The following is a 57,122-nucleotide window of genomic DNA, read 5'->3' as shown; positions in this document are numbered from 1 at the left end:
TGGCCGATCTCGGCCTTCCCGCTGGCCACCACCTGCGGCAGCCGCGAATTGGGGATGACTTCGGCCGCCGGACGGCCGATGCCGGCGCCGGTGTCGAGTCCCAGGAATTTCTCATGGACGGGACTGATGAAGCGCACCCGTCCCACCTTGTCGACCACGGTGATGGCCTGGTACGGGTCGTTCAGGAAGTAATCCAGGATCGCGCCGGCGAAGGGCACCGCGACGAGGAAGTCGAGCAGCACGGCCTGGGTATCGGCGCGATGCAGAACGATCAGCTGGCGGTCGCCGTCGTCCAGGGACAGGCCGATGAATCGCCGGTCGGCTGCGTCGACGGGAAACAGCCTGCGTGCCGAACCGGTTGCGCCGGCGCGCGCGGATGCAGCGAACGCCGCGTCGGCGATGGCGGGGTCGGTACAGGCGCCGAGTGCTGCTTCGCGGGCCCCGTCGCGCGCACAGACGAGCACGCCAAGCGCGACTTTGTCTGCGTCGTATGTCGTCGCTGAGGACATTCTGTGTCTCCGTGCGTGCCTTCTATGTGGACACATCGTGTAGTCATTGGAGACATCGTAATGGCGACCAAGAAATTATTCAATGAAATCAATGCATAGCTGCGTTGTGGCAGGCTGGCATGGCTCCTGCGAGCTGTTGGCAATACATGTATCGCACACAGACACAGGAGAAGACCGTGAGCTGGCAGCCTGAAATCGATGAACTGGCCCACCGTCGTCGGCTCGCCGCCCGGATGGGGGGCGAAGGCAAGGTGGAGCGCCATAAGGCAGCCGGCAAGCTGACGGTGCGTGAGCGGATCGACGCCTTGGCGGACCCCGGCTCGTTCCAGGAGGTCGGGGGCCTGACCGGTAGCGGCCGCTACGACAGCAACGGGCGGCTGGTGGACCTGGTTCCATCGAACCTGGTGATGGGCCGTGCGCAGGTCGGCGGCCGGCCGGCGGTCCTGGTGGGCGACGATTTCACCGTGCGCGGCGGTGCCAACGAGGGCGCCGTGGGGGACAAGCTGGTCCACGCCGAGAAGATGGCGCATGACCTGCGGCTGCCGATGATCCGGCTGGTCGACGGTACCGGCGGCGGCGGATCGGTGCGCAATATCGAGATCAAGGGTCATACCCTGATCCCGACCATGAAGGTCTGGCAACACGTGGTGGAGAACATGTCGGTGGTGCCGGTGGTGTCGCTGGCGTTGGGCTCGGTGGCGGGCATGGGCGCGGCGCGCGTGGCCGCCAGCCACTATTCGGTGATGGTCAGGGAAACCTCGCAACTGTTCAGCGAGGGGCCGCCGTCGGTCGTGGCCCGCGTGGGCGAGGCCCTGAGCAAGAACGAGCTGGGCGGCAGCCAGATCCACACCCGCAACGGCGTGGTCGACGATGAGGTCGCCACCGAGCAGGAGGCCTTCGCGCGCGCGCGCCGGTTCCTGTCCTATCTGCCGCCCTCCGTCTTTGAACTGCCGCCGCGCAGCGCGCCCGAGGACGATGCCGCGCGCCGCGATGAATGGCTGCTGTCGGCGATTCCACGGGACAGCCGAGTGGATTACCAGATCCGTCCGATCTTGCAGGCCCTGGTGGATGCCGATTCCTGCTTTGAGACCGGCAGGCACTGGGGCTGCGCCGTCATCACCGCGCTGGCCCGCCTGGATGGCTGGCCGGTGGCGGTGATCGCCAGCGACCCGTCCTTCCATGGCGGCAGCTGGGACAGCGACAGCGCCGAGAAATTCACGCGCTTCGTCGACATGGCCCAGGCCTTCCACCTGCCGGTGGTCAACCTGGTCGATACGGCCGGCTTCCAGGTAGGCCTGGAGGCCGAAAGAGCCGGGATCATGCGCTATGGCGTGCGCGCGCTGTCTGCGCTCTACCAGGCCACCGTGCCGTGGTGCTCGGTGATCCTGCGCCGCGCCTATGGCGTGTCGGCGGCCGCCCACCAGCACATGGGGCGCTTCAATTTCCGCTATGCCTGGCCCTCCGCCAACTGGGGTGCATTGCCGCTCGAAGGCGGCCTGGACGTCGCCTACAAGGCCGAGATCGAAGGCGCCGACGATCCGGTGCAGAAGCGCGCCGAGATCGAGCTGCGCGTGCGCAGCCTGACGTCGCCGTTCCGCAGCGCGGAAGCCTTCGTCATCGAGGACATCATCGACCCGCGCGACACCCGCACGCTGCTGTGCGAGTTCGCCAACCTGGCGGCGCCGCTGCGCGAAGCGGGGATCAGCCGCTTTGGCATCCGGCCCTGAGCGGCCGGGCCAGGCATCACGGGCACGCCGCCGACATCGAATTACAGAGAGGAGACTGCATTGAAGAAGCTGTTGATCGCCAATCGAGGGGAGATCGCGCTGCGCGTGCTGCGCGCCGCACGCGATCTCGAAATCGGGACCGTCTCGGTCTATTCGCACGACGACCAGGGCGCGCTGCACCGGATCCTGGCGGACGAGGCCGTTGCCCTCGACGGCGCCGGGCCGGCGGCGTACCTCGACATGGCAGGCATCGTCGCCGCGGCGAAAGCTGCCGGCTGCGATGCGATCCATCCGGGCTATGGCTTCCTCAGCGAACGGGCCGACTTTGCCCAGGCGTGCCACGACGCCGGCATCCGTTTTATCGGCCCCACCGTCGAGCAGCTCGCGCTGTTCGGCGACAAGGGGCGGGCGCTTGAACTGGCGGCCGATAGCGACGTGCCGGTCATGCCAGCGACGCGCGGCGCGGCGTCGCTGGAGGAAATCGCCAGCTTCTTCGACCAGCAAGCCGGCGCGGGCGTGGTGATCAAGGCGGTCGGCGGTGGCGGCGGCCGCGGCATGCGCGTGGTCCGACGGCGCGAAGACCTGGCCGAAGCGTATGCGCGCTGCCGTTCCGAGGCCAGCTCGGCTTTTGGCATCGATGCCGTCTACGCCGAGCGGCTGGTTGCGCGTGCGCGCCATATCGAAGTGCAGATCGCCGGCGACGGCGCACACGTGATTGCCCTCGGCGAACGCGACTGCACCCTGCAGCGCCGCTTTCAGAAACTGGTCGAGATCGCCCCCAGCCCGGTACTGAAGCCGCAACTGCGCGAGCAGATCATCAAGGCGGCGCTCAGGCTGGCGCGCCGCGTCAACTACCAGAGCCTGGGCACGTTCGAGTTCCTGGTCGAGGAAACCGAATCCGGTGAGCAGAAGGACTTTGTCTTCATCGAAGCCAATCCGCGCTTGCAGGTCGAGCACACCATCACCGAGCAGGTCACCGGCGTCGACCTGGTCGCGCTGCAGATCGGGATCGCCGCGGGGCAGACGCTGTCCGATCTCGGCCTGGATCCCGCCGCGCCGCCGCAAGCCCGCGGATATGCCATCCAGGTGCGCATCAACGCCGAAATGACCGATGCGCAAGGCCTGGCGCGTCCCGCACACGGCCGCCTGGAGCGCTTCGACCCGCCTTCGGGCCCGGACGTTCGGGTCGATTCCCATGGCTACACCGGCTATGAACCGTCGCCCAATTTCGACACCCTGCTGGCCAAGCTGATCGTCACCAGCGCAGCGTCGAAGTTCGACGCGGCTGTGCGGCGCCTGCAGCGCAGCCTGGCGGAGTTCCGCATCGCCGGCGTGCCGACCAACCTCAACCTCCTGCGCGCGCTGGTGCAGCGCGCCGATTTCCTCGCGCAGGACGTCCATACCCGGCACTTCGAGGCGATCGCGCAGGAGCTGACCGCAGCGGCGGAGGCGATTGCGCAGGCCGGACGCGCGCACGAAGCCCTGCTGGGCGGCGCGACCCCTCCTTCGCAGGCGCTGGCGCCGCGCCCCGCCGATCCGGAAGCGGAAATCGGCGAGGGCCTGGTGGCTGTCCGTGCGCCGCTGACGGGCAGGGTGGTGGAGCTTGGCGTCGCGCTGGACGAAGTCGTCAAGCCCGGCCAGACGGTTGCGGTGCTCGACGCCATGAAGATGGAGCACGCCATCGTCGCCGAATGCGGCGGGCGCGTGGTCGACCTGCGCCTGGAGCCGGGCGCGTTGGCCTCGGAAAACCAGGTGCTGATGGTGCTGGAGCAGCTCCAGGCCGATGGCATCGCCGTGGCCGCCGCGCAGCAGGCCGACCCCGATGCGATCCGCGCGGACCTGCAGCGCGTGCTGGACCGGCATGCCTACCTGGATGATGCCGCGCGCCCCGATGCCGTCGCGCGGCGCCGCGCGCGCGGCCAGCGCACCGCGCGCGAAAACGTCGCCGACCTGTGCGATCCGGAGACCTTCGTCGAGTACGGCGCGCTCGCGCTCGCGGCGCAGGCGTCGCGCCGCAGCCAGCAGGACCTGATCGTCAACACACCCGCCGATGGCCTGATCACCGGCATCGGCAACATCAACGGCGAACTGGTCGGCAAGGAGCGGGCACGCAGCGCGGTGATGGCCTACGACGCCACGGTGATGGCCGGCACGCAGGGCAAGCGCAACCACATCAAGACCGACCGCATCGTCGAGGTGGCGCTGCGCGACGAGCTGCCCCTGGTGCTGTTCGGCGAAGGCGGTGGCGGCCGGCCCGGGGACGTGGATTTCCCTTCGGTGTCCGGGCTGTACCAGCCGTCGTTTGCCGCCTTTGCCGAGCTGAGCGGCAATGTGCCGGTGGTGGGCATTGTCTCGGGGCGCTGCTTTGCCGGCAACGCGGCCTTCCTCGGCTGCTGCGACGTCATCATTGCCGACAAGTCAGCCAATATCGGTATGGCGGGACCGGCCATGATCGAAGGCGGCGGCCTCGGCATCTTCCGCCCGGAGGAAGTCGGTCCCGCATCGGTGCAGGTTGCCAACGGCGTGGTCGATATCCTGGTCGACAACGAGGCCCAAGCCGTGCAGGCGGCGAAGCACTACCTGTCCATGTTCCAGGGGCGCGTGGCGCACTGGAGCGCGCCGGAAGCGCTGGCGTTACGTCATGTCGTGCCCGCGAACCGGCTGCGCGTGTACGACACCCGCAAGGCCATCGAGGGCATCGCCGACGCCGGCAGCGTGCTGATGCTGCGCGCCGGCTTCGGCGCGGGCATCCACACCGCGCTGGCCCGCGTGGAAGGCCAGCCCGTCGGCATCATGGCCAATAACCCGTATCACCTTGGCGGCGCCATCGATGCGGACGCCGCGGACAAGGCGTCGCGCTTCATGCAGCTGTGCGATGCACATGGCCTGCCGATCATCTCGCTGATCGACACGCCGGGGTTCATGGTGGGGCCGGAATGCGAGGCCCGGGCCCAGGTGCGGCACGTGTCGCGCATGTTCCTGACAGCGGCCAAGTTGCGTGTCGCGCTGCTGGCGGTGACGCTGCGCAAGGGCTACGGCCTGGGCGCGATGGCCATGGCGGGCGGTGGCTTCCGCTCGGCAAGCTTTACCGTGTCGTGGCCGACCGGCGAATTCGGGCCGATGGGTCTCGAGGGCGCGGTCAGGCTGGGCTTCAAGAAGGAGCTCGAGGCCGTGCCGGATGGCCCCGAGCGCAAGGCGCTGTTCGACAGGCTGGTGGCCCAGTCCTACGAGCGCGGCCATGCGATCAACACCGCGGCCGCGGTCGAGATCGATGCGGTGATCGACCCCGCGCAGACACGGAAGTGGATCGCGCAGGGCATTGCCTCGGCCGAGTTGCGCGGACGCAGGGAGCGCCGCGGATTCATCGATGCGTGGTAAGCGCCGTGCCCGTCGAATCCCTACACAGAGCCAAGAGGTTTCCATGATCAAGCATGGGTTTGACCCGGCGCAGCTGGCGCTGGACGGCTTGCGCGTGCTCGAGGTCGGCAGCGGCGCGGCGCTGGCGTACGCGGGCAAGCTGTTCTCCGACTTCGGCGCCGAAGTCATCAAGGTGGAGAGCCCGGCGGGCGACGCGTGGCGGCGGATGCCGCCGCTGGTCAGCGCACCGGGCGCCGCGCATCCGGAAAGCGCGCTGTTTGCGTGGCTGAACACCAACAAGCGCAGCGTTACCGCCGATGACCGGAAGGCCGAGGACGGCGCCTGGCTGGCACAGTTGGCGCTGACGTGCGACGTGGTGCTGGACGCCCGTGCGCTGGATGCAGGCCCGGACATTCTCGGCACCCCGGTCTGGCAGCGGGCGGCCGATGACGCGCCATGGCATGAGCCGATCGAGGTGGCACTCACCTGGTTCGGCGAGAGCGGGCCATACAGCCATTACGCCGGCGCCGAGGCCGTGTGCCGCGGGCTTGCCGGCGCCGTGCACGGCAGCGGCCCCGCGGATGGGCCGCCGCACATGCCGCACGACGTGCAGTCGGCGATCGTGGTCGGGCTGAGCGCATTCTCGGCCGCCGTCGCGGCGCTGATCGGAAGCGCGCAGGGCAGCCGCCGCTATGTGCTGAGCGCCCACGAAGCGGTCTTCGGCGTGGTCGAGATGGAAGCGGGCATGGTGCAGGACCAACGCCATCCGCTGCAGCGCCTTGGCGTCAACCGGTTCTGCGGCACGCATCCGACCGGCATCTACCAGACCGCCGAAGGGTGGATCGGCATCTTTACGCACACCCTGCCGCAGTGGAAGGGCCTGTGCGAGGCCATCGGCCGTCCGGACCTTGGCAGCGATCCACGCTACGCAAGCGGCCCGGAACGGATGGAACGGGCGGACGAGATCGACGCGCTGCTGTCGCCTGCCTTCCTGGCGCGCACGGCGCGGCAGTGGTTCGAGTTCCTGGGCGACAAGAAGCATCCGGCCGTGATCGTGCCGACCATGGAGACCCTGCTTGGCCAGGCGGTGCACCGGCAGCGCGGCGCCTTCGTGCCGGTCGGCGTGGGCGGCGCTTCGTTCGAAGGCCCGGTGGTGCCGCTGCGCCTCGATGAGGCGGGGCCGCTGCCCGGGGGCATTGCGCCGGCAAAGGGCGCGCATGACCTGCACTACCGCGCGGCGGGACTGGATCATCGCCCGCGACTGACGCTGAAGCGAACGGCCGGCGAGCGCCTGCCGCTCGAGGGCATTCGCGTCGTCGACCTGACGATGGGCTGGGCGGGGCCGCTGGCGGCGCGGACGCTGGCCGACTTTGGCGCGGAGATCATCAAGGTCGAGAGCACCGGCTATCCCGACTGGTGGCGCGGTGCCAATTTCACCGAGGCATTCTATCGGGACAGGCTGTACGAGAAGAACGCGAACTTTAACCTGATGAACCGCAACAAGCTGGGGATCACGCTGGACCTGACACGGCCCGAAGGCAGGCAGTTGCTGCTGCAGCTGGTCGAAGGTGCCGACGCGGTCATCGAGAATTACTCCGCAGAGGTCCTGCCAAAGCTCGGCCTGGACTACGAAACCCTGCGTGCCAGCAATGAACGGCTGGTGATGCTGTCAATGCCGGCCTTCGGGCTCGGCAACGCGTGGAGCAATACCCGCGCGTACGGCGGCACGCTCGAGCAGGCCAGCGGGCTGCCGCTATACACGGGGCACCCCGATGGTCCGCCTGCCATGACCTCGTACGCCTATGGCGATCCCATCGGCGGCCTGAACGGCGGCGCGGCGATCCTGCTTGCGCTGTTTGCCCAGCAGGCGACGGGGCAGGGGCGGCACATCAACCTGTCGCAGGTAGAGGCCATGTTGCCGATGGCCGCACCGTTCATGCTGGAGCAATCCGTTGCCGGCGCCGTGTCGCCGCGGCAGGGCAATCGCCATCCGATGCATGCCCCGCATGGGTGCTTCCGTTGCGCAGGCGACGATGCGTGGATCGTGCTGACCGTGACCGACGCGGACTGGCCCGCGCTGTGCCGGGTGATCGGCCGGACGGACCTCGCGGCCGATCCCAGGCTGGCGCAGGCCTCCGGACGGCGCGCCGAGGAGGACAGGATCGAACGGGCGATCAAGTCCTGGTGCGTGGTCCGCGACGCCGAAGCGGCAATGCAGCAGCTGCAACAGGCCGGCATCGCCGCCGGCGTGGCGCGGCGCATGTCGCAGGTGCTGCAGGACCCCCATCTATGTGCGCGCGGATTCTGGCGCCAGGTCGAGCGCGCCCACGTCGGCACCTACACATCCAGCACCGCATGGTTCAGGACCGGGCCGGACCCCGTGCCCATCCGCCGTGTCGCGCCGACGTTGGGCGAACACACCGATGCCGTGCTGCGTCGCGTGCTTGGGCTCAGCGCAGACCAGATCGCAAGCCTGGAACAACGGGGCATCACCGGCACCGTCGCGAAGCCAAAGCAGGCGAAGCAAGTGCCATGAGCCCTGCAAGTATTCAGCAACACCACTATTAAGATACGGAGACGACATGAACCAACCGACATGGATCCAGCGCTGCCAGGCAGGCGCAAAGGCCGGCAAACTCAGCATGGCGGCAGCCGCGCTTGGCATCGTGGCCGCGACCATGGCCGCGCCGGCCGCGGCCCAGAATACCGGCTGGCCCAGCAAGCCGATACGGATGATTGTTCCCTTTCCTGCGGGATCATTCACGGATACTGTGGCCCGGGTGCTTTCCGAGCGCCTGACCAAGTCTCTCGGCCAGCCTGTGGTGGTGGAAAACAAGGCCGGCGCGAACGGACTGATCGGCGTCGGCGAGGCTGCCAGGGCCGCGTCCGACGGGTATACCTTGCTGGTCACCAACTCCAGCAGCATCACCATCAACCCGCAGATCTACAAGAAGGGCACCTACTCGCCAAAAGACTTCACGCCGGTCACCCTGGTCCTGGAGGCCCCTTTCATCCTCGTCACCAACCCTGACTGGTCGCAGAAGAACGCGATCGGTTCGGTGCCGGAGCTGGTGCGCTACGCGACGCAGCATCCCGGCAAGGTCAGCTATGGATCAGCCGGGCCGGGCAATATCGCGCATCTCAGTTTCGCCATGCTGAACAACCGGACCAAAATCAAGACCACGCACATTCCGTACAAGTCCGCGGCACAGGCGCAACTGGCCGTGATCAGCGGCGAGCTGGATACCGCCTTCGACACGTGGACGGCGCTGCCGCAGATAAAAGCGGGCAAGCTGAAGCCTCTCGCCGTTAGCGCACCGAAGCGCATGGCGCAGTTGCCGGATGTGCCAACGCTGGAGGAGCTTGGCATCTCGCCCTTTGACGTGACTTTCTGGATCGGCATGCTGGTACCGGCCGGCACGCCCCCGCAGATCGTCCAGAAGCTTCATTCGGTCGCGCAAGGGCTTCTCGAGGACAGCAAGGCGAAGACAGCGCTGGGCCAGCAAGGCGATGTCGTGATGATCGATCCGCCCAACTTCGCGAAGCGCGTGGCACGGGAGGAGAGCAATTGGACGTCGGTGATCCAGCGCGAAGCCATCACGCTCGATTGAGCCGGCAGACGGCGCGGCGAGCGTCGCGAATTCCGCGGGGCATGTGTAATCAGGCGGACGTTGCTTGATAGCGCCAGGCGGCCGGTATGCGGCAGACTGGGGCCCCCTTGCGGACTATCGATAGTCCCCCAGCACTGTCGCCCGCGTGAACTCCTCGATATTGTCCAGCAGCGCGTCGAGCGCAGCGCCGGCGCCGTCAACCTCGCCGCGCGCGATGGCCGAGGCCACGGCGGCGTGCAGCTTCGACATGGTGGGCAGGTCCGCGGCTTCCTTGGAGTGCAGGTACCAGAAACGGCGCGACAGGCCGTGCATCAGCCGCATGGCGCCCTCGGCAAATTCATTGCGCGCCGCCACCAGGCAGAGTTCGTTGAATTCGCGATCGGCGCGGACGAAGGCGACATCGTCGCCGTTGCGTGAGGACTGTTCGAATTCCTTGGCCAGCCGCTTGAAATGATCGCGCTGCTCGGGCGTCGCGCGCCGCGCGGCGCTGCGGCAGATCAGGCGTTCCACCTCGCGGCGGGTCTCGAGCAGACGCAACTGCCTGCCGACGTCGATCGGCGCGATCAGCAAGCCCCGCTGCGGCAGCACCATGATCAGGTGCTCGCGCGCCAGCCGCTGGATCGCTTCGCGAATGGGCGTGCGCCCGATGCCGGTCATTTCGCTCAGCTGCAGCTCGGATACCGAGCTGCCCGGCGCCAGCTGCAGGGTCACGATGGCCTCCTCGATCTGCTCGTAAGCCAGGTCGGTCAGCTTGCCGCGCTGGCTGGCGGCCTCTTCAGGCTCTGGCGCGGTCGCGGCGCGCGGGCGGGTGGTGGTTCTTGCGTTCATGGCCAAGGGTCGGGGAGCACGGAAAGTCCATTGTATATGAGCCGTACGCAGCTTTTGTACACAGCACCGCGCAAGCTTGCGCATACGCTGTTTTCTGCTATTATCCGACTAATATATTAGATGTGTGCGGAGACGGCATGGCAGGCGAGGACGTACTGGTCGTAGGGCAGGGCCCGGTGACGGTGGTCGCCATGCATGGCATCCAGGGCACGCGGGGCGCCTGGGTGCCGTTGGCGGAACAGCTGGCCGATCGCTGTACGTTCGTCATGCCCAACCTGCCCGGGCGCGGCAAGGCGATGCCGCCGCCCGATGCGCAGGCTTGCTCGCTCGATGCCGGCGCCGAAGTGCTGCGCCGCACGCTCTGCAACTACGTGCGCGGCCCGTTCGTGCTGGCCGGATGGAGCATGGGCGTATCCGTGGCGCTGGCTTATGTTGCCGGTGCGCGCAAGCACCCGAAACAGCCGGTGCCTGCAGAGCTGTTGCTGGTTTCCGGCACACCGCAGCTGAACGCGGTGCGATGGTTTGGACCCGCGCTACCCGGCGCGTTGCTGGAAGCCATTGCCGTGCGCGAACGGCGGCTGGGACTGCGCGAGGCAGCAGACCATCGCACGGTGGCGTGGACGTGGGAGTCGATCCGCCACACTGACCAGCGTGCGGCGCTGGCACAGGTGCGTTGCCCGACGCTCGTCATCCACGGGAGTGAAGACGACGATTGCCCGCTTGGCCACGGCGAAATGCTGGCCAACGGCATTGCCGATGCCGAACTGCTCGTGCTCGAGGGCGCCGGCCATGGCGTGCTGACACAAAGCATGCGGGAGATCGCCCAACATCTGCGTGCGCGCTGGCCCGCGCAGCTGGCCTAGTCCTGACACGCCGAAATCACCCCACAGGAGACAGCATGAGAGTGGAAGACCTCGTATATTTCTGCGCGCCGGCGCGGCTGGTCATGGGGGCTGGATGCCGTGCGCAGCTGCCCGCGCTGTTGCGCCGGCTCGGCTATCGCCGCGGCCTGCTGGTGACGGATACGTTCTTCACCGGCGCCACGCCGTGGGTGGAGGAACTCGTCGCCGGCGCCCGCGCGCACGGCGTCGAGCTGCTTGTCTATGACGGCGGCGTGCCCGATCCGACCACCACGTTGTGCGACGCGGCCACGGCGGCAGTGCGCGAACGCCTGGGTAGTGTGGCGGTCGACCATGTCATCGCGCTGGGCGGCGGCAGCAATATCGACCTGGCCAAGGCGCTGTGCCTGACCCTGCCCGACGGCAAGCCTGTGCGCGCGTTCCTTGGCAGCATCGGTGCCGCCACCCCCATCCTGCCGCTGGTCGCGATGCCCACCACAGCCGGCACCGGGTCGGAGGCAACGCCCGGCGCGATCCTGGTCGATCCCGACAACGCGACCAAGGTGGCGGTGATGGACAACCGGCTGCGCCCGGCGGTGGCGCTGGTCGATCCCGAATTCACCTACACCTGTCCGCCGCGGGTCACCGCGGATGCCGGCATCGACGCGCTGACCCATGCGATCGAGTCCTACCTGACGCTCGATTCCGCCAGCTTTGACCGCGGCGGCGAAGCGGACCCCGGCTACAGCGGCCGCAACGCGCTGACGATGCTGTTTGCGCACGAATCGATCCGCCTGTGCGGCCGATACCTGTTGCGCAGCTGCCAGCACGGCACTGACCGCGAAGCGCGCATCGGCATGAGCTACGCCAGCGTCTATGCGGCGCTGTCATACGGCAGCGCGGGACTCAACGCCGTGCATGGCATTGCCTATGCCGTCGCGGGGCAGACGCACCTGTCGCATGGCACCACCAACGCGGTGATGCTGCCGTATGTGCTCGATGCACTGGGCGACGTGCGCCGCGAGGAGTTGCTGGCCATCGCCCGCTTGCTGGACGTCGGCGACGGCGATCCGGACATCGCGGTGGCACGCGTGCCCGGGGCGGTGCGCAGCCTGGTGGCGGCCGTCGGCCTGCCAACCACCCTCCAGGCTTGCGGCATCCCAGCGGGCGACGTCGACGCGCTGGTGCGCGATGCCCTGGCGGTCACCCGGCTGGCCAAAGCCTTTCCCGTGCCCGACGTTTCCGCGCGCTACGACGCCATTGTCCGCAACGCGTGGGCGGGCACGCTGTCCGCCGAAGCGCACGCCCCGGCGCAACCACGCCGGGTCGCATAGGGCGCGGGCAGGGCGCTTTCCCGACGCATTCCCCGCTGCGCTTGCGCTGGCCGCAGGCCGGGCTCGCGGTAAACCATTACTTGAACATTAGCGATGTGCAACTAATATATTACAAAAGCGCGCCACCAAAGAGCGCGTCTCATTGACACAGGAGACAACCATGGATATGTCTGCAGGCGCCCTCAAGCTGGAGGCGGGTATTGCGGCGCGGCTGGAACGATTGCCGATGACCGGCTACCAGCGCTCGCTGTTCGGCATCATCGCCACGGCGTGGTTTTTCGATTCGATGGATCTGGGCCTGATGACCTTCGTGCTGGGCTCGATCAAGGCCGAGTTCGGCCTGAGCGCGACGCAGGCCGGGCTGCTGGCCAGTTCCAGCTTCCTCGGGATGTTCCTGGGCGCGGCCATCGCAGGCCTGCTGGCCGACCGCTTCGGCCGCAAGCCGGTGTTCCAGGTCAGCATGATCTTCTGGGGCGTGGGCAGCCTGATGTGCGGGCTGGCGGACAGCGTGACCTCGCTGATGATCTATCGCGTGCTGCTCGGCTTCGGCATGGGCATGGAGTTTCCGATCGGCCTGTCGATGGTGTCGGAGATCGTGCCCGCGAAGAGCCGCGGCAAGTATGTCGCGATCCTGGAGGGCTTCTGGCCAATCGGCTTTATCGCGGCCGGCGCGCTGACCTACCTGCTGCTGCCCGTGATCGGCTGGCGCGGTATCTTTATCGCGCTGGCGGTGCCGGCCGTGTTCGTGTTCGTGGTGCGCCGCATGGTGCCGGAGTCGCCGCGCTGGCTGGAGGACGTCGGGCGCAAGTCCGAGGCCGACAGCGTCATGGCCGGCATAGAACAGCGCGTGGAACGCGCCTCCGGCCGACCGCTGCCGGCGGTTTCCGCCACCTTCGGCGGCACCCAGGCGCCGAGCCGCAAGGCGCGCTTCATGGAACTGTGGAGCGGCCCCTATGCGCGTCGCACCATCATGCTGTGGTCAGTCTGGTTCTTTGCGCTGCTGGGCTACTACGGGCTGACCACGTGGCTCGGTGCGCTGCTGCAGCAGGCTGGCTATGCCGTGACCAAGTCGGTGCTCTACACGGTCTATATCTCGCTGGCAGGCATCCCGGGATTCATCTTCTCGGCATGGCTGCTGGAAAAGTGGGGCCGCAAGCCGACCTGCGCGCTCATGCTGATCGGCAGCGCCGTGGCTGCGTATGCCTATGGCCAGGCGGCGGTGCACCGGCTGCCGGTGGAGCAGCTGATCGCCGCAGGCCTGTGCATGCAGTTCTTCCTGTTCGGCATGTGGTCCGTGCTCTATGCCTATACGCCGGAGCTGTACCCCACGCGCTCCCGCGCGACCGGCGCCGGCTTTGCCTCGTCCGTCGGCCGCATCGGCTCGCTGGCCGGACCCTACCTGGTTGGCGTGCTGCTGCCGGTGGCGGGGCAGGGCGGTGTCTTCACGCTCGGGGCCTTGTCCTTTGCGGTGGCCGCGGCGGCGGTCCTGCTGCTGGGCGTCGAAACCCGCGGCAAGGCGCTGGAGGAAGTCTCGCATTAACGGTTCGCCGCGCGGCGTCCGGCCGCGCCTGTATTGGCGCCCCTGGGCCACCGGGGGCATTTTTTGGCACGCCGCACTTTTATATCCATCTAATATGTTAGTGCGGCGCAGCTTTTCGGAGATGCAATCATGATGACCGAACGTCAACGCAAGTTCAGGGAGCAATACAAGGCCGATATCAGCCCGCTCTACAACGGCTTGCTGCATATCGCAGTGATCTACGGCGTGGGCACCGGCGCGCTGTGGTGGGCCATCCAGCGGCTGCACAACGTAACCTGGGAGTGGGCGCTGATCCTGCCGGTATTCCTGGCCGGCAACTTCGTGGAATGGTTCCTGCACAGCTATGTCATGCACCGCCGCATCAACGTCTTTGCGCTGCGCGCCATCTACGAGCGCCACACGCGCCAGCATCACCAGTACTTCACCGACCAGGAGCCCACCATCGATACCACGCGCGAATTCCGCATCGTGTTCTTCCCGTGGCGCGTGCTGGCGACGCTTGGCGTCGGCGGCGGCGGCCTGGGCTATTTGGCCTCGCTGATCTTCAACGCCAACGCCGGCTACTTTGTCTTCATCACCATGGTGGCGCAATACCTCATCTACGAGACCTTCCACTATTGCTGCCACGTGCATGACAACTGGTTCGTGCGCAACATGCCCTTCATCAACACGATCCGCCGCCACCACACCGCGCATCACAACATGGGCATCATGATGAAGTACAACATGAACCTCACGTTCCCGATCGCCGACTACATCATGGGGACTTCCGACCTGCGTCGCGGCCTGCTGGGGCACCTGTTCAACGGCTACAGCGAAGCCCACGTCAAGGAAGAGCTGAAGCCGGTCATCCGGAAATTCCGCACCGACCATTCGCGCGTGACGCTGGACGGCCCCGTGCTCGACGAAGAGGAGCGCCGGGCGATGGCCGCCTAGCCGGGATACGCTCCCGCCAGTCGCCCGCCGCCTACTGAACCGATTCGGACACCTCGTCCAGCTCTTCACCCAGGAAGCCGCCGCTCTGGTGCCGCCACAGCCCGCGCCGGAGCGGCCCACCACCCCGATGTTCTCGCCGGGACGCAAGGTCAAGCTGAGGCCGCCGAGTTCCACTTCGCCGCGCCTGATCTGCAGGGCGGGCGCGCCCGGCGCATCCTGCACCCTGGCCACGTGCGTCAGGGTAGCCCTTCGGCCCGCCGCTTGCCGTCTTCGCGAAATTCCGCAGCGACTGCCGCGCGCCCACCAAGGCGAGCCAGATTTTCCAATTCCACGAGTTCCGCAATCAGGCGAGGGATTGGCGCTGCGCGAACAACATGCTGTTTCTCCGCGCTTGCCTAGTGCCTGATAAGGATGACGTCTAGGATTCAACGCAACCCGTCAAGTATCGATTCATCGGTCCGTTGCGATGGCGGTGGGGGCGATGCCAGCCCATTTTCTTGACCCAATCACGTCGCCATTCATTCATCCAGTGGAAGACGAGGGCGCTGCTTTATCCGTTCATTTCGTTTGCACGAACTAAGAAAGGTCTTAATGCCATGAAACCTGCATCTACCTCGCTGTCTGTCCCCGGGGGAGTCACCCGCCGCCAACTGCTCTCACTCGGAACGGGGGCCGCAGTCGCTGCGTCCTTGCCTATCGCGGCTATGGCCGCTTCGAAGACGTCCACCGCGCCGAACAGCGCGGCAACCTCACAGAGGAATTTCGCCATGAACTATGTCACGACCAAGGACGGAGTCCAGATATTCTTTAAGGACTGGGGCCCCGCCGATGCGACGCCGATCGTTTTCTCTCACGGATGGCCGCTGAGTTCCGACGATTGGGATGCCCAGATGATGTTCTTTCTAGCCAAGGGCTATCGCGTCATTGCCCATGATCGGCGCGGCCATGGCCGCTCGTCGCAGGTTTGGGAAGGGCACGATATGGACCACTACGCCGACGACCTGGCAGCAGTGGTAACGCATCTTGACCTCAAGGGCGCCATCCACGTGGGCCACTCCACTGGCGGTGGCGAAGTTGTGCGCTACCTGGCGCGACACGGCGAGAAGCGGGCCTCGAAAGCCTGCCTGATTGCGGCGGTTCCGCCGCTCATGGTCAAGACGTCATCCCATCCGGGCGGTCTGCCGAGGGAGGTGTTTGACGGCCTGCAACTGCAGACGGCCACCAATCGGGCACAGTTTTTCCGGGACCTTCCCGCGGGGCCGTTCTATGGTTTCAACCGGCCGGGCGCAAAGCCTCAGGAAGGCGTTATCCAGAACTGGTGGCGGCAAGCAATGATGGGTAGCGCGAAGGCGCATTACGACGGTATCGTGGCGTTCTCGCAGACCGACTTTACCGAGGATCTGAAGAAGATCAATCTACCCGTGCTGGTGATGCACGGCGATGACGATCAAATCGTGCCCTACTCAGAATCCGGACCCTTGTCGGCCAAGCTCTTGAAGAAGGGCATCTTGAAGACGTACAAAGGCTTCCCGCATGGAATGCCGACGACGCAGGCGGAGGTCATCAACGCCGATCTCGCGGCCTTCCTCAAGGCCTGATCGGCCGAAGCCGGAGACAACTGCCTGGTCTGCCTCGAAGCGGACAAGGAATAGTTGCCCCCTGGCCCATGCCGGGGGGTGATCGATGGCATCAATACATTGTCACCCACATCAGAGCTCGCATCGACGCGCGCTCGTCCTGTACCGCAATGCCTCAGGTCCCTTGGCCGCGATGGCGATTCCTGCCACGATAAGTATGCTGGCCAGGAAGACTGTCGACCAGTCTCGCTCCGTCACCCGGCCGGCCAAAGCCAGGCAGAGCATCGACAGTACGGGCGTGGCGTAGCCGAGAATGCCGACCTGAGCGGCATTGCCGCCGCGCATGGCAACGTCCCAAAGCACGAAGGCGACGCCGAGCGGTCCCAGGCCGATCGCCAATACCCAGCCCATGTCGGCGGCGGAGATTGCGGTGCGTGGTTCGAATGCAAGGTGGCTGGCGAGGGCCAGTAAGCCGGCGCCCAGGCAGAAGCCGCCGGTCGCCCACGATGAAAACGGAGGCAACCAGCGCGTGCCCAGCGAATAGACGGCCCATACGAAGGCTGCGAGCAATGCGAGGGCATAGCCGGTGGCGTGGTCGCTGCTGAACGCCACTGCGCCCGAGCCGGAGGTGATGGCAATGACGCAGCCGGCAAAGGCCAGCAGGGCGCCAAGCAGCCTGGCCGCGCCTTCTGTTCCGCGCCAGGCCGTTGTGCCCAGCAATACCAGGATCAGCGGCCACAGATAGTTGATGAGGTTCGCCTCGACGATCGGTGCCAACCGGAAGGCCATGACGAGGCCGGCGTTATAGATGAACAGGCACCCCACGCCGAATGCGAGCGTGCGAAACGGCACGCGCCAGGCGCGCACGCGATGCAGGCAGGTGAGGCTTCCCGCCGAAAGTGCCAGCCCGGTGAGCAGCAGCGGCGGCAAGTCTGGCGCGTACGACACCAGCGTGGCGAACGACGCCCAGAGCAGAATCGCGCCGGTCGCGCAGATCCAGGCCATCATGCTCATGCCGCTGCTCCCGTCATGCGAATTGTCGGTGAGGGCGCTGAAAGCGGTTCGAAGGTTTCGCCGTTGAAATTCGTCATGAAGTCGATACCGAGAGCGCGGATCTGGGCAGTCATGAAGTCGATAAACACGCGTATACGCGTGGGAAGGTGCTGGCGGCTCAGGTAGCAGATATAGTGGCCGCGATCGTCTGGCGCGTGCCGTGCCAAGGCGATTCCGAGTTCATGGTTTGCGACATGATCCCGGATCTGGTAGCCTGCCATTTGTGCGATCCCCCATCCTTGCAGCACTGCGTGCAGCACGAGGTCCGCATCGTTGAATGTCATACGCGCCTTGGGCAGGACCTTGCGTACGATGCCGTCGACCTTGAACTCCCATTCGAAGATGCGTCCGCTGGAGAAGCGGAAGTTGATGCATTCGTGGTGTGCGAGGTCGTCCAGTGTCTCCGGCAGTCCGTGCCGCGCTACATACGACGGCGCCGCGCACAGTGCCATCTGCATCGGGATCAGTTGCTTGGCGATGATGCTGGAATCCTCGATCCGCCCATTGCGAAATGCGACATCGATCTGCGCCGATGCGAAGTCCGTCGGCCGGTCATCCAGCAGCAGGTCGATGGCAATGTCCGGATAGGCTTTGACGAAGCTGTCGAGCAACGGTGCCACGACCTTTCGGCCAAAACCCACGGTGGCACTGATGCGCAGCTGGCCACGCGGGGGGCCCTCGCGCAACTCCAGCATGTCGTTCATGGCTTCTACGATATGCGTGACGCCCTTGTGGCAGTTCTCGAAGAAGCGCTGACCTTCGCGCGTGAGCTGTGTCGCGCGTGTGGTGCGCAGGAAGAGTCGGGTGCTCAACTGTGTTTCCAGCTTTTGCACGTTGCGGCTCACGGCTGACCGTCCGATGCCCAGGCGCTCGCCGGCTTTGGCGAAGCTGCCTTCGCTGGCCACGGCCATGAATGCCATGATCCCCGCGTAGCTCGCGGCAAAGCTTGTCGACAGCGCGTCAGCGCGATTCGGCTGGCCGATCCGGAAATTGCGGTCCAATACGTCCGCCTGTTGCGTCGATTCCATGTGTTCTTCCCCCAATGCATTGCGCTGCCTGGTGTCGGCTTTCTTGCGAGCGGCGCTCAACGGCCGCCGGAGCCTGGCGGGGCAGGCGCACGGCAAAGCGTGCGCCGCCACAGGGGCGGCATTCCGCACGGGATGCCGCCGCCGTGGCCGTTCACGATGCACTGGCAGATTGCCCGTCTCATCCCCATCCCTTCATCCCTGATCGCATAGAACGCATCGAACAGGGGTAGCACGGCGTCGCCAACAAAGCCGCAGCTACGGTCGCCGACCGCCACGACGGCGTCGTGCATGTCGGCGGCCAAATGTATGATCATTTGGCGTATCTGCCATGGCGTGTCTGCCATGGTAATGAGCGCTTAATAGACCGTAAATGACAGCGCTCCCAGTTTTTCTGCCAGACTGCCAGCCGTCCGGACCACGTCATGAGAATGTCATCCGGCATTGGTGCATTCCGGGAAACGGCGCTGCGCTCCGGACCCTCTTGTGACGCACCCACGCGCGCACTAGACTCGCCGCCACATTGCCCTGTCGCGACGACGCCCGCCGAGCTGACCGGCGCGGGACGCCTGGCCGATGCCTGAGAGTCGTGCGATGCCACTGGATGTGACATACGGAAGCCGATGATGACAGCACTATCAATACCCGAGCCCGTCGGGCGACAGGGATGTACCGGGGAGATTGCCGTCGTGCAGCAGCGCCCGCTGGCCGTCCTGTTACGGTTGGGGCACAGGCTTGCGCGGGATTGCCCTATTGACATAGCATCGCTCGATGCCCGCGATTCCTCTTATGGTTCAACATCAGTCACTCCCCGCCTCAGAGAACATTGAAGACATGCCGCGCAACATCCTGTTCGTGGCGTATCCCGATGTCAGCCTGCTCGATCTCGCCGGACCCCAGACCGTGTTCTGGGCCGCCTCCAACTACGCGCGGGCGCGCGGGATGGCGGGTTACCGGTGCCACACCACCAGCTTCTCCGGTGGAATGGTTGCAACGGTGGAGGGCACCGCAATGAGTTCGGTGTCCCTGGCGTCGTTCGACCTGCGGCTCGTCGACACCGTGATCGTACCGGGGTCACCCACGATCCTTGAGGTGGCGAAGAACGAGACGGCGCTGATCGACTGGCTGGGGACGGCGTCGGGCAAGATCCGGCGCATGGCCTCTGTGTGCAGCGGCGCATTCCTGCTGGCATTCGCGGGCTTGCTGGACGGCAAGCGCGCCACCACGCACTGGGCCATGCTGGACCGGTTCCGCGAATTGTTCCCCACCGTAGACCTCGATCCCGATGCGATCTTCGTGCAGCAGCAGAACCTCTGGACGTCGGCCGGGGTGACCACCGGCATCGACCTGGCCCTGGCGATGGTGGAAGCCGACTACGGACACGAGGTCGCGCTCAATTCCGCCAAGGAACTGGCGGTTTACATGAAACGCCCCGGGGCCCAGCCGCAGTTGAGCGAGATCCTGATCTCCCAGAGCCGGCAGGTGCCAGTGTTTGAGTCGCTGCATTTGTGGATCCTGCAGAGCCTCTCCACGCAGGAGTTGTCCGTCGAACAGCTTGCCGACTACGTCGGCATGAGTCCGCGTAATTTCGCGCGCATATACAAGGAAAAGACGGGGCGCACGCCGGCCAAGGGCGTGGAGCATTTCAGGCTCGAAGCGGCGCGGCGGCAGTTGCAGGATCCGGGCCGGCCCATCGACGTCATCGCGCGCGAGTGCGGTTTCGGCAGCGAAGAGCGGATGCGCGTGGCGTTCCAGCGCCACTTTGGAATGTCTCCAAGTGAGTACCGGCTGAAGGTCAACCGCTAGGATCGCTCGCCACGCTCCCGGATCTGATTGATGCGAAAAAGGAAACACCGTGGGCCACGCACCGGTCTGGTGCCGGCCCACGGCCACACGTAGCATGCACGTACTGTGGCAAGGCTCTAGCTGTAGCCGATGCCGCACTGGTGGCCCCGATCATGGCATGGTCGACATCGCCGTCCCCGAACGCTTCCGCCTGAGCGACCTCGTGCAGCGCTACCTGCAGGCGACCGGCGACAAGCGCGCCATCGTGGCAGATCCGGCGGCGCTCTGCTTCGGCAGCACGTCAGGAAGGCACGCTTGTGCCGGAAGGCAAGGCACGGCTTGGACACATCCACTGCGGGAAGGGATGCGTCAGACAAAATAGGCGGAGACGATGATGGATAGCGAGCGGTTGCAGCCTCCGCCATTGACCTTGCTCGACAGATATCGGGGACAGGGATTCTTGGCGCTGTACACCACGACCGTCACGGTGTCCGGAGGCGAGGCCGCGCATGGCCGGGCGTCCGGCGTGGCAAGGTCCGACGATGGCAATCTTATCCTCGAGTTGCGCCTGCCTGCGGCGATGGGCGGGCCCGGCAGCGGCACCAATCCGGAGCAGCTTTTCGCGGCAGGCTATGCCGCCTGCTTTCACGGGGCACTGAGTCTTCTTGCCCAGCGCGCGCAGGTCGACACGACCCGGGCTACGGTGGCGGTCGAGGTGTCTTTCGGCCGCGATCCCGTTGATGGGGGCTACGCGCTGATTGCCGAAATTCGCGTCCGCATGCCGGGCGTGGAGCGCCGCCAGGCCGAGGAACTGGTACGCAACACCGAGCGTCTTTGCCCTTACGCCAAGATGGCTCGCGGGGGCATTCACAGCATCGTGAGCGTGATCGACTGACTGCACTACGCCCTGGCAGTCCTGGCCAGCGCAACCAGGTCTTCCCAGCCGACATCCCCCAATGGATAGCTGCCTATTGACGGGCAGAGTCTGCCCGGCGTTCGGACTGGCCGGCAAGCTCCGTTGCGACAAAGTCCACCAGTACGCGTACGCGCGCTGGGATACGTCGACCGAATCCGTGCAGCACCTGCAGCGGTACCGCGAGTAGCGCCAGGGCGGGCATTACGCGCTGCAGCCGGCCGGCATCGAGGTCAGCCTGCACGGCGAGCTGCAGCAGTTGCGCGATACCGAGGCCGTTGAGCGCTGCCGTGCGCATCGCAGCGCCATTGTCGGCATCGAACGATCCCTTTGTCTGCAGCCGCGTGCCGTCGGCAAGCGTGACTGGCATGACTTGTCCGGCCAGCCGGTAACGCACATGGCGATGGTGCAGCAGGTCCGCCGCCGTGCGAGGCTCCCCGTAACTTTCCAGGTATGCAGGCGACGCCACCAGCACCAGAGGAAGGTTTGTCAGGTGCCGTGCATGCAGGCCGCTGTCAGTTGCGTGGCCGGCGCGAAAGGCCACGTCGAACCCCTCGCGGATCAGATCGGCGTGCTGGTCGCTGAAGCTGACGTCCAGCGACAGACGCGGATGGCGCGGCATCAGTTTCGCCGCGATCGCGGCCAGCAATGTAGTGCCAAGATCGCCCGGCATGCTGATGCGAAGATGACCTGCCACCGCCATCTCCGACGGCGCGACCAACCCCTCGCTTGCTTCTTCGAGTCCCCGTACCAGCGGCGCGACGCGTCGGTAGAAGACGGTCCCTTCGTCGGTCAATGCGAAGGCGCGGGTGGATCGGTGAAAGAGCTTCACGCCTAACCTGGCTTCAAGTCGCGACACGCTCTTCGAAATGGCCGAAGGCGTAGTGCCGAGGAGCCTGGCGGCACCGGTGAACGAACCCGCTTCCACCGCACGGACAAAGGCTGAAAGGCCATGGAGACGTTCTATCGACATAGAAGACAATTTGGCACAAGTAATGCGTCCATTGTAGGGCTGCCCCGCTTGCGACGGATCCTTTAGATTCAACCTCATCCAACAGGAATGTCGAGGTACACGATGAGCAAGCTTGAAGGAAAGGTCGCGGTCATTACGGGTGGCAACAGCGGCATAGGATTGGCGATGGCAAGGCGGTTCGTCAACGAGGGGGCCCAGGTGGTCATCGTTGGCCGGCGTAGTGACGCCGTTGACGCGGCGGTAGCCGAACTGGGGCCGCGGGCGATGGGCATGACAGGCGATATCGCCGATCTGTCCACGCATGATCGTGTGGCGGCGGCGGTCACCACGCGGTTTGGCGGGGCCGACATCTACGTAGCCAACGCGGGCATAAACCAGATCAGGCCGTCCGGCCAGGTCGGCATCGACGAATACGACGCACAGTTCGCCACCAACACGCGAGGTGTGTTCTTCGGCGTGCAGAAGATCGTGCCGGTGTTACGCGACGGCGGCTCCATCCTCCTTGTCAGTTCGATTGCCAGCGCCAAGGTGCTCGATGGACACGCCGTCTATGCAGGTACCAAGGCGGCGATTGAAGCGTTTGCGCAGAGCTGGGCGCTCGAGTTCAAGGCGCGTGGCATCCGGGTGAACGTAATCAGCCCGGGTCCCATCGATACGCCGATCTTGTCCAAGCTCGGCGTTGCCGAGGGTGACAGGCCAGCCTTCGAGGCAGGCGTGGCAAGTGCCATTCCGCTTGGTCGCCTTGGGCGTGCCGACGAGATTGCCTCTGCGGCACTGATGCTGACCAGTGGGGAAGGCAGCTTCATCACCGGCGTGAACCTGCGCGTCGATGGCGGGATCGCGCTGACCTGACATGGCTGACTGCAAACGGCCTGGCGTCATCCGGAAATTCCGCACCGACCCTTCGCGCGTGACGCTCGACGGGCCCGTGCTCGACGAAGAAGAGCGCCGGGCGATCGCCGCCTAGCCGGGATACGCTCCCGCCAGTCGCCCGCCGGCTACTGAACCGATTCGGACACCTCGTCCTGCTCTTCACCCAGGAAGCCGCCGCTCTGGTGCCGCCACAGTCGCGCATAGGTGCCGTTCTTCGCCAGCAATTCGGCGTGCGTGCCCTGCTCGATGATGCGCCCCTGGTCCATCACGATCAGGCGGTCCATGGCGGCGATGGTGGAGAGGCGGTGGGCGATCGCGATCACGGTCTTGCCTTCCATCATTTCGTCCAGGCTTTCCTGGATGGCGGCCTCGACTTCGGAATCCAGCGCGCTGGTGGCTTCATCCAGCAGCAGGATCGGCGCGTTCTTGAGCATCACGCGGGCAATCGCGATGCGCTGGCGCTGGCCGCCCGAGAGCTTGACGCCGCGTTCGCCGACCAGCGTGTCGTAGCCGGTGTGGCCGTGCTGGTCGCTCAGCTGGCGGATGAAGTCATCGGCCTGGGCGTGCACGGCGGCGTTGCGGATCTCGGCATCGGTGGCGTTGGGGCGGCCGTAGGCGATGTTGTCGCGGATCGAGCGATGCAGCAGCGAGGTGTCCTGCGTGACCATGCCGATGGCGCCGCGCAGGCTGTCCTGCGTCACCCTGGCGATGTCCTGCCCGTCGATGCGGATGCGGCCGCTGTCCACGTCGTAGAAACGCAGCAGCAGGTTGATCAGCGTGGACTTGCCCGCGCCGGAGCGGCCCACCAGCCCGATCTTCTCGCCCGGACGCACGGTCAGGCTGAGGCCGTCGAGCACCTGGCGTTCTCCGTTGTAGTTGAAGCGGACCTGGTCGAATTCCACTTCGCCGCGCCGGATCTGCAGCGCGGGCGCGCCGGGCGCGTCCTGCACCTTGGCCACGTGCGTGAGCGTGGCAATACCGTCCTGCACCGTGCCGATGTTCTCGAACAACGAGGCCATCTGCCACATGATCCAGTGCGACATGCCGTTGATGCGCAGCGCCATGGCGGTAACCGCGGCCACCGCGCCGGTGCCGATCTCGGCCCCATGCCACAGCCACAGCGCATAGCCGCCCGCCCCGAGGATCAATCCCACCACCAGGGCCTGGTTGACGACCTCGAACTGGCTGACGAGGCGCATCTGCCGGAACCCGGTTTCCTTGAAATCCTCCATCGCCGCGCGCGCGAAGTGGGCCTCGCGCCGGGTGTGCGAGAACAGCTTGACGGTGGTGATGTTGGTGTAGGCGTCGGTGACGCGCCCGGTCATAGACGAGCGGGCGTGCGCCTGCTCCTGCCCGACCTTGCCCAGGCGCGGCACGAAGTACAGCATGGCCAGGCCGAACAGCACGATCCAGCCGATGAAGGGCAGCATCAGCCGGAAATCGAAGCCGCCCGCCAGCGCGATGATGGTGATGAAGTACACGCCGATGGCGAGCACGATCTCGATGAAGGTGAACAGCACCTCGCGCACGGCCAGCGCGGTCTGCATGACCTTGGTTGTGACCCGTCCGGCGAACTCGTCGGAGAAAAACGACAGGCTCTGCCTGAGCATCAGCCGGTGGAAATCCCAGCGCAGCCGCAGTGGCAGGTTGATCGCCAGCACCTGGTGCTGCACCATGGTGCGCAGCGCCACCAGGCCGATGCTGGTGACCAGCACGATGCCGATCCCCCACAGCACGCGTTGCTCCTGTGCCGAAGCTTGCCGGTTACCCTGCCACGCCGCCAGCAGATCCACCACTTGGCCGAGGAAGGAGAACAGCCACGCTTCGTAGATCGACACGCCGGCACTCAGCAGCGCCAGCGCGACGAAGTATCGGCGTGTGCCGCGGGTGCAGGCCCACAGGAAGGCCGCCAGGCCCTTGGGCGGCGGCGGTGCCTCGTCGGGCGGGAATGGATCAAGCAGACGTTCGAACGCGCGCAGCAAGGGGACCTCCGAAACGACAGAAGGCCCGCCATTCAGCCGGCATGCGGATTGGACGGCCCTCTTCGGTGTGAGCCGCAGATTCTACCCCCGGAAGCGCGGCGGTGCAGGGCCCCGGTCGGCCGGCACGGCATTCCCAGGTCGAGCTCCCGCACTGCATCCAGGCACAAGGTGCCGCCATTGCCGGCCTTGATCAGCCCTTCCTGCTTGCCTATCGCGTCGGTGAACGCTCCGCGTTCTGGCCGAACAACTCGGACTGCAGCAGCTGGCCCGCCATTGCCGCGCAATTGATGTCGATGAACTCGGCGTCCGCGCGGCTGGATTGCTGGTGCAGCAGGCGCAGGGTGGCCGCGTGACGGCGGCATTCGCCAGTCGCGACTTGTGCGCACGCAAACCGCGTGGACACTGAACTCTGAGATTAGCGTCTTTTAAATCCCCGCACGCTGCAGCGTGCGCTACACGGATACCCTGCCGGCTGTCCGCACCCTACTTACAGAACGCGCCAAATCCCTCTATGCTGTATCCGGATGACGGCGCGGCCTTGCGCTGCGGGTCCCGTTCTCACGACGACCCGGCATGGCCAGAGCATCCGGCGTGGTGACCAAAGAAGAATAACGCCAGCACAGAACGAAAGCATGACAACAGAACAGCCCGGTCGGTCCATCAGGTTGCTTGTGGTTGCGTACGTGCTGGTGGGATTGGCGTACCTCGCCTGGCGCGTCGACACGATCAATGTCGCGGCGCCGCTGTTTTCCTTCCCGCTCTATGCGGCGGAAGTCTACGGCTATATCAGTGGCCTGCTCTTTGTGCTGATGACGTACCGGCTTTCGGTGCGGGAGGCACCGCCGCCTGAACCGGGCCTGAGCGTCGATGTTTTCGTGCCGACCTATAACGAGTCGGTCGAGCTGATTCGCCGTACGCTGCTGGCGGTGATACGCATGGATTATCCGCATGCCACCTGGCTGCTTGACGACGGCCGCCGGGAATCGATGCGGGCGCTCGCGCAGGAGCTGGGTTGCCGCTATCTCGCGCGTGGCGACAACGCCCACGCCAAGGCCGGCAACCTGAATCACGCGCTGCTGCACAGCACCGGCGAATTCATTGCGATCTTTGACGCCGACCACGCGCCGCGCAAGGATTTCCTGGTCAGGACGCTGGGTTATTTCCGCAACGAGCGGGTCGCATTCGTGCAGACACCGCAGGACTTCTTCAACATCGACTCCTTCAACCACCGGCTGGGCAAGAAGCGGGTGTGGGATGAACAGGCGCTGTTCTTCAAGGTAATCCAGCGCGGCAAGGATGCGCTCAATGCCGCCTTCTTCTGCGGCAGTTGTGCCGTGATCCGGCGCGCCGCGGTGGCACGGATCGGCGGCTTTGCGACGGAAACCGTGACCGAGGACGTGCACACCGCGATCCGCATGCACAAGCTCGGCTACCAGTCCGTGTACCACGCCGAGTCGCTGGCGTTCGGCCTTGCGCCGCACAGCATCGATACCTACCTGAAGCAGCGCATGCGCTGGGGCATGGGATCGATGCAGGTATTCCGGCGGGAGAACATCCTGTTCGCGCGCGGGCTCACCATCGGGCAGCGCCTCAATTATCTGGCCTCGGCACTGTTCTTCTTCGAAGGCTGGCAGAAGCTGGTCTTCTTCCTGACGCCGCCCGTGGTGTTCCTGACCGGCGTACTGCCGATCATCTCGCCGCTGAACACGTTCCTGCTGCTGTTCTGCCTCTATTACCTGCTTTCGATCCTGGTCCACCTGGAACTCGGGCGCGGCTACAACTCGCTGTTCCTGAGCGAGCAGTACGCCATGGCACGGTTCTTTGCCTTCATGTCGACCAGTGTCGGCCTGTTCCGCAAGAATATTCCGTTTGCCGTCACCGACAAGCAGATGTCCCAGACCGGCAAGATGTGGCTATGGCTGTCGCCGTTGCTGGTGCTCTGCGGCCTGGCCGCCGCGAGCATACCGGTCGGCCTGTATCGCATTTACACGGGCAGCCTCGCGCTTGGCGCGGGCCTTGTGACGCTCTTCTGGACGGTGATGACACTTGGGTGCGCCATTGCGGTGGCGGCCTATGCCCACAAGCACTCGCGCAACCGCCGCACCGAATACCGCTTTCCGCTGCGCGTGCCGACCACGCTGACCGTCAACGACAAGACGTATCTCGGACTGACCGCCGACCTGTCACCGAACGGCGCGCTGTACCTGGGCGAAGCGATGCCGGGCCTGGCGCTGGGCGACGTGGTCGGCGTTGCGGTGCATCTGCCCAACCTCATTGTCCGCGACACCGCGATCGCCACCTTCGTCAAGGCGTCGCGGCCCGGCGTCTCCCACGGCATGTCGGTCGGCCTGCGCTTCAACTGGACGGCGGATGGCAACACCGGCGCGCTGGAAACATTCCTGTTCGGCAGCCGGCTCCAGCTGGAAATGGGTGCGCTGCGCGAGACAGAAACGCCGCCGCTGACGCGTCTTGCCGAGATACTCCGGCGTGACGAGGGCCGGTCCTCGGCCGCGTATATCTGGGCCGCGGCGTTACTGATGCAGCCGTTGCGCGTCGATATGCTGCCGGTTGCCATCGCCACTATCGAAGGCGCGGCACCGCTGCTGTTCAGCAGCATCGAACTGGACCTGAATGCCGGTGCCACCCTGCGCCAGCCGCAGGCCGTCCACGCGGGCGCCGCCCATGAACAGGCCATCCGCCTCACGCCAACGGGGCGGGTGACCACGCCGACCGGTGACTTCCACCTGTACAACATTGCACCGCATAGCGCGGCTTAACCTGGGAAACTTCATGATGGCGTACAGAGGCCATGGCGCAGCGTGCCGGCGGCTTGCAGCGATCCTCCGCGGCGGCTTATTGCCGCTGGCCCTGCTGCTGGCCTCGCTGCCGGCGGCCGCGGGCCCCTTTCTGTTCGGCGGCGCAAGCCTTGCCGGCGGCGGCGAGCGCAGCGAATACGCCGGCATTACCGGCAATCTCCTGCCTGTGCCATTCCTGACGCAGAAGCTCGTGGTCAGCGATTACCACTACAAGTATGGTGCGAACGGTACCACCGTGTCGGTAAACGGCCAGTCCGCCGAGGCTGCGCTGGGCGTGCAGAAGGGCTGGGCAACCGGCTGGGCCGAGGCCTCGGTCGGGGCTCGCTACCGCTACAACCGGGTATCGCCCGAGGGCGCGGACAACCGGTCCGACGGCGGCGAATGGGGTGTCGCGCTGACCGTGCTGGGGCAACAGGAATTTGCGCGGAACTGGGCAGTCAACGGCATCGCCAGCTACAACTTTGGACCCAAGGCCTACTGGGCGCGCGGCCGCCTGCTCTACAAGGTCTTTGGCGAGGCCTGGGCAGGCGTGGAATTCATCAAGCACGGCGACCCGTTCTACCACGCCACGCAAGGTGGCCTGGTCGTGACCGGTATTGCCATCGGCAAGGGCGTGAACCTGGGATTCTTCGGCGGCGCCAAGAAGACAGCGGGCGAGCCGCGTGCCTTCTATGGCGGGCTGGAGCTGAGCAAGGCGTTCTGAGGACACCCCGGATGCGCCGGCGCCGACCGCGCCGGCAATCGAGGGGCGGAATCGCAAGCTGGTCCGCCCGCTTCGGCAAGGCGGGCCCGATGCCGGACCGTCAGGAGGTCATTTTCATCATCACGAGTCCGCTGACAATCAGTCCCGCCGCCAGGATCCTGGGCGCGCTGGCCGGTTCGCCCAGCACGAACAGCCCCACCAGGAACGCGCCCACGGCGCCGATGCCGGTCCAGATGGTGTAGGCCGTGCCGAGCGGCAGGGTTTTCATTGACAGGGATAGCAGGGCGAAGCTGGCAATCATGGCCACGATGGTGATGGCCGAGTAGCCGGGGCGCGAAAAGCCTTCGGACAGCTTCATGGAGTATGCCCAAAGCACCTCGAGCACTCCGGCGATGACGAGATATATCCAAGCCATGATGGCTCCTTGATCAAGAGCCGGGCCGTCCCGGACATTCATACCCGGTGCGGGCGAGGTCGTCCTCGAAAGCAGGGCATTGTACCGGATCGCCGGGGCAGGGGTGGGCCGTGGCGATGGGCAGCATGGTATCGTCGGCATGTCATGGTCATGCCCTGGGACGTCCAGAATCGGGGGAAATAATGAGAATGCGGTCGGTGCTGTGGTTTGTCGCGATGGTGTTGCTCTTGCCGCGGTTGGCGCTGGCCAGCGAATTCGGCAGCAAGGGCGGGCCGGAGCCCGCCAACCTCGATCAGATCGCGTCACGGCTGCGCGAAGACCCGTATGACCTGGAGCTGCTGATCAGCTTCGGCACCTCCAAGGGCGGATCCGCCGGCCATATCGCGCTGGCACTGCGCGATGATGCGGCGGGCGAAGAGCGGGTGTACTCGGCCAACTTCTACGCGGACCGCGACCCCGCCCACGCTGGCGGCCGCTACACCACCGATCTGATGATCGCTATCCCCAAGCAGGAATATCTGTTCAAGACCGTATCCACGGTCGCCGATACCGCATCGTTCGGGCTCGACTTCGGCGAAATCTACAAGCGCTCGGTCATCGGGGTGCGGGTCTATGGCGTGCCGGCGGCGGACAAGGCGGCGCTGGCCGCTTATTTCCGCCGCATCAACGACGACTATCACCAGCAACGCAGCAATACCGAATATCACCACGGGCCGATCCGCTACGACTACCTGCGCCTGAACTGCGCCAAGACCATCGGCGCCGCTTTCAAGTATGGCGCCGGCTACCGCGACCTGGCAGTGACCGGCGCGACGCTGTTTTCAGGGCAGCGCATGGTCGCGGCAGCCACCGCCAATATCCCGACCGAGATGGCGATGAAGCTGATCCGGGAATGGGGCCAGCGCAGCTATGGCATGGACGTGGTGCTGTACAAGAAGTACCGCGGCTCGACCTATGTCGATCCGCAAGAGGAAGAAAAAATCGCCTTCAAGGACCTGCCTGACCGCTTTCCCTCGGTGCTGTCGCTCGACTTTCGCCGCGAAGCCGGGGCTTACCAGGACTATGACAACCTGCTGGCGATGTACCTGCTGTTCAATCTCGGCAAGTACAGCGTGCGGGTCAACGAACAGACCTTGCTGCTGGAAATCGAGACATCGAAGGACCCCATGCCCTATGCCGGGGCGCTGCGGGCCGCCGAGCGCGACGCCCGGGCCGACAGCGAAAAATTCCAGCGCCATATCGAATTCCGTCCGAGCGGCGAGGGCATCAGCGAGGCGCCGGACAATACGCACCTTTATCACTTTACCGGGGATGCGGCGGGGAAGATGACGCGCTAGGCTGCGGCCCTTTCAGCCAAGCGACAGCCCACCCTGCGCCAGCAACCGCCGAAACACCGCCAGGCGCGCATCGCCCGTTTGCGCCAGCCGGTCGCACACGTGGAGGTATTCGGACATATCGCTGTGTCCGCGCAACGCATCCTTGCACTCCCGCTCCGAAATCTCCAGGTGGACCCCGCTCAGCAGCGCGCGGCCCTTGCCGACCTGTGCGCTGACGATGGCGGGCGGCGTGCCGGGGATGCCCGCGTAGACGGCCAGGACCTCGGTCCCGGGGCCGGGGGTGTCGGCGAAGTCGAAGCGGCAGCCGCCGTGGTAATGCGTGTAGACCGACAGCGGGACTTCGGTCAGCTTGTCGGTGGTCCGCAGTTCCACCGCGGCCGTGGTGCGCGGGGTGCCGTCATAGAGCTTGCCGCCGGTCAGTTCTGGCAGCGAGCCGACGGCCACCGCATCCACCAGCCGCAGTTCGCGCGGGCCGCAGATTGCACCGCGGGTGCCGGCATGGAATGCCAGTTCGCGGCATGCGTAGTAGGCGCCCGCGCATATCCCCAGGTAGGCGCCGCCCTGTTCGATAAATTGCCGGATGCGCGCGTTCGGCGCGCCATTCAGCAAGGCGCAATAGGGCAGGTCGGCGCCGCCCGGCATGACGAACATCACCGCATCGTCGAACAGCGTGGCGTCGTGCCGGATCTCGCTTGCCATCACCGCGCGGATTTCATAGGCCCCTGCAGGCAGCTGATGGCCGATGGTTCGCATCAGGCATGCGGTCCAGTCCGACGCGCCGGCGTCGACATAGGTAAGAATCTGGGGCTTGGGCATGGCCGCGTCCGTGTCTTGTCGTCTCCGACTCTAGCCGTTTGGTATCGAAAGCGCCATGCCGTCATCGGCTGGAAAGCAAAGCGGAACCAACCTGCTATGCTGAAACAGCCGAAGCCGGCGCTGTCTGCGCTATCCCCGCATGCGGTCAATGCAATTTGCGCCGCGGCACTGGCTCCGATCCCGCAGCTACCGGGTTAAGGAAGGAGGCAGCCATGCGTATCTCGCCTGTTCTGTGCGGTTTTGTTGTGGCGGCGGTGCTGGGGCTTGCCGGTTGCGCAACGCCGGATCGTGCCAAGCCTGCCACGACTTCGTCGTTATATGACCGGCTTGGCGGCATGCAGGCCATTACCGCGGTGGTCGACGACTTTGTCGGCAACGTGGCGACCGACACGCGCATCAATGCCAAGTTCGCCAATGCCAATATTCCGCGGCTGAAGACCAGGCTGGTCGAACAGATCTGCGCGGGTTCCGGCGGGCCCTGCACCTATTCGGGACGCGATATGAGAACCGCCCATGCCGGCATGGCCATCAGCAACGACGAGTTCGATGCGCTGGTCGACGACCTGGTGAAATCGCTCAACAAGTTCAAGGTGCCGGCGCGCGAGCAGAAGGAGTTGCTGGGTATTCTGGGGCCGATGCGCAAGGATATTGTCTCGCGGTAATCCGGTCGCGCAAGGCGGCCAGCACCCTCGTTGTTACCTGCGCGCGGCCGCCCGCCATGCCCCCGGCGGCAGCCCGAAGCGCCGCGTGAAGCTGCGCGTGAACGTGGTCTGGTCCGGATAGCCTGACATCAGCGCGATCTCGGCCAGCGGCAGCCGGGAGTTCGACAGCCACAGCAGCGCACGATCCAGCCGGAGGCGGGTCTGGTAGCGGTGCGGGGTATCGCCGAAAGCCTCGGCGAACAGGGTCTGGAAGCGCCGCACGCTCCAGCCGAAATGCGCGGCCAGTTCCGGCACGCGCAGCGGCGCGGCCAGGTTGGCGCGCAGGTAGGCATCGACGGCCATCAGCGGAAAGACATCGCGGTCCGCGGGCATGCCGAGGCTGTCGGCCAGCGTCGCGGCCAGGGTTGCCGCGACCTGCCAGTCTGCCTGCGGCGCGCGTGCCGCGCACGCCGTGCGCCCCGCCGCCAGGGCCCGCACCCGGTTGCCAAAGGCGCCCTCCAGCGCGAACGCGCGCGGACGCGCCATCAGCCGCGCGGGCAGCGCCACCGATTGCGCGGGGAAGTCCGCGACCAGCTGCAGGTTCCCCTGGTAGCCCATGTAGTCATGATGGCTGCCGGCCGGCACGATCAGGCCGGTGCGGTCGTTAACGCGGTAGAGATGGCCGTCGAGCTCCAGTTCGGAGGCGCCGGCCAGGCCGAACAGCAGCTGGTGGTAGCCGTGCTGGTGGCCCTCCGGCTGCGGCCGGTAGCGCCGGTGCTCCACCAGCGGCGCGGCGCGCGCTTCAGCGGGCTTCGGCATGCCGCATCCTGCCACGGGTCTGGCACAGCCAGACGCCGGCCCCTGCCACCGCCATGCCAAATATCTGCACTGCACCGAGGCGCTCGCCGAACAGCAGCCAGGCCTGAACCGCCGCCAGCGGTGGCGCCAGGAACATCAGCGCCGCGGCATTGGCGGCCTGGCCGCGCCGCACCAGGCTCACCAGCAGCCAGGTGCCGGCGCCGGACAGGCCGATGGCGGCCCAGGCCAGCCCGGCCCACAGAGCCGGGCCGCCGTGCCAGTGCAGCGGCGCGCTGGCTGCCTGGATCGCCACCATCGCGGCGGCGACCAGCATGGCGCCCAGGTTCTGCCACGCCGAGCTGGCGCGCAGGTCACAGGCGGCGATGGCGGTTTTCTGCAACAGGGTTCCCATGGTGATGGAGACAATGGCCAGCACGCCCAGCAACACCGTCGCCGGCGATACCGAACTGGCCGCGCCGTGCGGGCCGGCCTGCAACGCAGGGGCGACCACCAGTGCAACGCCGAGCGCACCCAGCGCCAGGCCGTGCCAGGTCCGCCTGGAAGGTAGCTCTTTCAGCAGGGGGATGGCAAGCAGCGCGGTCAGCAGCGGCTGCAGCGCGCCCAGCAGGGCCATGATCGCCGGCGGCAGGCCCCTGGCGACGGCGCCGTAGCCGGCGCACAGGTAGAGGCCCTGCATCAGCGCCCCGGCCAGCAGGTGGCGCGGCGCTTCGCGCAGCGGCGGCCATGCCGCGCGCGCGGCCAGCGACCACGCCGCGAACATCAGCCCGGCGACGGCAAAGCGGCCCAGCAGGAACAGGCTGGTGTCGGCCAGCGGCACGATCGCCTTGCCGACGATAAAGCCGGTGGACCAGATCAGGACGAAGGCCATGGCGGGCAGCCAGGCGACAGTGGACAGGGGGCGCGACATGCGGTCAGGCGTTTCCGCTCCGGGAGCGGAAAGGGCAGAAAAGGGCAAGGCTAGCGAGGCGCGGCGCCGCTGTCTTGGCAAATCCGGCAATCTCGCACTGAAAGCATTGGTAACACTCGCGTGGCGTCGCCGCGTCAACCGCTCCGGGCTTGCCACGTAACATGGTGATGGGGATCGAACCGGAAGAGGTGAACCACATGGATCCAGTGCAGCATGCAAGACCACCTGGCCGCGGACGAGTTGCCGCCTGGCGCGCCGCCGCCGCGCTGGCGCTGGCCGCGTGCCTGGCAGGCTGTGCCGGGCTGCAGGCGGGGCCGGGCAACGGTGACGGCCATGGCGCCACGGCGGCCGCCGACCTGCGCTGGCTCAATACCGTCACCTACGGCGCCGACCAGGCCTCGCTGGACGCGCTGCGCCGGCTGGGCCGCAAGGACTTTCTCGCGCAGCAGCTGGCGATGCCGCTGGCCGATCCGCCCGAGCTGGCGGCCGCCATCGCCGCCTTGCCCAACCTGCGCGACGGCGCCGCCGCGCAGGTCCAGGCCGCGCGCGAGGCGCGCCAGCGTATCGACGCCCTGCCGGACGACGCCAGCCGGCAGCAGGCGCGCCAGGCGCTCAACATGCAGGGCCGCGAGATCGTGGCCGATGTGGCGCGGCGCCACTTGCTGCGCGCGCTGTATTCGCCGGCGCAGCTGCGCGAGCAGATGACATGGTTCTGGATGAACCATTTCAACGTCTACGCGGGCAAGGGCCAGGTCGGGCTGCTGCTGGCCGATTACGAAGAGCGCGCCATCCGGCCGCATGCGCTCGGCCGTTTCCGCGACCTGCTGATGGCGACGGTGACCGCGCCGGCGATGCTGGTCTATCTCGACAATGCCCAGAGCAGCGCCAACCGCGTCAATGAGAACTACGCGCGCGAGCTGATGGAGCTGCATACGCTGGGCGTCTCCGGTGGGCCCAGCGGCTCGCGCTATACGCAGCAGGACGTGCAGGAGCTGGCGCGCGTGCTGACCGGCGTAGGCGTGAACCTGCGCGGCACACCGCCGCCGAAGCTGCCCCCCGCGCGCGCAAGCCTGTACCGCAGCGACGGCTTGTTCGAGTTCAACCCCGCGCGCCACGACTTCGGCGCCAAGCTGCTGCTGGGCCAGCGCATCGAGCCGTCCGGTTTCGACGAAGTGGCGCGGGCGGTGTCGATGCTGGCGCGCGAGCCGGCCACGGCGCGCTTTGTCAGTGCCAGGATGGCGGCTCACTTCATCGCCGACGACCCGCCTGCCGCGCTGGTCGAGCGCATGGCGCAGACCTTCATGCGCACCGACGGCGATATCGCCGCGGTGCTGCGCACCATGCTGCTGGCGCCCGAACTGGACCGGCAGGCGGCCGCGTCGCCGCGCAAGTTCAAGGACCCGATGGTCTACGTGGTGTCGTCGCTGCGGCTGGCGTATGAAGGCCGGCAGGTAGCCAACCTGCGCCCGGTGATGAACTGGCTGAACCAGCTGGGCGAGCCGCTGTACGGCCACGTGGCGCCCGACGGCTATCCGTCGGCCGAAAGCGCTTGGGCCAGTTCGGGGCAGATGGTGCGGCGCTTCGAGATCGCGCGCGCGATCGGCTCGGGGCCGGCGGGATTATTCGCGGGCGATGGCGCCACGCCGCGCGGGGCGCGCTTCCCGACCATCGGCAACAAGCTCTACTACGACGCGATCGAAGCCACCCTTGGCCCCGCCACGCGCACCGCGCTGAGTCAGGCCGAGTCGCAGGCGGAATGGAACACCCTGCTGCTGGCTTCGCCCGAATGGATGCAGCGCTGAAGGCAACGGAGAGCACCATGCAACGCCGACAATGGCTCAAGACGATGGGTGGCGCCGCATTGGGGCTGGCGCTGCCCGCCATCGCCTCGCGCGTCTACGCGCTGCCCGCGCAGGCCGACGCGCGCTTCCTGCTGGTATTCCTGCGCGGCGGCTATGACGCCGCCAGCGTGCTGGTGCCGGCTGGCAGCGATTTCTACTACGCGGCGCGGCCCAATATCGCCATCCGCCGTCCACCCGCGCCGGGTGCCGACGCGGATCCCGACGCCGCGGTGGCGCTGGCGTCCGCCTTTAACGCCGACAGCGCCGCGCGCGGCATTGGCGACTGGGCCCTGCACCCGGCCCTGTCCCCGACCCTGCTGCCATTGTGGCAACAGGGCCAGCTGGCCTTTGTGCCGTTCGCCGGCACGCACGACCTGTCGCGCAGCCACTTCGAGACCCAGGACGGTATCGAGGCCGGCCTGCCCGGCCATGACGAAAGCCGCCAGGCCGCGGCTGCGCTGCGCGGCAGCGGCTTCCTCAACCGGCTGGCCCAGGCCATGGGCGGCCAGGCTGCGCCGGTGGCGTTCACCGACGGGCTGCCGCTGGTGCTGTCCGGCCCGCGCGACGTGCCCAACGTCTCGCTCAAGGGCAGCGGCCGCGCCCCGTTCGATGCGCGCCAGGCGAAGCTGCTGGCGCAGATGTATCGCGGCACGCGCTTCGAGTCACTGATCGACGAGGGCTTCGAGCTGCGCGAGACCGTCGCGCGCCAGGCGCAGGCGCAAGCGCCGAAGGACGGCATGGCTGGCTCTGGCCCGGCCACGATGGCGCCGCGCCAGCAGGAGATGCAGGCTGCCAGCCGCCGCGCGCTCAGCGCGCGCGGCTTCGAGCTCGAGGCCCGGCGCATGGCGGGGCTGATGCGCGAGCGCTTCAACCTGGGCTTTATCGACGTGGGCGGCTGGGACACCCACGTCAACCAGGGCGCCGCGCAGGGCCAGCTGGCCGGGCTGCTCGACAACCTGGGCCGCGGCTTGTCGGCCTTTGCCGCGGAGATGGGTCCCGCATGGAGCAAGACCACCGTGGTGGTGCTGTCCGAGTTCGGCCGCACCTTCCGCGAGAACGGCACGCGCGGCACCGACCACGGTCACGGCACGGTCTACTGGGTGCTGGGCGGCAGCGTGCGCGGTGGCCGCATCGCGGGCGAACAGGTCGCGCTGGAGCCGGCCACGCTCAACCAGAATCGCGACTGGCCGGTGCGCAACGAGTACCGGGCGCTGCTGGGCGGGCTGTTCCGCAGGCTGTACGGGCTGGATCCGGAGCGGCTGGCGCAGGTGTTTCCGGGCGTCGCGGCGCGGGATATCGGATTGGTATGAGCCGCGTCCCGGCGGACGAAACGCCTGGTTCAGCGACTATCGTTGGCCGGCGGGGGTGATGATGGTGGGTGCGAGCGGCGTGATCGGTGCCGCGGGCGTTGGCGTCGGAGTAGGTGTTGGCGCCGGAGCCGGAGCCGGCGGGGTCGCTGGCGTGGGGGAGGCCGGGGGCAGGTTGGCTGGCGGGGCCGGTTCAGGCGCCGGGGGCGGCGCAACCGGCGCGCTGCCCGCGTTGAGGTCCGGCGGCGGCACCGCTATCACCGTTTCCCCCCGGTCCAGCGCCAGGCTGGACTCATCGTGGTCACTGTCCGCCGCCACGGCCGAGGCCGCGCCCGCCGGCGGCGGCAGTTCGGCTTCCTGCGCCGGCAACGCCGGCCGGCGCGGCGCCGGGCGCGGGGTCGTGGTCTCGCTGGCCTTGTCGCGCGTGAACAGCTGGCTGAACCAGCCGCGCAGCTGCGTGCCCAGCGAGGCGAACACGTGCGTTTCCTCATGCTCGGCAAAGCGCGCGCGGCCATCGATGATGCGCGCGCGCAGGGCGCGCTGGTAAAAGTCGCCCACCATCGGCAGCGCGCTGTGCGCGCCCTGGCCCCAGTAGTCGCTGCGCAGCGTGATGCGGCTGTCGTTGAAGCCCACCCAGGCGCCCGCCACCAGCTCCGGATGCATCAGGATGAACCAGCCGTCGGCATTGTCCTGGGTGGTGCCGGTCTTGCCGGCGACGTCGGCGCGGATGCCGAAGCGCGAGCGGATGCCGGCGCCGGTGCCGCGGTCGATCACGTCGCGCATCACGTCGAGCAGGGTTTGCGTGGCGGCGGCGGGCAGCGCGTGCTCGGCGCGCGCGGGGCGGAACACCTGCAGCACATTGCCCCGGCGGTCTTCGATGCGCGTCACCATGGTCGGCGCGATGTAGTCGCCGGCATTGGCGATGGTGCCGTAGGCGGCCACCATTTCCTTCAGCGTGACCGGGCTGGTGCCCAGCGCCAGCGACGGCACCACGTCGAGCTGGCTGTCGCGCACGCCCATGTTGCGCGCCAGCCGCGCCACGCGCGCGGGGCCCACTTCCTGCATCAGCTGCGCGGTGATGGTGTTGCGCGAATAGACCAGGCCGTCGCGCAGCGTCATGGCGCGGCCGGTGGGGCGGCCTTCGTCGCTGGGGCGCCAGACTTCGCCGCCGGCCAGCTCGATTTCCACCGGCTGGTCCACCAGCGTATCGTCGGGGGTCTTGCCCTCGTCGAAGGCCGCGCCGTAGACGAAGGGCTTGAAGGTCGAACCCGGCTGGCGGCGCGCCTGCTGCACGTGGTCGAACGCGTCCTGGGTGTAGTCGCGGCTGCCGACCCAGGCGCGGATCTCGCCGTTGCGCGGGTCGATGGCCAGGAAGCCGGCCTGGATCCGGGTCTTGCTCTGGTGCAGCGCGCGCAGGAAGGCGCTGTCGGCCATCAGGTGGCGCAGTGCCTCTTCGGGCGCCGTGCCGGCGGCGACGGCGGTGCGGTACTCCGGGGTCTCGCGCACGAAAGCCTGCACCAGCGGCTTGTTGGCGGCCCAGCCCGCGCGCGGCGCCCAGGCGGCGTTGGCAACTGCCTGCAGCCGGTTGCCCTGCTGCGCCACGGCCTGCGTGGCCATGGCCTGCAGGCGCGCGTCGATGGTGGTGTGGACCACCAGGCCGTCGGCGTAGATGTCGTAGCCGTTGCGGTCGGCCCAGCCGATCAGCCACTTGCGCAGTTGCTGCGCAAAGTGCGGCGCGGGACCGGGCGGCTCGGTCTGCCGCTCGAAGTCGATGCGCAGCGGGCGCTTCTTCAGCTGCTCGTAGCGCGCCGCGTCGAGCTTGCCGCGCTTGACCATCTGCCCCAGCACGGTATTGCGCCGGTCCAGCGCGCGCTCGGGGTTGAGCACCGGGTTGTAGTAGCTGTTGCCCTTGAGCATGCCGATCAGCGTGGCGCTCTGCAGCACGTCGAGCGAGCGGGCGGGGCGGTCGAAGTAGGTGCGCGCCGCCATCTCGATGCCGAAGGCGTTGTACAGGAACGGCACCGTGTTGAGATAGGTCTCGAGGATCTCGTCCTTGGTGTAGAGCGCCTCGATCTTCAGTGCGGTGATCGCTTCCTTGAGCTTGCGCGTCAGCGTGGGGGCGCGGCCGATCTCGTCGGGATAGAGGTTGCGCGCCAGCTGCTGGGTGATGGTGGATCCGCCCTGGCGGTCACCGGAAAACGTATGCAGCGCGGCCGAGGCGATGCGGCGCCAGTCCAGGCCATGGTGCTGGTAGAAGCGGTGGTCCTCGGTGGAGATCAGCGCCGCCACCACGTGGGGCGAGATCTGCTTGAGCGGCACCCAGTCGCGGTTGGCCCACTTGAACACCGCCAGCTCCTTGCCGTCGGCGGACAGCACCTGGGCCGGCTGCTCGGACTTGGCCTTGCGGATATCGCTGATGCCCGGCGTGAACGGGATCAGCACCAGCACATAGAGCAGCAGCGCCGCAGGAATCGCGGCCAGGCCGAACAGCAGGCCGCGCCGGGTGGGGCGCAGCGTGCCGGGGCGGGTCAGGCCGGCGCGCGCGGTGCGGGCCGCCAGCCGGGACAGGCCTCGCCGCAGGGGAGCAGGCAGTGAAGCCGGGAACGAGGCAAGCAGCGGGGCAAGCCGGGTCTTGATCTCAGCCAGCTTCATGAGGCGAAGCGGTCGAGGCACAGGCGCGGGGCGGCACGGAACACTGGCATTACCGTCGTCGGAAAAGCCTGCATCCTACCAAAACGTTCCCACCCGTTACAGGGAAAACCCCCAGCCGGGCGAGATGCGCCACTTCCTGCTGCGTATCATGGGTCACAAAGCTTTCATATTGCGCCGCCACAATGCCGGGGCCGCCACTCGTGCGGACGATGCGCCGTTGCCGGGTTGCCCGGCTGGGCCGGTTCGCCATGACGCTCCATGACGATCGGGCCCTGGGTCCGGTGCGGTGTCGTGCCTCAAACAGAACACAGAGAAACTACAGTGAAGAAAGCTCTCCTTGCAATGACGGCAGCAGCGGCCGCGTCGGCCGCATCCGGGGTGGCGTCGGCCCAATCCACGTCCAACGTGACGCTCTACGGCATCGTCGATGCCGGCGTCGAAGTGATCAGCAACGTGCCGGGCAGCGGCGGCGCCGAAGGCACGGCCGCGCGCCTGAACTCGGGCAACCTGTCCGGTTCGCGCTGGGGCCTGCGCGGCACCGAAGACCTGGGCGGCGGCCTGAAGGGCATCTTCGTGCTGGAAAGCGGCTTCGACGTCGACACCGGCACCTCGGGCCAGGGCAACCGCCTGTTCGGCCGCCAGGCCTACGTTGGCTTGCAGGGCGGCTGGGGCGCGGTCACGCTGGGCCGCCAGCAGAACGCGCTGTACGACCTGTTCGGCGCCTTCGACCCGATGGGCGTGGGCCCGCGCTACTCGCTCAACAGCGTCGACTCCGCCTTCAACGGCCGCGCCGACAACGCCGTCAAGTACACCGGCAAGTTCGGCGGCCTGACCGCCACCGGCTTCTACAGCTTCGGCCGCGACAACAACGAAATCCCGGGCGAGACCAAGGTCGGGCGCAACTTCGGCGGCGGCCTGTCGTATGCGGCGGGCGGCTTCTCGGTCGGCGCGGCCTACGACCAGTTCCAGGGCGGCACGGTGGCGCTGCAGGACCGCGCCGCCAAGCGCGCGGCCGTGGGCGCGGCCTACGCCTTCGGCGGCGCCAAGGTGTTCGCGGGCTACCGCTGGCTGCGCGACGACGGCGTGTCCAGCGCCACCGCGGCCGCGACCCGCAGCAACGTCTACTGGGCCGGCGCCCAGTACCGCTTCACGCCGGCGTTCCAGCTGACCGGCGCGGCGTACTACAACGACACCCGCAACAGCGATGCGGATCCGTGGATGTTCGTGCTGTCGGCGGACTACTCGCTGTCCAAGCGCACCGACGTGTACCTGAACGTGGGCTACTCGAAGAACAAGTCGGGCTCGGCGCTGGGCCTGAACGGCGTGGGCACCGTAGTCGCGGGCGAGAACCAGACCGGCGCCACCATCGGCCTGCGTCACCGCTTCTGAGTATTGCCATCTGATGCCCGCAGGCGCCCATGCCTGCACGGGCGGGTGCTTAACTCTCATATCGACACCTGCGGCTGGTTTTGCGGGGTTCGTTGGGCCGGTTGCCTTGATCGGCCCTTTTTTCCTTTGGCCGGGTGCTTCGTTGCTCCGTCCGCGCCATTGCTCCGCAGCCTGCCCGCGATCCCTACCGATACCCCGCCGCGCCAATAAACTGCCCGAACCGCTCGCACCAGATCACCACCGCCGCATACCGGGACGGGTCTACCCCGGCCGGCAAGTCCACGGTGAAATTGCCGAAGGTCTTCAGTTCAGCCACCTGCAGGGACTGGTCTTTGATCCGCAGGAAGGCTTCCTTGTTGTCGACGAACGCCGGCGCCAGGTAGATCCGGTAATCCGGACCCGGTGCCACGCTGCCTTCGAAGGCGAGCGCGCTGGCCGAGACATGGAGCCGGCCGCTGGCCCAGTGCAGCGCATCACTGCCGGCCAGGTCCTTGCGAAAGGTGCCGGTATAGCGCGCCTGTTGCGATACCGCCTGCACCTGGCCGGCGCTGGCGCCAGGCTGCGCCGTCAGGATCGGCAGCACATAGATGCCGGCGGCGAAGCCGACCGCCAGCATGGCGAGGTGGGTCACGACGAGGATGGCGGGCCGGGCAGGCATGGCTGGCTCCAGTAGGCACGATGATGCCGGTATGTCGGCGCTGGTGCAGGAACCTGACAGCGCCGTGGCATGTCGGCGGCCTTGGCACATTCGCAACGGTTTCACCAATCCAACACATGGAAGTGGTTATGATCTGGTAGTTGCCCTGTCGAGAAGCTGCCTATGACCCTCCACGTCACGATCCGCACCATCCGTACCGGCACGATGCAATCCGCGCGCTACCAGGCGCGCGTCTACCTGACCACCGATGCCGAGGCCCTGCCGTTGCTGGCAACGGATTGGAGCGAGCGCGAGGCCGAAGCCTTCCGTACCGCACAGTTCTGGGCGCAGCGCCACGCTTATGTGGTGTCTAATCCACGCGCAGGAACGTTCTACGGCGTATCGGGCCGGCGCTGAAGCCGGCCAGCGCATCCCGCATCCCCTATCTCACCGGCGTCCCGGACGCTGCCGGCGGCGGAGCGGGCCTTGCCGCGCCCGGCGCGGCGCCGGCCGGGCCCATGGCGTCCAGTGCCTTGGCCGCTGCCAGATGCTGCGGAATCATCAGCCCCTGGCGCGCCGTGGCCACCGCGATCTGGCCGCCCTGGGCGCTGCCGCGCGCGACCAGGTCGCGCCCGTTGCGGTAGACCAGCCGCGTCAGGTCGGCCACTTCGGCGTCGGACAGGTCCGGGCCGGTCACCAGCACGGCCGCGGTGGCGATCGTGCGCACCGGCGCGCTCAGGCCGGGATAGGTGCCCGGCGCAATCGATGCGCGGAAATAGCCCGCCTTGCGGCCCACCAGCGCGGCGATGGCCTTTTCGTCGAGCGGCAGCAGCCGCAGCGGCATTTCCGCGAGCGCATCGCGGATGCTGTCGGCGGGCACGCCGATCACCTGGATCACGGCGTCGACCTGGTTCTGGCGCAGCGCCACCAGGCCGGTGCCCAGCCCCACTTCCTCGGCCTTGAAGTCCTTGTCTGCCAGCCCGTGCGCAGCCAGCACGCGCAGCGCGGTGCCGCGCGAGGCCGAACCGCGCTCGCCCACCGCGATGCGCTTGCCGCGCAGGTCTGACACCGAGCGCGCCGGATCGCCGTCGCGCACCAGTACATGTACGGGTTCCGGATAGAGGCTGCCGATGGCGCGCAGCGAGGCCTGCGGGCCGTCGTCGGCAAAGGCGTCCTTGCCCTCGTAGGCGTCGAGCGCGGCATCGCCCTGCGCCAGCGCCACCGAGACCTTGCCCGCGCGCAGCAGGCGCAGGTTCTCTTCGCCGCCGTGCGTGACCAGCGGCATCGCGCGCACGCGCGTGCCGGCCACCAGCGCTTGCGCAAAGCGCAGGTACTGGCCGTGCTCGGCGCCGGCGGCAATGGCATAGCCTTCGTTGACCCGCGCCAGCCGCGCGCGGATATTGGCGTGCGCGGTGGTCAGTTCCTGCTCGATCACCGCGCGCTGCGCCGGCGAGGCATCCTTCTGCACCGAGTCGATCACCTTGCGCATCGCGTCGAGGATCGCCGCCGGACCGGTCTGGGCATTGGTGGCGACGGTCGGGGCCTCGGCGGGGCGGTAGCCGGCCGGCAGCACGCCGACCCAGCGCTCGCCGTCGCGCCGATACAGCGCGGTGCCGTGGGCGCGGATGATGTCGCCGGCCTTGTTGCCGCCGCTGGTGATACCGGTGATGCCGCGCGGCCCCGCGCCCAGCGCCGACACCAGGCCGGCCACGCCGGGCGAATCCCAGGCGCCGAAGTCATAGTCGCGCAGCAGCTTCAGTCGGGCGTCGAAATAGACGATGCGGCGCGTCTCGCCCGCCGGGGCCTTGGTATCGGCCTGCGAGCCGCGGCGCTCCAGCTCCACCACCTGCACCGTGCCCGGCGGCAGCGCCAGCGCCAGCCGCTCTTCGACGCCGGCGCGAATGCCGTCGGCGGCCGGGCCGCCGCCGCATCCCGCCAGCCAGGCGCTGGCCAGCACGGCGAACAGCAGGGTCAATAGGGCGCGGCGCCGCATCTTAGCCCCCATCTCAGCCCCCGATCAGCGGCAGCGCCAGCATCATGGTCAGCACGAACGCATTCATCAGGTCGACGAAGAACGCGCCGGCCAGCGGCGTGATCAGGTAGCTGGTGGGCGCCGGCCCGTAGCGCGCGGTGATGGCGCGCATATTGGCCATGGCGGTGGCGGTCGAGCCCATGTTGAAGCCGATGAACGCGGCCGAGCTGACCGCGGCCTCGTAGTCGCGCCCCATGAAGCGGAAGCACACCAGCACCACGTAGAGGATGATGAACACCACCTGCATGGCGATGATCAGCAGGAACGGACCCGCGGACATCGCCACGTCGGCCAGGTCCAGCGCCATCATCGTCATCACCAGGAACAGCGACAGGCAGACATTGGTGATCAGGTCGGTGGCGCGGTCGTCGAAGCGCATGCCGGCAAAGGGCAGCAGGTTGCGGATGGCGATGCCGAGCATCATGCACCAGAGGAAGCCCGGGATGGTGATGGCGCCGGTCGGCATCTGCGCGGCGATCCAGCGTCCGCCGATCACCGCGGCCAGGATGCCCGCCAGCGACGCCAGCGCGCCCACGGTGGTGATGGGCGAGACCGCCGCCGCTTCGTCCTCGGTGTCGCCGGCCTCGCGCGCGGTCGAGCGCAGCCGGTAGCGCGAGATCAGGTATTGCGCCACCGGTCCGCCGATGATGCCGCCGACGACCAGGCCGACGGTGGCCACCGTCATCGACAAATCCATCACCGCCTGCAGGTTGTTGACCTCGGCAAAGCGCTCGGCATAGGCGGCGCCGGTGCCGTGCCCGCCCACCAGCGTGATGGAGCCGCTCACCAGGCCGAAGATCGGATGCAGGTCCAGCACCCGCGCCATGGCCACGCCCACCACGTTCTGCACCACGATATATGGCAGCAGGATAACCAGGAAGATCACCAGCGCCTTGCCGCCGCGCCGAAGCATGCGCAGGTCGGCGCAGAGGCCGACGCCGCCGAAGAACATCAGCAGCAGCACCGGCTTCATGCCGGGGTCGATCACCACGCGGAAGTTCACCGCCGCCATCGCCGTCGACGCCACGATCGCAAACAGCAGGCCTCCGGTGACGGGATCAGGGATGTTGTAGCGCGACAGCACGCCGACGCTGCGGTTGACCAGCGTACCGATCAACAGCACCACCACGGCAGTCAGCAATGAGGCCAGCAGGTCAAGGTTCATCGGGGGCGTCCTGACGCGTAGCATGCATCACTACGGGTTGTAGTCGGACACCGGGGAGAAGGCAAGGAAAGGATGGCGCCGCGCCGGGCACGGTGTTCTCCCTCTCCCCTCATGGGGAGAGGGGAGCAAACCAGCGGGAGACGTCGCCTCAACGCGCCCGCAGCGCGTCCACGATATTCATCCGCGCCGCCCGCACCGCCGGCAGGAATCCCCCCACCAGCCCCATTGCCATCGAGAACGCCAGGGTCTGCAGCGCAATGGCCGGGGTCAGGATAAAGCGGAACGACAGGTCGGCGAAGGTCTGGAAGTTGGTGGTCGAGAACGAGGCAAACTGCATCAGCGCCGCGCACGCCAGGCCCGCGGCGCCGCCGACCAGGCCCAGCAGCGCCGCTTCGGCCAGGAACGCGGCCAGCACGCTGGCGCGCTGGAATCCGAGCGCGCGCAGCGTGCCGATCTCCGCCACGCGGTTGGCCACCGAGGCGTACATGGTGATCATGGCGCCGATCATTGCCGCGACCGAGAAGATGGTAGAGAGCGTGAAGCCCAGGATATTGATAAAGCCGGACAGGGCCTTGGACTGGTCGCTGTAAAACGCCTGCTCGCGCTTGGCCTCGTCGGCAAGGCGCGGATCGACGTCGAGATCGGCGCGAAAGCGCTCGAACAGCGCGGAATCGGCCAGCCTGACCACCATCGACGAATACGAATTGCGCCGGAACGATTGCATCAGCTGGTCCACGTCGCCCCAGATCTCGGAGTCAAAGCCGCTGCCGCCGGCGTCGAAGTGGCCGACCACGGTCCAGTCGCGTTGCGCAAAGCGCAGGTGCTCGCCGAGCTGCACGCCGGCAAAGCCGCCGGCGATGCTGCTGCCGACGATGATCTCGGACGAGCCCGGCCGGAACATGCGCCCGGCCACCAGCCGCACCTGCGGGCGCAGGTCCATGCCGGGCGGCGAGATGCCGCGGATCACCACGTTGGACGGCTGGCCGGTGCTGGCCTTGGTCAGCGAGATCAGCACCACGGCCTCGCGCGACGCCAGCGGCCGGCCGGCGCCGCTCATGGCCACGGCGGGGTGCATCTCGATGATGCTCGCCTGGTCGCGGTTGACCGCGCTCTGGATCTCGGTCTCGGCGCCCTTGCGGATCACCACCACGTTGTCGTGTTCGCCAGTGGTGACCAGGGTCTTCTTCAGGCCGGCGTCGAGCATCAGCATGGTGGCGAAGACGAACACCACCAGCGCCAGGCCGGCCGCGGTGAGCGCGGTGGTCAGGCGGCGGGCCCACAGGTTGCGCGCGATATAGGTCAGCGGGATGGCCATGGCGGTCCCCTCGCGCTAGCCGATGGCCCGCAGGCCCTCGACGATGCGCACGCGCGCCGCCTGCACCGCCGGCACGATGCCGGCAAAGATGCCCACCGCCAGCGCGCACGCCGCCTGCAACTGCATGGTCTGGGGCGATACCGTGAACACCGGGAACACGCCGCCCACCGCCTGCTTGAAGGCGGCGGCCACCGGCGGCGTGGCCAGCATGCCGAGCGCGCCGCCGGCCACGCACAGGGCCAGCGATTCGCCAAATACCAGCAGCGCCAGGAAGCCGGGGCCGAAGCCCAGCGCCTTGAGCGTGGCGTATTCCACGGTGCGCTCGCGCGCGCTCATCGCCATGGCATTGGCCATCACCGCCATGATGATCACGATCACCACGTACGACACCACGCGGATCGCCGCGATGATCTGGTTGGACATCGCGACAAAGCCGAGCTGGAAGGCCTGTTCGGTTTCGGTCAGGGTTTCGGCCAGCGAGTTGCGGAACACGCCGTCGACCTGGCGCGAGATCGCCGCGGTGTTGTCGGGGTTGCCGACGCCCAATATATAGACGCCGACCTGGTCGGCCTGGCGCGGAGTGCGCTTGCGCACGGTCTCGTTCAGGTATTCCCAGTGGAACACCATCTGGCGTGTGATGGTGCTCTCGTCGCGCCCGTCCATGATGCCGCGCACCACGAATTCCCAGGTGCCGGGGTAGATGGTGCCCTTGATGGGGATCACGTCGCCGATTTTGAAGCCGAACTGGTCGGCCAGCTGGCGTCCCACCAGCGCGCCCTTGCGGTCGCGCTGGTAGTCGGCGCGCTGCGCGTCCGGGACGATGAATTCAGGGTAGAGGTCGAGGTAGTTGTCGGAGACCGCGAACTGCGCGAAGAAATTCTTGGGATCGCGATAGACCCCGCCGAACCAGTTGGAGCGCGCCACCATCGTCACGCCGTCGATCCCTTTGATGCGGCTTTCGTAGCTGAGCGGCAGCGGAAACACCAGCGAGATGGCATTGCGCGTGACCAGCCGCGCGCTGGAGGCGGCCGAGGCGCCGGCATACCAGGCGTCGATCACGGTCTGCAGCAGCCCGAACGCCAGCACCGCGATCACCAGCCCGAACACCGTCAGCGTGGTGCGCAGCTTGTGCCGCAGCGCATTGCGGGCGATCAGCTTGAGCGCGTACATGGTGAATGGAGGCTACGCCGGCTCGCCACGGATCAGCTCCCCTTTCTCCAGGTGCACCAGCGAGCCGGCCGCGGCGGCGGCGTGCGCGTCGTGCGTGACCATGATGATGGTCTTGCCGGCATCGGCATTGAGCCGCTGCATCATCGCCAGGATCTCGGCCGCCGAGGTGCGGTCGAGGTCGCCGGTAGGCTCGTCGGCGACGATCAGCGCGGGGTCGGTGATCAGCGCGCGCGCGATCGCCACGCGCTGCTGCTGGCCGCCCGACAACTCCGACGGATAGTGGCTCATGCGGTCGGCCAGGTTGACCATGTCCAGCACCAGTTCCACGCGCGCGCGCCGCTCCGCGCGCGGCAGGCGCGTCAGCATTAGCGGCAGCTCGACGTTCTCGAATGCGGTCAGCACCGGCATCAGGTTGTAGAACTGGAAGATAAAGCCGACATTGGCGGCGCGCCAGTCGGCCAATGCCGCTTCGGGCAGTTGCGTGATATCCAGCCCGGCGACACGCAGCGTGCCGCGGTCCGGCCGGTCGATGCCGGCAATCAGGTTCAGCAACGTGCTCTTGCCGGAGCCGGACGGCCCCATCAGCGCGACAAAGTCGCCTTCGCCGATTTCCAGCGAGATATCGGTCAGCACCGGCACGGTCTGCACGCCGCGCCGGTACGACTTGGCAACGTGGTCGATCTGCACCAGCGGGGCGGCGCTCATGCGGCCCTCCTCATGGCTTGACGGTGCTGACGCGGCTGCCGTCGCCGATCTGGTCGCCTGGCGACAGCACCACCACGTCGCCAGGCTTGACGCCCTGTACGGCGACCAGCTCGCCCAGCTTGTCGCCGGTCTTGACCGTCATCTCGTGCGCCTTGCCGTCCCTGACCACGTAGACCACCTGGCGGCCGTCGCGCGTGGCGATCGCGGCCGGCTGCACCGCAACCACTGGCTGGCGGTCCTGCGCGGTGGCCGCGCGCGACAGGAAGGCAATCTTGGCGCTCATGTCCGGCAGCACGCGCGCATCGCGGTCGACGAAGCGCACCTTGACCAGCACGGTGGCCTTGGAGCGGTCCACCGTCGGCACGATGCGCGAGACCTGCCCGGCCAGGCGCAGGCCGGGCAGGGCGTCGAGCAGCAGCTCGCAGGGCTGGTCGACGCGGATCCTGGCGATATTGGCTTCGGCGACATCGGCTTCGACCTCCAGCGTTTCCATGTCGGCGATGGTGACGATGGCGCCCTTGGTGTCGGCCGCGGCCGAGAAGGGCGTGATGTTGTCGCCCACGTTGGCATGCTTGACCAGTACCACGCCGTCGAACGGCGCGCGCACCACGGTCTGCTCGACCGCGACCTCGGCCGCGCGCGCATTGGCCCGCGCCGACGCCACCGAGGCGCGCGAACTGTTCACCGACGCCCGTGCCTTGTCGAAGCGCGCCACGTCGGCGTCGTACTGTGTGCGCGAGATCGCGTTCGGCACGATCAGCACCCTGGAGCGGCGCAGGTTCACCTCGGCGTCCTTCAGCTCGGCCTGCTGCAGCGCCAGGTTGGCCTGCGCCACCTGGACCTGCGCCTGCGCCTGCGCGAACGACGCGGCCACGTCCTTGCTTTCCAGCCGCGCGATCACCTCGTCCTTCTTCACGCGCGAGCCTTCGAGCACGCCCAGCCATTCCAGCCGGCCCTGCGCCTTCGACGCGACCGCCGCCTTGCGCTGCGGCACGACATAGCCGGTGGCGTTCAGCAGCGTGAAGTTCTGCGTGGGGTAGGCGGAGGTAACGGTGGCGGTCTGCACCGGCCGCGGGCCGGCCAGCCGGATGGCAATGCCGGCCAGCGCCAGCAGCACCACCGCGACGGCCGCGTAGCGCAACCATCGGCGCCGCGGGCGGATATGGACGCCGGACGCGGCGGCTTGCCGGTCGATCTTGAGCCTGGACAGGTCGTGGTCAGCCACTGCGCGCTTCCTTTCGCTGGAATGGGCGGGGGGCTGTCAGTATAGCGGTGATGCGAGGGACCACGTGACCGGCGAGGCAGCGAAACGACGCTTGTTTGCTCCCTCTCCCGCTTGAGGGAGAGGGTTGGGGAGAGGGTGGGAGCATCCACAAGCGGGAGAGGGAGCAAGCGGGCGAGGGAGCCAACCGGCTAATGCTCGCCCTCCACCGCCAGCTTCAGCTTGCCCAGCGCAAACTCCCACTGCCGCCCGATCGCTTCCAGCGACCGGCGCGCGGCATCGAGCTGGCCGGGCTCGAACTGCCACAGGCGCTCGCGTCCGGCGCGGCTGTCGTGCACCAGCCCGGCCTGCGCCAGCACCTGCAGGTGCTTGGTCACCGCCTGCCGCGTCATCGCACTGCCCGCCGTCAGTTGCGCGATCGACATCGCGCCGCCGGCGCACAGCGCCGCCACCAGCCGCAGCCGGGTTTCGTCGCCAAGCGCGGCAAACACCGTGGCCGACTGCCGCAGCCCCTGCGCGTCCGGCAGCGCCTCAGGCAGTGCCGGCAACATGCTCGCGGATATTGTTGACCTGCGCGTCCCAGCCGCCGCTGTTGATGCGGAAGGCTTCCTGGCGGCGTTCGGGCGGGATCCGGTCAAAGCCGGACTCGACCAGTGTCAGCATGGTCCCGCCTTCCACCTCGCGCAGCGTGAATTCCACCAGCGTGGCCGGCTCGTCCGAGTAATCGCGCCCGCGCTCCAGCGGCGCCGGATGCCAGCGCCACGACAGCAGCCGTTCCGGCTCCATGCGTTCGACGTGGACGTCGAACTTCAGGTATTCGTAACCCGGATAGGTGATGCTGCCCACCACGCGCTCGCCCGGGGCGAAGGTGGCGCCGTCGAAGCGGACGCCGAACCAGCTGCCGAAGGTATCGGCATCGGTCAGCGCGTGCCAGACGCGCGCGACGGGGGCTTCGATCAGGATGCTGCGTTCGATGCGGTCGGTTTCTGTGGGCATGTCCGGTCTCCTGTGCAAGGCGTTGCGTGCAACGCCGTGGTTGCATGTTAGGAGACCGGCGCGGAAAGCGCAACCAAATGGTTGCTTTTCGTCCCGGGCAGCGGTGCTTACAGATCGAGCACCAGCCTTTGTCCCCTGCAGCGCGATACGCACGCAGGCCTTGGACGGCAGGTATTGCCGCCCTGTTTCGTTGTGGCGGGCCGTTCCCGTTCCCCGCCACCATGAAAATATCGTTTGTTTCAGTGTAAACCATGCTGGAACGTTTGTTTCATTGCCGGCTATGATGGCATCTCCTGGCGCCGGCCCCCCGCGCGCCTGTACACCGGAGGAGAATCCATCATGTCCCTGGCCAAGCCAGCCATGCCCCAGGCGCCGGGCCACGCCGGCGCGCTGCCGGACGCCGCCGACACGGCGCTCGCCAAGGTCACGCGCCGCATCGTGCCGTTCATCGTGCTGTGCTATTTCTTCAGCTACCTCGACCGCGTCAACGTGGGGTTTGCCAAGCTGCAGATGCAGCAGGCGCTGGGGCTCAGCGACGTGGTCTACGGCCTGGGCGCAGGCATCTTCTTCTGGGGCTACATGCTGTGCCAGGTGCCCTGCAGCCTGCTGATCTACCGCTTCGGCATGCGCCGCTGCATGGCGGCCATCATGATCTTGTGGGGGCTGGTCTCGGCCGCCACCATGTTCGTGACCACGCCGGTGGAGTTCTACGCCGCGCGCTTCCTGCTGGGCGTGACCGAGGCCGGCTTCTTCCCGGCCGCGGTGATGTACCTGAACAAGTGGTACCCGGCCGACCGCCAGTCGCGCATCATGTCGATCCTGTTCCTGGCAATGCCGCTGGGCATGGTGCTGGGCGGGCCGTTGTCCGGCGCGCTGATGTCGGGCACGCATGCCCTGCACGGGCTCGACGGCTGGCAGTGGATGTTCCTGATCGAGGCGCTGCCGGCCATCCTGCTGGGCCTGCTGCTGTTGCGCATGCTGCCCGAAGCGCCGGAGACCGCGTCCTGGCTCACGCCGGCCGAGGCCGCCACCATCACCCGCACGCTCAGCACCGAGAACGCGAAGAAGAACACCCGCTTTACCGCCGCGCTGAAGTCGCCGATCCTGTGGGTGCTGATGGCGATCTGCCTGCTGTTCAATATCGGCAACTACGGCCTGGTGTTCTGGCTGCCGACCATCATCCAGTCCACGGGCATGTCGTCGCCGCTGGAGATCGCCATGCTGACCGCGATCCCTTACGCGGTGGCCTGCGTTGTCATGAATCTCAATGCCGCGCATGCCGAGCGCACCGGCGAGCGGCGCCTGCATTCCGCGCTGCCGCTGCTGGTGGCTGCCGTCGGCATGTGGGCCAGCACGCTGTTCCCGCACGACACGGTGCTGGCGATGGTGTTCCTGACCATCGGCATCTCCGGCCTGATGGCCACCCTGTCGATGTTCTGGGGCCTGCCTGGCCGCGTGCTGGCCGGCACCGCCGCGGCCGGCGGCATCGCCATGATCAACAGCGCCGCCAGCCTGGCCGGCCTGATCGGCCCGGTGCTGATGGGCGGCATCAAGCAGAGCACCGGCAGCATTTCGCTGGGCGTGCTGGCGCTGGCCGGGCTGATGCTGGCCGCGGCGGTGCTGATTCTGGCGATCCCGCGCCAGCTGATGCAATCGCGGAGCTGAACCATGGCGAATGGCTATGGCGACGATCCCGCCGGCCTGGCCGCGCAAGCCGCGGCCAACCTGAAGGGGCCGGTCGCGCCGCACGATTGCGAGCAGGCCGCGGCGCTGCTGGCCGGCATGGCGGCGATGGTGGCGGGCCTGCGCGACGCGCTGGCGCGCGAGGAGGGGCAGCATGGCGGCTGACATCCTGAGCGCGGTGGCCATGGCGGCGCAAGTGCGCAGCGGCGAGCGGCCTGCCACCGCTCTGGTGCGCGACGCCTTGCAGCGCGCCGAAGCCGCCGCGCCGCTCAACGCCTGCTCGGCGCTGCTGGCGCACAGCGCGCTGGCACAGGCCGCGGCGCTGGACCGCCGGCGCGGCGGGGGCCAGCCGATGCCGCCGCTTGCCGGCGTGCCGTTCGTGGTGAAGAACCTGCTGGACGTGCGTGGCCATGCCACCCTGGCCGGGGCCGAGCCGCGCGCGCAGGAGCCGCCGGCCACGCGCCATGCGGATGCCGTCGAGGCGCTGGTGGCGGCGGGCGCGGTGCCGGTCGCGCTGGCGGCGATGGACGAATACGCGTGCGGCGCCACCGGCGAGAACGTGATCGGCGGCCCGGTGCGCAACCCGCTCGACCCCTCGCGCATCACCGGCGGTTCGTCGGCGGGCACCGCGGCGCTGGTGGCGGCCGGCGTGGTGCCGTTCGGGCTGGGCTCGGACACCAATGGCTCGATCCGCGCGCCGGCCGCGTTCTGCGGCATCTGGGGGCTGCGCCCCACCACGGGCCGGCTATCGCTGCGGGGATGCGTGCCGTATGCGCAGAGCCTGGATACGGTCGGACCGATGGCGGGTAGCGCCGCTGACCTCGCGCTGGCCTACGCGGCCATGCTCGGCGTTGATGCGCCGGAGGCTGCGCAGCACCCTGGCCGCCCGACCACGTTGCGCGTCGGCGTGCTCGGCCGAGGCTTTGCCGATTTTGCCGAGCCCGCGGTGCAGTCCGCCGTGCTGCGCGTCGCCTCAGCCTTCGGCGCGGTGCGCACCATCGACCTGCCCGACGCGGATGCTGCGCGCAACGCGGCCTCGGTGATCTCCGCCTATGAAGTCGGACGCAACCACCAGGCAATGGGTTTTTCGACGCGCCATGGCGGCTACAGCGCCTTCGTGCGCCAGCGCATCCTGGCCGGGCTGGCCATGCCGCGGGACTGGTATGACATGGCGTGCCGGTACCAGTCGTCGTGGCGACAGCGGTTGCTGGCGCTGTTCGATGAGGTCGACCTGCTGCTGGCTCCTTCGACGCCCTATGCGGCAACGCCGATCGGCGCTGATGTTGTCGAAGGTGTTGGGCGCACCTACCGGCCACGTGCCGATGCCGGCCACATGACGCGGCCGTTGTCGCTGGCGGGCCTGCCGGTGGTGGCCGCGCCTTGCGTGGGCGAAGGCTTGCCGGTGGGCATCCAGATCGTGGCACCGCCGTGGCGGGAAAGCCTGGCGCTGGCGGCAGGGCATTTCCTCGAGGCGCAAGGCCTGTGCAGCAGGGCTGTGCCTCGATCGCTGTAACGTTTGTTTCATTAAGAATGAGCGTCACGGGAAGCACTCTGGTCGCGAATGCGTGCCCGGTTTGTTTCGTTCCTATGATGAAAGAAACAAATGTTGCATTGATCGCGGTCGTGCACCTATACTGCAAGCGCATCACCGCGCCAACCCAGCTACTGAACGGGATATCGACATGCAAAAACAAAGACAGCAACGGAGGCGGTCGCTGGCTACCCTGTTGTGGCTGGGCGCGGCAGTCCTGACTGGCCCCGCTGCGGCAGACAACTATCCCGCGCGTCCGGTCCGGCTGGTGGTGCCGTCGGCGGCGGGGGGAAGTCCGGACGTGCTGATGCGCGCGCTCGGCGCCGAGGCCGCCAAGTCGCTCGGCCAGTCGTTCGTGATCGACAACAAGCCCGGCGCTTCGGGCGTGATCGGCATCTCGGAGCTGGAGCGCGCCACGCCCGACGGCTACACGCTCGGCTACGCCAACAACGTCACGCTGTCGATCAACAAGAGCACCTTCCGCAAGCTGCCGTACCGGCCCGATGCCTTTGTGCCGGTAGTGCTGCTGTTCAAGGTGCCGAACGTGATCGCCGTCCGTCCGGACATGCCGGTGAAGACCTTTGCCGAACTGGTGGCCCACATCAAGGCCAACCCGGACAAGGTCACCTACGCTTCGCCCGGGCAGGGCACGTCCGGCCATCTCACCGGGCAGCTGCTGGCCGACAAGGCGGGGCTTGCCTGGACCCATGTCGGCTACAAGGGCAGCCCGCAGGCGGCCACCGATGTGGTGGGCGGCCAGGTCAACGTGCTGATCGACAACATGCCGACCATCCTGCCGCTGATCAAGGCCGGCAAGCTCAGGCCGCTGGCCGTGACCAGCCTGGCACGTGCGCCGCTGCTGCCGGCGCTGCCCACCATCGCCGAGTCCGGCGTGCCCGGCTTCGAGGGCGTGGCGTGGGGCGGTCTGGTGGCGCCGCAAGGCACCACCGCCGACGTGGTGGCCAGGCTCAACGGCGCCTTCAACCGCGCGCTGGCGGATCCGGCCATTCGCGGAAAATTCGCCGCACTGGGCGCCGAGCCGGTCGGCGGCACGCCGCAGGCGCTGGCCGGCTATGCCGCGCAAGAAACCGACAAGTGGGCGGCGGTTGTCAAACAGGCCGGCATCGCGCCGCAATGAGCCCGCCAGCAAGACAAGGATTGACCATGGCATCACAACCCGCCGCGCCCCGGCGCGCCGACCTGATCTTCCGCAACGCCACGGTCGTGGACGGTACCGGGGCCGACCGCCGCCTGGCCGATGTCGCCGTCGCGGGCGACCGCATCGTTGCCGTGGGCGACTGCGGCGGCATCGCCGCGGACCATAGCGTCGACGCCACCGGCCGCGTGCTGGCGCCGGGCTTTATCGACGCGCATACGCATGATGACGGCTACCTGCTGGTGCACCGGGACATGACGCCCAAGGTGTCGCAGGGCATCACCACGGTGGTGACCGGCAACTGCGGCATCAGCGTGGCGCCGCTGGTCAGCGGCGCGCCGCCGCAGCCGCTGGACCTGCTGGGCCCGCCCGCTCTGTTCCGCTTCGATACCTTTGCGCAGTGGCTCGACGCGCTGCGCGCGGCGCCCGCGAATGTCAACGTGGTGCCCTTGCTGGGGCACTCCACGCTGCGCGTGCGTGCGATGCCGGAACTGGACCGACCCGCCAATGACGCGGAGATTGCCGCGATGCGCGAGGAGGTCGGGCTGGCGGTGGAGGCGGGCGCCTTCGGGGTGTCGACCGGCACTTTCTATCCACCGGCAGCTGCGGCCACCGAAGCGGAAATCATCGCCGTGTGCGAGCCGGTCCGCAGCCATGGCGGGGTGTACTCCACCCATCTGCGCGACGAGACCGATGCCATCGTGCCGTCGATCGAGGAGGCGCTGCGCATCGGCCGCGCGCTGGACTGTCCGGTGGTGTTCTCGCACCACAAGGTAGCGGGCAAGCGCAACCATGGCCGCTCGGCCGAAACGCTGGGCCTGCTGGCCGAGGCCGCGCGGCTGCAGCCGTTGTGCCTGGACTGCCATCCCTATCCCGCGACCTCGACCATGCTGCGGCTGGACCGCGTGCGCCAGTCCACCCGCACGCTGATCACCTGGTCAACCGGCTATCCCGCGGCGGGCGGCCGTGACTTCCATGAGCTGATGCTGGAGTTCGGGCTGGATGAGGAAGCGCTGCTCGCCAGGCTGCGTCCCGCAGCGGCCATCTACTTCATCATGGATGAGCGCGACGTCGCGCGCATCGCGCAGTTCCCGCTGACTATCTTCGGCTCCGATGGCCTGCCGTTCGATCCGCGCCCGCATCCGCGCCAGTGGGGCACCTTCCCGCGCATCCTGGCGCGCATGGTGCGCGAAGACCAGCTGCTGACGCTCGAGGCCGCGATCCACAAGATGTCCGGACTGGCCGCGCAGCAATACGGCCTGCAAGACCGCGGCCGGATCGCCGTTGGCGCGTTTGCCGACCTGGTGCTGTTCGATGCGCAGCGCGTGCAGGACCGCGCCACCTTTGAAGACCCGCTGCAGCTCAGCACCGGCATCGACGGGGTCTGGGTCAACGGCGCGCAGGTCTGGCAACAGTCCGCCGGCGGCGAAGACAGCACCGGCAATGCGCTGCCCGCTTTCTCCGGCCGCGTGCTGCGGCGCGTTGCCACCCACAATCCTTCCGCCGCGCGCCGCTGACGCGCGGCGGGCACTGCCACCACCCTCTCATCATGACCCACGTATTCCATCGCAATCCGCGCCAGCCGTTGCCCGTTGCCGTTGCCGGGCAGGGCATCGAACTGATCGACAGCACCGGCCGGCGCTACCTGGACGCCTCCGGCGGCGCCGCCGTGTCGTGCCTCGGGCACGGCCATCCGCGCGTGATCGAGGCGATCAAGGCGCAGCTCGACACCATCGCTTACGCGCATACCTCGTTCTTCACCACCGAGGTGTCGGAGACGCTCGCCGAAACCCTGGCGCAGGCCGCACCCGGCGATCTCGATCATGTCTACTTCGTCTCGGGCGGCTCCGAGGCGGTGGAATCGGCGCTGAAGCTGGCGCGCCAGTATTTCGTCGAGATCGGGCAGCCGGCACGCCGCCACTTTATCGCGCGCCGCCAGAGCTACCACGGCAATACGCTGGGCGCGCTGGCGATCGGCGGCAACGCCTGGCGGCGCGAGCCGTTCCTGCCGCTGCTGGTGCCGGCGCACCACGTGTCGCCGTGCTATGCGTACCGCGACCGGCTCGCGGGCGAGACCGACGCGCAATACGCCCAGCGCCTGGCCGACGAACTGGAAGCGATGATCCTGAACCTGGGGCCGGAAACCGTGGCGGCGTTCGTCGCCGAAACCGTGGTGGGCGCCACCGCCGGCGCGGTGCCGCCGGTGGGCGACTACCTGAAGCGCATCCGCGCCGTATGCGACAAGTACGGCGTATTGCTGATTCTCGATGAAGTGATGTCAGGCATGGGCCGCACCGGCTACCTGTTCGCGTGCGAAGAGGACGGCGTGGTGCCTGACATCGTCACCATTGCCAAGGGCCTCGGCGCCGGTTACCAGCCCATCGGCGCGATGCTGTCGACGCGCCGGATCTATGACGCCATCGTCGGCGGCAGCGGCTTCTTCCAGCACGGACACACCTATATCGGCCATGCCACGGCCTGCGCGGCGGCCCTGGCAGTGCAGCGCACCATCGCCGAGGACAAGCTGCTGGCCAACGTGCTGGCCCGCGGCGAGCAACTGCGTACCCGGCTGCGCGAGGCGCTGGGCGGCCACCCCAACCTGGGCGATGTGCGCGGACGCGGCCTGTTCGTCGGCGTGGAGTTCGTCGCCGATCGCGACAGCAAGGCCACGCTCGATCCCGCGCTGAAGACGCACGCGCGGCTGAAATCCGCCGCGATGCAGAACGGGCTGCTGGTTTATCCGATGGGCGGCACCGTCGACGGTGTACATGGCGACCACGTGCTGTTCGCACCGCCGTTCATTTGCACGCCGCGGGATATCGACAACATCGTCGACCGCTTTGTCGCGGCGGTGGGGGCGGTGCTGCCGGCGAGCGTTGCGGCCTGATTCACTGAAAGGCTGCCCTTGCTGCTGGTTTGCTCCCCTCTACCGCTTGCGGGAGAGGGGCAGGGGGGTGAGGGTAGGCGGTGGCATACCGCAGGCCTCGCTTCGTAGAAACTCCGGC

At 67.5% G+C, this 57,122-nt stretch carries 47 protein-coding genes and 1 pseudogene (1 of these 48 running past the window's edge); 27 read left to right on the top strand and 21 right to left on the bottom strand.

Annotated features, from left to right (window positions below):
- On the bottom strand, nt 1-509 hold the 5' portion of the coding sequence (locus GA0116996_RS11865) for a sigma-54 interaction domain-containing protein (protein ID WP_092311132.1). Its footprint begins 1,255 nt before the window's first position; the window shows 509 of its 1,764 coding nt (coding positions 1-509); its start codon is at nt 507-509; its stop codon lies beyond the left edge, outside the window.
- 176 nt (nt 510-685) lie between these two features.
- On the opposite strand from GA0116996_RS11865, the gene GA0116996_RS11860 reads away from it, so the two are divergent.
- Genes GA0116996_RS11860 through GA0116996_RS11845 form a run of 4 tightly spaced genes read left to right on the top strand, consistent with a single transcriptional unit; the run spans nt 686 to nt 9,204 of the window.
- The gene (locus tag GA0116996_RS11860) at nt 686-2,236 is read left to right on the top strand and encodes an acyl-CoA carboxylase subunit beta (protein WP_092311129.1); all 1,551 of its coding nucleotides are present in this window, start codon (nt 686-688) and stop codon (nt 2,234-2,236) included.
- 60 nt (nt 2,237-2,296) lie between these two features.
- Complete coding sequence (locus GA0116996_RS11855) at nt 2,297-5,614, top strand: acetyl-CoA carboxylase family protein (protein ID WP_092311126.1); 3,318 nt, start codon at nt 2,297-2,299, stop codon at nt 5,612-5,614.
- A gap of 43 nt (nt 5,615-5,657) precedes the next feature.
- Nucleotides 5,658-8,129 (top strand): CaiB/BaiF CoA-transferase family protein, encoded by a 2,472-nt coding sequence (locus GA0116996_RS11850; protein WP_092311123.1) that lies wholly within the window; start codon nt 5,658-5,660, stop codon nt 8,127-8,129.
- 46 nt (nt 8,130-8,175) lie between these two features.
- Nucleotides 8,176-9,204: a tripartite tricarboxylate transporter substrate binding protein gene (locus tag GA0116996_RS11845; RefSeq protein ID WP_092311120.1), complete on the top strand. Its 1,029-nt coding sequence runs from the start codon at nt 8,176-8,178 to the stop codon at nt 9,202-9,204.
- 114 nt (nt 9,205-9,318) lie between these two features.
- Here the strand turns inward: GA0116996_RS11845 and GA0116996_RS11840 are convergent, their stop codons facing one another.
- Complete coding sequence (locus tag GA0116996_RS11840; protein WP_092311117.1) at nt 9,319-10,032, bottom strand: GntR family transcriptional regulator; 714 nt, start codon at nt 10,030-10,032, stop codon at nt 9,319-9,321.
- A 137-nt stretch (nt 10,033-10,169) separates the two neighbouring features.
- Between GA0116996_RS11840 and GA0116996_RS11835 the strand changes: the two genes are divergently transcribed.
- The 5 genes from GA0116996_RS11835 (at nt 10,170) to GA0116996_RS11815 (ending at nt 16,279) form a co-directional block, all read left to right on the top strand.
- Nucleotides 10,170-10,895, top strand: coding sequence for an alpha/beta fold hydrolase (locus tag GA0116996_RS11835; RefSeq protein ID WP_092311114.1), 726 nt, complete (start codon nt 10,170-10,172; stop codon nt 10,893-10,895).
- Between the two features lie 35 nt (nt 10,896-10,930).
- Nucleotides 10,931-12,205, top strand: a complete 1,275-nt coding sequence (locus tag GA0116996_RS11830) for an iron-containing alcohol dehydrogenase (RefSeq protein WP_092311111.1) — start codon at nt 10,931-10,933, stop codon at nt 12,203-12,205.
- A 160-nt stretch (nt 12,206-12,365) separates the two neighbouring features.
- Nucleotides 12,366-13,745, top strand: coding sequence for an MFS transporter (locus tag GA0116996_RS11825; RefSeq protein WP_092311108.1), 1,380 nt, complete (start codon nt 12,366-12,368; stop codon nt 13,743-13,745).
- 129 nt (nt 13,746-13,874) lie between these two features.
- Nucleotides 13,875-14,681 (top strand): sterol desaturase family protein, encoded by an 807-nt coding sequence (locus GA0116996_RS11820; protein WP_092311106.1) that lies wholly within the window; start codon nt 13,875-13,877, stop codon nt 14,679-14,681.
- Nucleotides 14,682-15,448: 767 nt separating this feature from the next.
- The gene (locus GA0116996_RS11815) at nt 15,449-16,279 is read left to right on the top strand and encodes an alpha/beta fold hydrolase (protein ID WP_092311103.1); all 831 of its coding nucleotides are present in this window, start codon (nt 15,449-15,451) and stop codon (nt 16,277-16,279) included.
- A 111-nt stretch (nt 16,280-16,390) separates the two neighbouring features.
- On the opposite strand, the gene GA0116996_RS11810 is transcribed toward GA0116996_RS11815, so the two are convergent.
- Together GA0116996_RS11810 and GA0116996_RS11805 are read right to left on the bottom strand one after the other, a co-directional pair.
- The gene (locus GA0116996_RS11810; protein WP_092311100.1) at nt 16,391-17,272 is read right to left on the bottom strand and encodes a DMT family transporter; all 882 of its coding nucleotides are present in this window, start codon (nt 17,270-17,272) and stop codon (nt 16,391-16,393) included.
- A complete protein-coding gene (locus tag GA0116996_RS11805; protein WP_092311097.1) occupies nt 17,269-18,339 on the bottom strand; it encodes a LysR family transcriptional regulator in 1,071 nt (356 codons plus the stop codon). Before GA0116996_RS11805 ends, GA0116996_RS11810 begins: the two co-directional genes overlap by 4 nt.
- A gap of 831 nt (nt 18,340-19,170) precedes the next feature.
- Between GA0116996_RS11805 and GA0116996_RS11795 the strand changes: the two genes are divergently transcribed.
- From GA0116996_RS11795 to GA0116996_RS11790, 3 genes are all read left to right on the top strand, one after another.
- Nucleotides 19,171-20,142: a GlxA family transcriptional regulator gene (locus GA0116996_RS11795; protein ID WP_244159824.1), complete on the top strand. Its 972-nt coding sequence runs from the start codon at nt 19,171-19,173 to the stop codon at nt 20,140-20,142.
- A 157-nt stretch (nt 20,143-20,299) separates the two neighbouring features.
- Nucleotides 20,300-20,503: a hypothetical protein gene (locus GA0116996_RS27985; RefSeq protein WP_133250550.1), complete on the top strand. Its 204-nt coding sequence runs from the start codon at nt 20,300-20,302 to the stop codon at nt 20,501-20,503.
- Nucleotides 20,504-20,515: 12 nt separating this feature from the next.
- Entirely contained in the window at nt 20,516-21,016 is a 501-nt protein-coding gene (locus tag GA0116996_RS11790) for an Ohr family peroxiredoxin (RefSeq protein ID WP_092311091.1), read from the top strand.
- Between the two features lie 73 nt (nt 21,017-21,089).
- Here the strand turns inward: GA0116996_RS11790 and GA0116996_RS11785 are convergent, their stop codons facing one another.
- The gene (locus tag GA0116996_RS11785; protein ID WP_092311088.1) at nt 21,090-22,007 is read right to left on the bottom strand and encodes a LysR family transcriptional regulator; all 918 of its coding nucleotides are present in this window, start codon (nt 22,005-22,007) and stop codon (nt 21,090-21,092) included.
- Nucleotides 22,008-22,109: 102 nt separating this feature from the next.
- Here GA0116996_RS11785 and GA0116996_RS11780 point away from each other — a divergent pair, with 102 nt between their 5' ends.
- Entirely contained in the window at nt 22,110-22,859 is a 750-nt protein-coding gene (locus GA0116996_RS11780) for an SDR family NAD(P)-dependent oxidoreductase (protein ID WP_092311252.1), read from the top strand.
- Nucleotides 22,860-23,005: 146 nt separating this feature from the next.
- Here GA0116996_RS11780 and GA0116996_RS11775 read toward each other — a convergent pair whose 3' ends face one another.
- Nucleotides 23,006-24,862: an ABC transporter ATP-binding protein gene (locus GA0116996_RS11775; RefSeq protein ID WP_092311085.1), complete on the bottom strand. Its 1,857-nt coding sequence runs from the start codon at nt 24,860-24,862 to the stop codon at nt 23,006-23,008.
- Nucleotides 24,863-24,894: 32 nt separating this feature from the next.
- Nucleotides 24,895-25,265: pseudogene (locus GA0116996_RS28545) on the bottom strand (sigma 54-interacting transcriptional regulator).
- 229 nt (nt 25,266-25,494) lie between these two features.
- Between GA0116996_RS28545 and GA0116996_RS11765 the strand changes: the two are divergent.
- On the top strand, nt 25,495-27,639 hold the full coding sequence (locus GA0116996_RS11765; RefSeq protein WP_092311082.1) for a glycosyltransferase: 2,145 nt from the start codon (nt 25,495-25,497) through the stop codon (nt 27,637-27,639).
- 16 nt (nt 27,640-27,655) lie between these two features.
- Entirely contained in the window at nt 27,656-28,381 is a 726-nt protein-coding gene (gene bcsS, locus GA0116996_RS11760; protein ID WP_244159834.1) for a cellulose biosynthesis protein BcsS, read from the top strand.
- Between the two features lie 100 nt (nt 28,382-28,481).
- Here bcsS and GA0116996_RS11755 read toward each other — a convergent pair whose 3' ends face one another.
- Nucleotides 28,482-28,796 carry a DMT family transporter gene (locus GA0116996_RS11755; protein WP_092311079.1) on the bottom strand — a complete coding sequence of 105 codons (315 nt, stop codon included), beginning with the start codon at nt 28,794-28,796 and terminating at the stop codon, nt 28,482-28,484.
- Nucleotides 28,797-28,978: 182 nt separating this feature from the next.
- On the opposite strand from GA0116996_RS11755, the gene GA0116996_RS11750 reads away from it, so the two are divergent.
- Entirely contained in the window at nt 28,979-30,133 is a 1,155-nt protein-coding gene (locus GA0116996_RS11750; RefSeq protein WP_244159820.1) for a hypothetical protein, read from the top strand.
- Nucleotides 30,134-30,145: 12 nt separating this feature from the next.
- On the opposite strand, the gene GA0116996_RS11745 is transcribed toward GA0116996_RS11750, so the two are convergent.
- Nucleotides 30,146-30,949 carry a BPL-N domain-containing protein gene (locus GA0116996_RS11745; RefSeq protein ID WP_092311073.1) on the bottom strand — a complete coding sequence of 268 codons (804 nt, stop codon included), beginning with the start codon at nt 30,947-30,949 and terminating at the stop codon, nt 30,146-30,148.
- A 212-nt stretch (nt 30,950-31,161) separates the two neighbouring features.
- Between GA0116996_RS11745 and GA0116996_RS11740 the strand changes: the two genes are divergently transcribed.
- A complete protein-coding gene (locus GA0116996_RS11740; RefSeq protein ID WP_092311071.1) occupies nt 31,162-31,611 on the top strand; it encodes a group I truncated hemoglobin in 450 nt (149 codons plus the stop codon).
- Nucleotides 31,612-31,644: 33 nt separating this feature from the next.
- On the opposite strand, the gene GA0116996_RS11735 is transcribed toward GA0116996_RS11740, so the two are convergent.
- On the bottom strand, nt 31,645-32,409 hold the full coding sequence (locus GA0116996_RS11735) for a helix-turn-helix transcriptional regulator (protein ID WP_092311068.1): 765 nt from the start codon (nt 32,407-32,409) through the stop codon (nt 31,645-31,647).
- The gene (locus GA0116996_RS11730) at nt 32,393-33,316 is read right to left on the bottom strand and encodes a DMT family transporter (RefSeq protein WP_092311065.1); all 924 of its coding nucleotides are present in this window, start codon (nt 33,314-33,316) and stop codon (nt 32,393-32,395) included. Before GA0116996_RS11730 ends, GA0116996_RS11735 begins: the two co-directional genes overlap by 17 nt.
- A 197-nt stretch (nt 33,317-33,513) precedes the next feature.
- On the opposite strand from GA0116996_RS11730, the gene GA0116996_RS11725 reads away from it, so the two are divergent.
- The gene (locus GA0116996_RS11725; protein WP_092311246.1) at nt 33,514-35,118 is read left to right on the top strand and encodes a DUF1800 domain-containing protein; all 1,605 of its coding nucleotides are present in this window, start codon (nt 33,514-33,516) and stop codon (nt 35,116-35,118) included.
- 17 nt (nt 35,119-35,135) lie between these two features.
- Entirely contained in the window at nt 35,136-36,467 is a 1,332-nt protein-coding gene (locus GA0116996_RS11720) for a DUF1501 domain-containing protein (protein ID WP_092311243.1), read from the top strand.
- A 36-nt stretch (nt 36,468-36,503) separates the two neighbouring features.
- On the opposite strand, the gene GA0116996_RS11715 is transcribed toward GA0116996_RS11720, so the two are convergent.
- Entirely contained in the window at nt 36,504-39,116 is a 2,613-nt protein-coding gene (locus GA0116996_RS11715; protein ID WP_092311062.1) for a penicillin-binding protein 1A, read from the bottom strand.
- Nucleotides 39,117-39,437: 321 nt separating this feature from the next.
- Between GA0116996_RS11715 and GA0116996_RS11710 the strand changes: the two genes are divergently transcribed.
- Nucleotides 39,438-40,505, top strand: a complete 1,068-nt coding sequence (locus GA0116996_RS11710) for a porin (protein WP_092311059.1) — start codon at nt 39,438-39,440, stop codon at nt 40,503-40,505.
- A gap of 184 nt (nt 40,506-40,689) precedes the next feature.
- On the opposite strand, the gene GA0116996_RS11705 is transcribed toward GA0116996_RS11710, so the two are convergent.
- Entirely contained in the window at nt 40,690-41,163 is a 474-nt protein-coding gene (locus tag GA0116996_RS11705; RefSeq protein WP_092311056.1) for a DM13 domain-containing protein, read from the bottom strand.
- Between the two features lie 162 nt (nt 41,164-41,325).
- On the opposite strand from GA0116996_RS11705, the gene GA0116996_RS11700 reads away from it, so the two are divergent.
- Nucleotides 41,326-41,559, top strand: a complete 234-nt coding sequence (locus tag GA0116996_RS11700) for a hypothetical protein (protein WP_062803537.1) — start codon at nt 41,326-41,328, stop codon at nt 41,557-41,559.
- Between the two features lie 25 nt (nt 41,560-41,584).
- Here GA0116996_RS11700 and GA0116996_RS11695 read toward each other — a convergent pair whose 3' ends face one another.
- From GA0116996_RS11695 to GA0116996_RS11660, 8 genes are all read right to left on the bottom strand, one after another.
- Nucleotides 41,585-43,135, bottom strand: a complete 1,551-nt coding sequence (locus tag GA0116996_RS11695) for a TAXI family TRAP transporter solute-binding subunit (RefSeq protein ID WP_092311053.1) — start codon at nt 43,133-43,135, stop codon at nt 41,585-41,587.
- 13 nt (nt 43,136-43,148) lie between these two features.
- Complete coding sequence (gene gltS, locus GA0116996_RS11690; RefSeq protein ID WP_092311050.1) at nt 43,149-44,339, bottom strand: sodium/glutamate symporter; 1,191 nt, start codon at nt 44,337-44,339, stop codon at nt 43,149-43,151.
- A 148-nt stretch (nt 44,340-44,487) separates the two neighbouring features.
- Nucleotides 44,488-45,654: an ABC transporter permease gene (locus GA0116996_RS11685; RefSeq protein WP_092311047.1), complete on the bottom strand. Its 1,167-nt coding sequence runs from the start codon at nt 45,652-45,654 to the stop codon at nt 44,488-44,490.
- 15 nt (nt 45,655-45,669) lie between these two features.
- Nucleotides 45,670-46,824, bottom strand: coding sequence for an ABC transporter permease (locus tag GA0116996_RS11680; protein WP_092311044.1), 1,155 nt, complete (start codon nt 46,822-46,824; stop codon nt 45,670-45,672).
- Between the two features lie 12 nt (nt 46,825-46,836).
- Nucleotides 46,837-47,529, bottom strand: a complete 693-nt coding sequence (locus GA0116996_RS11675) for an ABC transporter ATP-binding protein (RefSeq protein ID WP_092311041.1) — start codon at nt 47,527-47,529, stop codon at nt 46,837-46,839.
- 10 nt (nt 47,530-47,539) lie between these two features.
- A complete protein-coding gene (locus GA0116996_RS11670) occupies nt 47,540-48,754 on the bottom strand; it encodes an efflux RND transporter periplasmic adaptor subunit (protein ID WP_092311038.1) in 1,215 nt (404 codons plus the stop codon).
- Between the two features lie 188 nt (nt 48,755-48,942).
- On the bottom strand, nt 48,943-49,302 hold the full coding sequence (locus tag GA0116996_RS11665) for an ArsR/SmtB family transcription factor (protein WP_092311035.1): 360 nt from the start codon (nt 49,300-49,302) through the stop codon (nt 48,943-48,945).
- On the bottom strand, nt 49,283-49,747 hold the full coding sequence (locus tag GA0116996_RS11660) for an SRPBCC family protein (RefSeq protein WP_092311032.1): 465 nt from the start codon (nt 49,745-49,747) through the stop codon (nt 49,283-49,285). Before GA0116996_RS11660 ends, GA0116996_RS11665 begins: the two co-directional genes overlap by 20 nt.
- A 339-nt stretch (nt 49,748-50,086) precedes the next feature.
- On the opposite strand from GA0116996_RS11660, the gene GA0116996_RS11655 reads away from it, so the two are divergent.
- From GA0116996_RS11655 to GA0116996_RS11630, 6 genes are all read left to right on the top strand, one after another.
- Nucleotides 50,087-51,412 carry an MFS transporter gene (locus GA0116996_RS11655; RefSeq protein WP_092311029.1) on the top strand — a complete coding sequence of 442 codons (1,326 nt, stop codon included), beginning with the start codon at nt 50,087-50,089 and terminating at the stop codon, nt 51,410-51,412.
- A 3-nt stretch (nt 51,413-51,415) separates the two neighbouring features.
- Complete coding sequence (locus GA0116996_RS11650) at nt 51,416-51,595, top strand: hypothetical protein (RefSeq protein WP_092311026.1); 180 nt, start codon at nt 51,416-51,418, stop codon at nt 51,593-51,595.
- Nucleotides 51,585-52,943, top strand: a complete 1,359-nt coding sequence (locus GA0116996_RS11645) for an AtzE family amidohydrolase (protein WP_092311023.1) — start codon at nt 51,585-51,587, stop codon at nt 52,941-52,943. The genes GA0116996_RS11650 and GA0116996_RS11645 overlap by 11 nt, the downstream gene beginning before the upstream one ends.
- A 169-nt stretch (nt 52,944-53,112) precedes the next feature.
- Nucleotides 53,113-54,099, top strand: a complete 987-nt coding sequence (locus GA0116996_RS11640) for a Bug family tripartite tricarboxylate transporter substrate binding protein (RefSeq protein ID WP_092311020.1) — start codon at nt 53,113-53,115, stop codon at nt 54,097-54,099.
- Between the two features lie 26 nt (nt 54,100-54,125).
- Complete coding sequence (locus tag GA0116996_RS11635) at nt 54,126-55,634, top strand: N-acyl-D-amino-acid deacylase family protein (RefSeq protein WP_092311017.1); 1,509 nt, start codon at nt 54,126-54,128, stop codon at nt 55,632-55,634.
- 32 nt (nt 55,635-55,666) lie between these two features.
- Complete coding sequence (locus GA0116996_RS11630; protein WP_092311014.1) at nt 55,667-57,004, top strand: aspartate aminotransferase family protein; 1,338 nt, start codon at nt 55,667-55,669, stop codon at nt 57,002-57,004.
- The last annotated feature ends 118 nt before the right edge of the window (nt 57,005-57,122 follow it).

The sequence above is a fragment of the Cupriavidus alkaliphilus genome (assembly GCF_900094595.1).
In the GTDB taxonomy this organism is placed as follows: domain Bacteria; phylum Pseudomonadota; class Gammaproteobacteria; order Burkholderiales; family Burkholderiaceae; genus Cupriavidus; species Cupriavidus alkaliphilus.
This window is presented reverse-complemented; position numbering and strand designations above follow the sequence as displayed.

What these genes read in the sequence shown, in the direction of transcription:
- GA0116996_RS11735 (WP_092311068.1), bottom strand. Translation starts at nt 32,409, where the DNA reads ATGCCGAAGCCCGCTGAAGCGCGCGCCGCGCCGCTGGTGGAGCACCGG.
- GA0116996_RS11830 (WP_092311111.1), top strand. Translation starts at nt 10,931, where the DNA reads ATGAGAGTGGAAGACCTCGTATATTTCTGCGCGCCGGCGCGGCTGGTC.
- GA0116996_RS11720 (WP_092311243.1), top strand. Translation starts at nt 35,136, where the DNA reads ATGCAACGCCGACAATGGCTCAAGACGATGGGTGGCGCCGCATTGGGG.
- GA0116996_RS11835 (WP_092311114.1), top strand. Translation starts at nt 10,170, where the DNA reads ATGGCAGGCGAGGACGTACTGGTCGTAGGGCAGGGCCCGGTGACGGTG.
- GA0116996_RS11795 (WP_244159824.1), top strand. Translation starts at nt 19,171, where the DNA reads ATGCCGCGCAACATCCTGTTCGTGGCGTATCCCGATGTCAGCCTGCTC.
- GA0116996_RS11685 (WP_092311047.1), bottom strand. Translation starts at nt 45,654, where the DNA reads ATGGCCATCCCGCTGACCTATATCGCGCGCAACCTGTGGGCCCGCCGC.
- GA0116996_RS11650 (WP_092311026.1), top strand. Translation starts at nt 51,416, where the DNA reads ATGGCGAATGGCTATGGCGACGATCCCGCCGGCCTGGCCGCGCAAGCC.
- GA0116996_RS11695 (WP_092311053.1), bottom strand. Translation starts at nt 43,135, where the DNA reads ATGCGGCGCCGCGCCCTATTGACCCTGCTGTTCGCCGTGCTGGCCAGC.
- GA0116996_RS11845 (WP_092311120.1), top strand. Translation starts at nt 8,176, where the DNA reads ATGAACCAACCGACATGGATCCAGCGCTGCCAGGCAGGCGCAAAGGCC.
- GA0116996_RS11785 (WP_092311088.1), bottom strand. Translation starts at nt 22,007, where the DNA reads ATGTCGATAGAACGTCTCCATGGCCTTTCAGCCTTTGTCCGTGCGGTG.
- GA0116996_RS11850 (WP_092311123.1), top strand. Translation starts at nt 5,658, where the DNA reads ATGATCAAGCATGGGTTTGACCCGGCGCAGCTGGCGCTGGACGGCTTG.
- GA0116996_RS11715 (WP_092311062.1), bottom strand. Translation starts at nt 39,116, where the DNA reads ATGAAGCTGGCTGAGATCAAGACCCGGCTTGCCCCGCTGCTTGCCTCG.
- GA0116996_RS11640 (WP_092311020.1), top strand. Translation starts at nt 53,113, where the DNA reads ATGCAAAAACAAAGACAGCAACGGAGGCGGTCGCTGGCTACCCTGTTG.
- GA0116996_RS11810 (WP_092311100.1), bottom strand. Translation starts at nt 17,272, where the DNA reads ATGAGCATGATGGCCTGGATCTGCGCGACCGGCGCGATTCTGCTCTGG.
- GA0116996_RS11655 (WP_092311029.1), top strand. Translation starts at nt 50,087, where the DNA reads ATGTCCCTGGCCAAGCCAGCCATGCCCCAGGCGCCGGGCCACGCCGGC.
- GA0116996_RS11665 (WP_092311035.1), bottom strand. Translation starts at nt 49,302, where the DNA reads ATGTTGCCGGCACTGCCTGAGGCGCTGCCGGACGCGCAGGGGCTGCGG.
- GA0116996_RS11750 (WP_244159820.1), top strand. Translation starts at nt 28,979, where the DNA reads ATGAGAATGCGGTCGGTGCTGTGGTTTGTCGCGATGGTGTTGCTCTTG.
- GA0116996_RS11755 (WP_092311079.1), bottom strand. Translation starts at nt 28,796, where the DNA reads ATGGCTTGGATATATCTCGTCATCGCCGGAGTGCTCGAGGTGCTTTGG.
- GA0116996_RS11660 (WP_092311032.1), bottom strand. Translation starts at nt 49,747, where the DNA reads ATGCCCACAGAAACCGACCGCATCGAACGCAGCATCCTGATCGAAGCC.
- GA0116996_RS11825 (WP_092311108.1), top strand. Translation starts at nt 12,366, where the DNA reads ATGGATATGTCTGCAGGCGCCCTCAAGCTGGAGGCGGGTATTGCGGCG.
- GA0116996_RS11680 (WP_092311044.1), bottom strand. Translation starts at nt 46,824, where the DNA reads ATGTACGCGCTCAAGCTGATCGCCCGCAATGCGCTGCGGCACAAGCTG.
- GA0116996_RS11740 (WP_092311071.1), top strand. Translation starts at nt 31,162, where the DNA reads ATGCGTATCTCGCCTGTTCTGTGCGGTTTTGTTGTGGCGGCGGTGCTG.
- GA0116996_RS11700 (WP_062803537.1), top strand. Translation starts at nt 41,326, where the DNA reads ATGACCCTCCACGTCACGATCCGCACCATCCGTACCGGCACGATGCAA.
- GA0116996_RS11705 (WP_092311056.1), bottom strand. Translation starts at nt 41,163, where the DNA reads ATGCCTGCCCGGCCCGCCATCCTCGTCGTGACCCACCTCGCCATGCTG.
- GA0116996_RS11630 (WP_092311014.1), top strand. Translation starts at nt 55,667, where the DNA reads ATGACCCACGTATTCCATCGCAATCCGCGCCAGCCGTTGCCCGTTGCC.
- GA0116996_RS11820 (WP_092311106.1), top strand. Translation starts at nt 13,875, where the DNA reads ATGATGACCGAACGTCAACGCAAGTTCAGGGAGCAATACAAGGCCGAT.
- GA0116996_RS11725 (WP_092311246.1), top strand. Translation starts at nt 33,514, where the DNA reads ATGGATCCAGTGCAGCATGCAAGACCACCTGGCCGCGGACGAGTTGCC.
- GA0116996_RS27985 (WP_133250550.1), top strand. Translation starts at nt 20,300, where the DNA reads ATGGTCGACATCGCCGTCCCCGAACGCTTCCGCCTGAGCGACCTCGTG.
- GA0116996_RS11780 (WP_092311252.1), top strand. Translation starts at nt 22,110, where the DNA reads ATGAGCAAGCTTGAAGGAAAGGTCGCGGTCATTACGGGTGGCAACAGC.
- GA0116996_RS11730 (WP_092311065.1), bottom strand. Translation starts at nt 33,316, where the DNA reads ATGTCGCGCCCCCTGTCCACTGTCGCCTGGCTGCCCGCCATGGCCTTC.
- GA0116996_RS11675 (WP_092311041.1), bottom strand. Translation starts at nt 47,529, where the DNA reads ATGAGCGCCGCCCCGCTGGTGCAGATCGACCACGTTGCCAAGTCGTAC.
- gltS (WP_092311050.1), bottom strand. Translation starts at nt 44,339, where the DNA reads ATGAACCTTGACCTGCTGGCCTCATTGCTGACTGCCGTGGTGGTGCTG.
- GA0116996_RS11840 (WP_092311117.1), bottom strand. Translation starts at nt 10,032, where the DNA reads ATGAACGCAAGAACCACCACCCGCCCGCGCGCCGCGACCGCGCCAGAG.
- GA0116996_RS11645 (WP_092311023.1), top strand. Translation starts at nt 51,585, where the DNA reads ATGGCGGCTGACATCCTGAGCGCGGTGGCCATGGCGGCGCAAGTGCGC.
- bcsS (WP_244159834.1), top strand. Translation starts at nt 27,656, where the DNA reads ATGGCGTACAGAGGCCATGGCGCAGCGTGCCGGCGGCTTGCAGCGATC.
- GA0116996_RS11635 (WP_092311017.1), top strand. Translation starts at nt 54,126, where the DNA reads ATGGCATCACAACCCGCCGCGCCCCGGCGCGCCGACCTGATCTTCCGC.
- GA0116996_RS11765 (WP_092311082.1), top strand. Translation starts at nt 25,495, where the DNA reads ATGACAACAGAACAGCCCGGTCGGTCCATCAGGTTGCTTGTGGTTGCG.
- GA0116996_RS11745 (WP_092311073.1), bottom strand. Translation starts at nt 30,949, where the DNA reads ATGCCCAAGCCCCAGATTCTTACCTATGTCGACGCCGGCGCGTCGGAC.
- GA0116996_RS11790 (WP_092311091.1), top strand. Translation starts at nt 20,516, where the DNA reads ATGGATAGCGAGCGGTTGCAGCCTCCGCCATTGACCTTGCTCGACAGA.
- GA0116996_RS11815 (WP_092311103.1), top strand. Translation starts at nt 15,449, where the DNA reads ATGAACTATGTCACGACCAAGGACGGAGTCCAGATATTCTTTAAGGAC.
- GA0116996_RS11805 (WP_092311097.1), bottom strand. Translation starts at nt 18,339, where the DNA reads ATGGAATCGACGCAACAGGCGGACGTATTGGACCGCAATTTCCGGATC.